This is a genomic window from Saccharopolyspora spinosa NRRL 18395, from assembly GCF_000194155.1.
GTDB classification, from domain to species: Bacteria; Actinomycetota; Actinomycetes; order Mycobacteriales; family Pseudonocardiaceae; genus Saccharopolyspora; species Saccharopolyspora spinosa.
The window spans coordinates 1,061,742-1,119,167 of record NZ_GL877879.1 but is presented as its reverse complement, the minus strand read 5'-3'; the positions used below and the strand labels follow the sequence as shown (position 1 = coordinate 1,119,167).

General features: G+C 66.9%; 50 protein-coding genes and 4 pseudogenes (2 of these 54 running past the window's edge). 32 read left to right on the top strand and 22 right to left on the bottom strand.

The genetic code is table 11. The features are described from left to right. Positions 1 to 2,392, top strand: the 3' portion of a protein-coding gene (fxsT, locus tag SSPN_RS0124215) for an FxSxx-COOH system tetratricopeptide repeat protein (RefSeq protein WP_010310048.1). 647 nt of this gene lie to the left of the window's left edge; the window shows 2,392 of its 3,039 coding nt (coding positions 648–3,039); its start codon lies off the left edge, out of view; its stop codon occupies positions 2,390 to 2,392. Between the two features lie 302 nt (positions 2,393 to 2,694). Here the strand turns inward: fxsT and SSPN_RS0124210 are convergent, their stop codons facing one another. From SSPN_RS0124210 to SSPN_RS0124195, 4 genes and pseudogenes are all read right to left on the bottom strand, one after another. Next, positions 2,695 to 3,219, bottom strand: coding sequence for an integrase core domain-containing protein (locus tag SSPN_RS0124210; protein WP_010310046.1), 525 nt, complete (start codon positions 3,217 to 3,219; stop codon positions 2,695 to 2,697). Positions 3,220 to 3,330: 111 nt separating this feature from the next. After that, positions 3,331 to 3,480: pseudogene (locus SSPN_RS51830) on the bottom strand (IS256 family transposase); the annotation flags it as partial. Between the two features lie 140 nt (positions 3,481 to 3,620). Beyond that, positions 3,621 to 4,490: an alpha/beta hydrolase gene (locus SSPN_RS0124200; RefSeq protein ID WP_029535678.1), complete on the bottom strand. Its 870-nt coding sequence runs from the start codon at positions 4,488 to 4,490 to the stop codon at positions 3,621 to 3,623. Continuing rightward, complete coding sequence (locus SSPN_RS0124195) at positions 4,487 to 5,704, bottom strand: metal-dependent hydrolase family protein (RefSeq protein WP_237710818.1); 1,218 nt, start codon at positions 5,702 to 5,704, stop codon at positions 4,487 to 4,489. Before SSPN_RS0124195 ends, SSPN_RS0124200 begins: the two co-directional genes overlap by 4 nt. A 105-nt stretch (positions 5,705 to 5,809) precedes the next feature. On the opposite strand from SSPN_RS0124195, the gene SSPN_RS0124190 reads away from it, so the two are divergent. Both SSPN_RS0124190 and SSPN_RS51825 read left to right on the top strand, forming a co-directional pair. Beyond that, positions 5,810 to 6,373: a TetR/AcrR family transcriptional regulator gene (locus SSPN_RS0124190; protein WP_029535677.1), complete on the top strand. Its 564-nt coding sequence runs from the start codon at positions 5,810 to 5,812 to the stop codon at positions 6,371 to 6,373. Between the two features lie 141 nt (positions 6,374 to 6,514). Next, positions 6,515 to 6,902 (top strand): annotated as a pseudogene (locus SSPN_RS51825) (transposase family protein); the annotation flags it as partial. Here SSPN_RS51825 and SSPN_RS0124180 read toward each other — a convergent pair. After that, positions 6,887 to 7,093, bottom strand: a complete 207-nt coding sequence (locus SSPN_RS0124180) for a LamB/YcsF family protein (protein ID WP_010310032.1) — start codon at positions 7,091 to 7,093, stop codon at positions 6,887 to 6,889. The pseudogene SSPN_RS51825 and the gene SSPN_RS0124180 sit on opposite strands and share 16 nt — an antisense overlap. Positions 7,094 to 7,216: 123 nt before the next feature. Between SSPN_RS0124180 and SSPN_RS0124175 the strand changes: the two genes are divergently transcribed. From SSPN_RS0124175 to SSPN_RS0124150, 5 genes are all read left to right on the top strand, one after another. Next, positions 7,217 to 7,918 carry a GntR family transcriptional regulator gene (locus SSPN_RS0124175; RefSeq protein ID WP_010310029.1) on the top strand — a complete coding sequence of 234 codons (702 nt, stop codon included), beginning with the start codon at positions 7,217 to 7,219 and terminating at the stop codon, positions 7,916 to 7,918. 614 nt (positions 7,919 to 8,532) lie between these two features. Next, positions 8,533 to 9,432 carry an isocitrate lyase/PEP mutase family protein gene (locus SSPN_RS0124170; protein WP_010310026.1) on the top strand — a complete coding sequence of 300 codons (900 nt, stop codon included), beginning with the start codon at positions 8,533 to 8,535 and terminating at the stop codon, positions 9,430 to 9,432. A gap of 37 nt (positions 9,433 to 9,469) precedes the next feature. Beyond that, entirely contained in the window at positions 9,470 to 10,510 is a 1,041-nt protein-coding gene (locus SSPN_RS0124165; protein WP_010310023.1) for a TauD/TfdA family dioxygenase, read from the top strand. A gap of 108 nt (positions 10,511 to 10,618) precedes the next feature. Beyond that, positions 10,619 to 11,854 carry an MFS transporter gene (locus SSPN_RS0124160; RefSeq protein WP_148272030.1) on the top strand — a complete coding sequence of 412 codons (1,236 nt, stop codon included), beginning with the start codon at positions 10,619 to 10,621 and terminating at the stop codon, positions 11,852 to 11,854. Positions 11,855 to 11,938: 84 nt separating this feature from the next. Continuing rightward, positions 11,939 to 12,790 (top strand): carbon-nitrogen hydrolase family protein, encoded by an 852-nt coding sequence (locus SSPN_RS0124150; protein ID WP_010310014.1) that lies wholly within the window; start codon positions 11,939 to 11,941, stop codon positions 12,788 to 12,790. Positions 12,791 to 13,364: 574 nt separating this feature from the next. Here SSPN_RS0124150 and SSPN_RS0124140 read toward each other — a convergent pair. The 7 genes from SSPN_RS0124140 to SSPN_RS0124110 are packed head-to-tail and all read right to left on the bottom strand — an operon-like array spanning position 13,365 to position 19,538. Beyond that, a complete protein-coding gene (locus SSPN_RS0124140; protein ID WP_010310009.1) occupies positions 13,365 to 14,171 on the bottom strand; it encodes an HpcH/HpaI aldolase/citrate lyase family protein in 807 nt (268 codons plus the stop codon). Beyond that, complete coding sequence (locus tag SSPN_RS45475) at positions 14,168 to 14,638, bottom strand: HTD2 family dehydratase (protein WP_143539699.1); 471 nt, start codon at positions 14,636 to 14,638, stop codon at positions 14,168 to 14,170. The genes SSPN_RS0124140 and SSPN_RS45475 overlap by 4 nt, the downstream gene beginning before the upstream one ends. Before the next feature lie 17 nt (positions 14,639 to 14,655). Further along, positions 14,656 to 15,852 (bottom strand): NAD(P)/FAD-dependent oxidoreductase, encoded by a 1,197-nt coding sequence (locus SSPN_RS45470; protein WP_044574872.1) that lies wholly within the window; start codon positions 15,850 to 15,852, stop codon positions 14,656 to 14,658. A 2-nt stretch (positions 15,853 to 15,854) separates the two neighbouring features. After that, a complete protein-coding gene (locus SSPN_RS0124125; RefSeq protein ID WP_010310000.1) occupies positions 15,855 to 17,030 on the bottom strand; it encodes an acyl-CoA dehydrogenase family protein in 1,176 nt (391 codons plus the stop codon). Continuing rightward, a complete protein-coding gene (locus SSPN_RS45465; RefSeq protein WP_010309999.1) occupies positions 17,027 to 17,413 on the bottom strand; it encodes a Rieske (2Fe-2S) protein in 387 nt (128 codons plus the stop codon). Before SSPN_RS45465 ends, SSPN_RS0124125 begins: the two co-directional genes overlap by 4 nt. Beyond that, positions 17,410 to 18,417, bottom strand: a complete 1,008-nt coding sequence (locus SSPN_RS0124115) for an amidohydrolase family protein (RefSeq protein ID WP_010309996.1) — start codon at positions 18,415 to 18,417, stop codon at positions 17,410 to 17,412. Before SSPN_RS0124115 ends, SSPN_RS45465 begins: the two co-directional genes overlap by 4 nt. After that, positions 18,414 to 19,538, bottom strand: coding sequence for an amidohydrolase family protein (locus tag SSPN_RS0124110; protein ID WP_010309994.1), 1,125 nt, complete (start codon positions 19,536 to 19,538; stop codon positions 18,414 to 18,416). The genes SSPN_RS0124115 and SSPN_RS0124110 overlap by 4 nt, the downstream gene beginning before the upstream one ends. 80 nt (positions 19,539 to 19,618) lie before the next feature. On the opposite strand from SSPN_RS0124110, the gene SSPN_RS49225 reads away from it, so the two are divergent. From SSPN_RS49225 to SSPN_RS0124035, 14 genes are all read left to right on the top strand, one after another. Continuing rightward, positions 19,619 to 20,899 carry an acetyl-CoA hydrolase/transferase C-terminal domain-containing protein gene (locus tag SSPN_RS49225; protein ID WP_010309992.1) on the top strand — a complete coding sequence of 427 codons (1,281 nt, stop codon included), beginning with the start codon at positions 19,619 to 19,621 and terminating at the stop codon, positions 20,897 to 20,899. Further along, complete coding sequence (locus SSPN_RS0124100; protein ID WP_010309991.1) at positions 20,896 to 21,672, top strand: enoyl-CoA hydratase/isomerase family protein; 777 nt, start codon at positions 20,896 to 20,898, stop codon at positions 21,670 to 21,672. The genes SSPN_RS49225 and SSPN_RS0124100 overlap by 4 nt, the downstream gene beginning before the upstream one ends. Continuing rightward, positions 21,669 to 22,145 (top strand): VOC family protein, encoded by a 477-nt coding sequence (locus SSPN_RS0124095; RefSeq protein WP_010309988.1) that lies wholly within the window; start codon positions 21,669 to 21,671, stop codon positions 22,143 to 22,145. Before SSPN_RS0124100 ends, SSPN_RS0124095 begins: the two co-directional genes overlap by 4 nt. Positions 22,146 to 22,159: 14 nt before the next feature. Continuing rightward, the gene (locus SSPN_RS49220) at positions 22,160 to 23,005 is read left to right on the top strand and encodes an alpha/beta fold hydrolase (RefSeq protein ID WP_010309985.1); all 846 of its coding nucleotides are present in this window, start codon (positions 22,160 to 22,162) and stop codon (positions 23,003 to 23,005) included. After that, positions 23,002 to 23,889, top strand: coding sequence for an HpcH/HpaI aldolase/citrate lyase family protein (locus SSPN_RS49215; protein ID WP_010309983.1), 888 nt, complete (start codon positions 23,002 to 23,004; stop codon positions 23,887 to 23,889). Before SSPN_RS49220 ends, SSPN_RS49215 begins: the two co-directional genes overlap by 4 nt. Then, positions 23,890 to 25,248 carry an MmgE/PrpD family protein gene (locus SSPN_RS49210; protein WP_010309982.1) on the top strand — a complete coding sequence of 453 codons (1,359 nt, stop codon included), beginning with the start codon at positions 23,890 to 23,892 and terminating at the stop codon, positions 25,246 to 25,248. 91 nt (positions 25,249 to 25,339) lie between these two features. After that, on the top strand, positions 25,340 to 26,539 hold the full coding sequence (locus SSPN_RS0124075) for a CaiB/BaiF CoA transferase family protein (protein WP_010309980.1): 1,200 nt from the start codon (positions 25,340 to 25,342) through the stop codon (positions 26,537 to 26,539). A 282-nt stretch (positions 26,540 to 26,821) separates the two neighbouring features. Next, positions 26,822 to 28,051: a cytochrome P450 gene (locus tag SSPN_RS0124065; RefSeq protein WP_010309973.1), complete on the top strand. Its 1,230-nt coding sequence runs from the start codon at positions 26,822 to 26,824 to the stop codon at positions 28,049 to 28,051. A 29-nt stretch (positions 28,052 to 28,080) separates the two neighbouring features. After that, on the top strand, positions 28,081 to 28,299 hold the full coding sequence (locus tag SSPN_RS0124060; RefSeq protein WP_029535675.1) for a ferredoxin: 219 nt from the start codon (positions 28,081 to 28,083) through the stop codon (positions 28,297 to 28,299). Next, positions 28,251 to 29,714: an MFS transporter gene (locus SSPN_RS45440; protein ID WP_010309970.1), complete on the top strand. Its 1,464-nt coding sequence runs from the start codon at positions 28,251 to 28,253 to the stop codon at positions 29,712 to 29,714. Before SSPN_RS0124060 ends, SSPN_RS45440 begins: the two co-directional genes overlap by 49 nt. A 150-nt stretch (positions 29,715 to 29,864) precedes the next feature. Beyond that, positions 29,865 to 31,007: a sugar ABC transporter substrate-binding protein gene (locus tag SSPN_RS0124050; RefSeq protein ID WP_085982129.1), complete on the top strand. Its 1,143-nt coding sequence runs from the start codon at positions 29,865 to 29,867 to the stop codon at positions 31,005 to 31,007. A 14-nt stretch (positions 31,008 to 31,021) separates the two neighbouring features. Continuing rightward, complete coding sequence (locus SSPN_RS0124045; protein WP_010309967.1) at positions 31,022 to 32,563, top strand: sugar ABC transporter ATP-binding protein; 1,542 nt, start codon at positions 31,022 to 31,024, stop codon at positions 32,561 to 32,563. Next, positions 32,560 to 33,591 (top strand): ABC transporter permease, encoded by a 1,032-nt coding sequence (locus tag SSPN_RS0124040; protein ID WP_010309964.1) that lies wholly within the window; start codon positions 32,560 to 32,562, stop codon positions 33,589 to 33,591. Before SSPN_RS0124045 ends, SSPN_RS0124040 begins: the two co-directional genes overlap by 4 nt. A 2-nt stretch (positions 33,592 to 33,593) precedes the next feature. Further along, a complete protein-coding gene (locus SSPN_RS0124035; protein WP_010309962.1) occupies positions 33,594 to 34,451 on the top strand; it encodes an SDR family NAD(P)-dependent oxidoreductase in 858 nt (285 codons plus the stop codon). 6 nt (positions 34,452 to 34,457) lie between these two features. Here the strand turns inward: SSPN_RS0124035 and SSPN_RS45435 are convergent, their stop codons facing one another. After that, positions 34,458 to 35,291 (bottom strand): FadR/GntR family transcriptional regulator, encoded by an 834-nt coding sequence (locus tag SSPN_RS45435; protein ID WP_158309632.1) that lies wholly within the window; start codon positions 35,289 to 35,291, stop codon positions 34,458 to 34,460. A 116-nt stretch (positions 35,292 to 35,407) separates the two neighbouring features. Between SSPN_RS45435 and SSPN_RS0124025 the strand changes: the two genes are divergently transcribed. Next, positions 35,408 to 36,172 (top strand): SDR family NAD(P)-dependent oxidoreductase, encoded by a 765-nt coding sequence (locus SSPN_RS0124025; protein ID WP_010309960.1) that lies wholly within the window; start codon positions 35,408 to 35,410, stop codon positions 36,170 to 36,172. Positions 36,173 to 36,189: 17 nt separating this feature from the next. On the opposite strand, the pseudogene SSPN_RS0124020 reads toward SSPN_RS0124025, so the two are convergent. Further along, a pseudogene (locus SSPN_RS0124020) lies at positions 36,190 to 36,495 on the bottom strand (transposase); the annotation flags it as partial. A 223-nt stretch (positions 36,496 to 36,718) separates the two neighbouring features. Here SSPN_RS0124020 and SSPN_RS0124015 point away from each other — a divergent pair. From SSPN_RS0124015 to SSPN_RS62895, 4 genes are all read left to right on the top strand, one after another. Beyond that, on the top strand, positions 36,719 to 37,249 hold the full coding sequence (locus SSPN_RS0124015; RefSeq protein WP_010309957.1) for a MaoC family dehydratase: 531 nt from the start codon (positions 36,719 to 36,721) through the stop codon (positions 37,247 to 37,249). A gap of 84 nt (positions 37,250 to 37,333) precedes the next feature. Then, entirely contained in the window at positions 37,334 to 38,146 is an 813-nt protein-coding gene (locus tag SSPN_RS0124010; protein WP_010309956.1) for a mycofactocin-coupled SDR family oxidoreductase, read from the top strand. A 17-nt stretch (positions 38,147 to 38,163) separates the two neighbouring features. Continuing rightward, complete coding sequence (locus SSPN_RS0124005) at positions 38,164 to 39,648, top strand: aldehyde dehydrogenase (RefSeq protein WP_010309954.1); 1,485 nt, start codon at positions 38,164 to 38,166, stop codon at positions 39,646 to 39,648. Beyond that, positions 39,614 to 40,357, top strand: coding sequence for a winged helix-turn-helix domain-containing protein (locus tag SSPN_RS62895; protein ID WP_083822083.1), 744 nt, complete (start codon positions 39,614 to 39,616; stop codon positions 40,355 to 40,357). Before SSPN_RS0124005 ends, SSPN_RS62895 begins: the two co-directional genes overlap by 35 nt. Before the next feature lie 570 nt (positions 40,358 to 40,927). Here the strand turns inward: SSPN_RS62895 and SSPN_RS45430 are convergent. From SSPN_RS45430 to SSPN_RS45425, 7 genes are all read right to left on the bottom strand, one after another. Then, complete coding sequence (locus SSPN_RS45430) at positions 40,928 to 41,770, bottom strand: thioesterase II family protein (RefSeq protein WP_083822082.1); 843 nt, start codon at positions 41,768 to 41,770, stop codon at positions 40,928 to 40,930. Then, complete coding sequence (locus SSPN_RS0123990) at positions 41,770 to 42,477, bottom strand: SDR family NAD(P)-dependent oxidoreductase (RefSeq protein WP_272941780.1); 708 nt, start codon at positions 42,475 to 42,477, stop codon at positions 41,770 to 41,772. Before SSPN_RS0123990 ends, SSPN_RS45430 begins: the two co-directional genes overlap by 1 nt. 40 nt (positions 42,478 to 42,517) lie before the next feature. Beyond that, entirely contained in the window at positions 42,518 to 43,732 is a 1,215-nt protein-coding gene (locus SSPN_RS0123985; RefSeq protein WP_029535672.1) for an AMP-binding protein, read from the bottom strand. Continuing rightward, positions 43,729 to 44,004: an acyl carrier protein gene (locus SSPN_RS0123980; protein WP_010309940.1), complete on the bottom strand. Its 276-nt coding sequence runs from the start codon at positions 44,002 to 44,004 to the stop codon at positions 43,729 to 43,731. Before SSPN_RS0123980 ends, SSPN_RS0123985 begins: the two co-directional genes overlap by 4 nt. A gap of 1,374 nt (positions 44,005 to 45,378) precedes the next feature. After that, entirely contained in the window at positions 45,379 to 45,585 is a 207-nt protein-coding gene (locus SSPN_RS62890) for an HNH endonuclease (RefSeq protein WP_394378350.1), read from the bottom strand. Positions 45,586 to 45,614: 29 nt separating this feature from the next. Further along, positions 45,615 to 45,836, bottom strand: a complete 222-nt coding sequence (locus SSPN_RS0123965) for a hypothetical protein (protein WP_010309933.1) — start codon at positions 45,834 to 45,836, stop codon at positions 45,615 to 45,617. A 32-nt stretch (positions 45,837 to 45,868) separates the two neighbouring features. Continuing rightward, positions 45,869 to 47,923, bottom strand: a complete 2,055-nt coding sequence (locus SSPN_RS45425; RefSeq protein WP_474716998.1) for a LuxR C-terminal-related transcriptional regulator — start codon at positions 47,921 to 47,923, stop codon at positions 45,869 to 45,871. A gap of 534 nt (positions 47,924 to 48,457) precedes the next feature. On the opposite strand from SSPN_RS45425, the pseudogene speB reads away from it, so the two are divergent. Further along, positions 48,458 to 49,580: pseudogene (gene speB, locus SSPN_RS45420) on the top strand (agmatinase). A gap of 559 nt (positions 49,581 to 50,139) precedes the next feature. On the opposite strand, the gene SSPN_RS0123950 reads toward speB, so the two are convergent. Then, complete coding sequence (locus tag SSPN_RS0123950) at positions 50,140 to 51,561, bottom strand: hypothetical protein (protein WP_143539698.1); 1,422 nt, start codon at positions 51,559 to 51,561, stop codon at positions 50,140 to 50,142. A gap of 262 nt (positions 51,562 to 51,823) precedes the next feature. Between SSPN_RS0123950 and SSPN_RS0123940 the strand changes: the two genes are divergently transcribed. The 4 genes in view from SSPN_RS0123940 to SSPN_RS0123925 are tightly spaced (at most 7 nt apart) and all read left to right on the top strand, a layout consistent with a single transcriptional unit that may run on beyond the window. Further along, entirely contained in the window at positions 51,824 to 54,346 is a 2,523-nt protein-coding gene (locus SSPN_RS0123940; protein WP_010309920.1) for a DUF6603 domain-containing protein, read from the top strand. Between the two features lies 1 nt (position 54,347). Beyond that, a complete protein-coding gene (locus SSPN_RS0123935; protein ID WP_010309918.1) occupies positions 54,348 to 56,519 on the top strand; it encodes a hypothetical protein in 2,172 nt (723 codons plus the stop codon). Continuing rightward, positions 56,516 to 57,394, top strand: a complete 879-nt coding sequence (locus tag SSPN_RS45415) for a hypothetical protein (protein ID WP_049887658.1) — start codon at positions 56,516 to 56,518, stop codon at positions 57,392 to 57,394. The genes SSPN_RS0123935 and SSPN_RS45415 overlap by 4 nt, the downstream gene beginning before the upstream one ends. Positions 57,395 to 57,401: 7 nt before the next feature. Next, positions 57,402 to 57,426, top strand: partial view of a hypothetical protein gene (locus tag SSPN_RS0123925; protein WP_029535670.1) — the 5' end (the start) only. The gene runs 2,873 nt beyond the window's last position; 25 of the gene's 2,898 nt are visible here — the first part of the coding sequence; it begins with the start codon at positions 57,402 to 57,404; its stop codon lies off the right edge, out of view.

Genomic DNA, 57,426 nt, shown 5'->3' with positions numbered 1-57,426 from the left:
CGCGGTGCAGGGCATGGGCGGCGTGGGCAAGACCCAACTGGCCATCGAATACGCCCACCGGTTCGCGTCCGACTACGACCTCGTCTGGTATATCCGGGCGGAGCAGCCCACCGTCGCGCGCGACGACCTGGCCCGGCTGGCCCAGAAGCTCGATCTGCCGGCCAGCGACGATCTGGGCGAAACGGTGCAGCGGGTGCTCGACGCGCTGCGCCAGGGCATCCCGTATCGGCGCTGGCTGCTCATTTTCGACAACGCCGCCAGGCCCGCCGACCTGCATCCCCTGCTGCCCACTGGTCAGGGGCACGTGCTGGTGACGTCGCGGAACATCGACTGGCGGTCCAGCGCCGAAGTCCTCGAAGTCGACGTTTACCGGCGAGCCGAGAGCGTGCGGTTCATGCGACGCCGCGCACCCCACCTGTCGGAGGCGGAAGCCAACCTCGTCGCCGAGCGGCTCGGCGACCTGCCGCTCGCCCTCGAAGCCGCGGGGGCGTGGCTGGAGGTCACCGGCATGCCTGTCGAGGAGTACCTCCGGCTGGCGGAGACCAACCTGCCGAAGTTGCTCGACCAGGTCCCGGTGATCCTCTACCAGCGCGAAGTGGTCATGGCGTGGGCCGTTCCGATGAACCGCCTCCGCAACGAGCGACCGGCCGCCGCGCAACTGCTGCGGTTGTGCGCGTTCCTCGGCTCCGAGCCGATTCCGGTCAGCCTGTTCATCGGCGGACAGGGCGCGGACGAATCTCCGGTGCAGCTGCCCGCCCCGCTGCACGCACAACTTCGCGATCCCGTGCAACGCGGGCAGATTCTCCACGAGATCGGTAGGTACGCGCTGGCCAAGGTCGGTCACGAGACCGCGTCGGCCAGGGCCCAGACGATCCAATTGCACCGGGTCATCCAGGGCGTGGTACGCGATCTGCTGCCCCGCGAACAGAGCGAGGAGTTGAAAGGCACCGCACGACGGCTGCTCGCGGCGGCGGACCCCGGCTACCCGGACGACAGGGCCACCTGGGACCGGTACGCCGCGCTCGTCCCGCACCTGGAGCCGTCGGGCGCGGTGCACGACAGCGAAGATCCGGCGGTGCGGCAGCTCATCATCAATCTCGTCCGCTACCTGCACCGGCGGGGCGAGTTCGCGGCGAGCCGTGACCTCGGCAGGCAAGCTGCGAAGAGCTGGCGCCTGGTCCTCGGCGAGTACGCGGACGAACTCAACACGCTGAACGTGCACTTGGCCAACTCGCTGCGCAGCAACGGAGAACGCGACGCGGCCCGCGAGATCGACGAGCAGGTCCTTGACTACGCGTACACGCAGCTCGGCCCCAATCACCGGACCACGGTGTGGGCGGCCAACGGCCTGGCCGCCGACATGCGCCAACTCGGCGACTGGCGTGGCGCGTGCGAGCTGGACCGCGACACCTTGCAGCGATGCCGTCGGGCGTTCGGCATCGACGACAAGGACACCATGCGCGCTGCGCACAACTACGCCGTCGCGCTGCGGATGATGGGCGAGTTCCACGAAGCGTTGGAGCTCGATCAGGACACCGCGCAACGCCGTCGGCGTCAGCAGGGCGACACCCGCCAGCCCACAATGCTCTCGGTCAACAACGTCGCTCGTGATATGCGCGAATGCGGCCGGTACGCCGAAGCCGCCGAAATGCAGGAGGTCACCTTCGCCGAGTACCGGAAGTTGTACGGCGACACCCATCCCGACACGTTGCGAGCCATGAAGAACTTCGCGGTGTCCGTGCGGAAGGCAGGTGACTACGCGCGTTCCACCGCCCTGGCCAGGGAATCCCTGGAACTGCACCGGCAACGCTTCGGCGAGGACCATCCGGAAACCCTGGCCGCGACCACCAACCTGGCCAACGACCTGCGTCTGCACGGCGACGAGGTGGAGGCGAAGGCGCGTGCCCAACACGCCCACACCCGCTTCCGGCAGACCCTCGGCAGCCGGCACCCGTACACGCTGATCGGTGCGAACAACCTGGCGATCACGCTCCGGCTGACCGGCGACCGGCACGCGCGCGATTTGGACGAACTGACCTGGTCGGCGTTCCGGGAAGTGCTCGGCGAGGACCATCCCTACACGCTGGCGTGCGCCACGAACCTCGGCAGCAACCTTTATGCGGCGGACGACCCGGGCGCGTCGCGGCAGCTCGACCAGGAAGTCCTCGACCGGTCCCGGCGGGTCCGCGGCCCGGACCATCCGTACACGCTTGCGTGCGCCACCAACCTGGCGATGGACCTGCGCGCCATCGGCGAGCGCGCCGCGGCGCATTCGCTGGAACTGGACACATTGGACCGCTACACCCGAGTGCTCGGCCCGAACCACCCCGAAACCACCGCAGCAACGGCCAGGAACCGGCAGGACTGCGACATCGAACCACCCCCGATGTGACCATGTTCCTCCTGATGCTCGCTGTGCCCCGGAGACCTTTCGGGGCGCTAATTGCGCAGCGCTGCCCTTGCCGATAACCCATCCGCCCTGGTACGAGACGGTGTCCGCCAAGCCGAAGCGCCTGACGCGCCGGGCTGAGGTCCGGCGGGATGGGCACTGTGAGTGATGACATCGGATGCTATGAGTCCACTGAGGAACGTCAAGCAGGCGGGACCGCGGGTGTCGGCGGAGCAGGCCGCTGTGGCGGCGATGGTCGCCCTGTGGGGTTCCAGAAATCGGCTCCTCATGCCTGATCTGCGACGTTAAGCTATGCGCTCATACTCGTTGATCAAGCCGCCAAGCACCGGTCGACGTTTGATCCGCTCACTACCGAGGTCTGCAACGGGGTAATCCGGCCGTGGTGGCCGAAGCTCGTGGGCACGGTGCGGTCGGCGGCCGTTGTAGTGTCGGATGTACTCCGTAAGCGCCGCGCGTAGGTGCCGTTCGCCGAAGATCAACAGGCGGTCGGTGAGTTCGGGTCGGACGGTGCGCACGAACCGTTCAGGAAAACAGTTCGTCCGCGGGCAGCGCGGGGGAGTCTTGACTACGCGGATGCTTGCATCGGCGAGGACCGCTTCGAACGACGTGGTGAACTGGCCGGCCCGATCTCGCAGGAGGGACCGGAATTCGGTGATGCCATCGCCGAGGTCCATCAGCAGGTTGCGGGCCTGCTGAGTGGTCCACGCCCCGTCCGGGTTCGTGGTCGTGCCTATCAGGTGCACGCGCCAGCTGCCGACTTCCAGTACGAAGAACGCGTAGACCCGTTTGAGGGTGACCGTGCAGTCCACGTGGAAGAAGTCGCATGCTCCTGCGACTATCGCTGCGCTCGCCGGGCAGGGCGTGATCGAAAACCGTGTCCCTGCGTCTGGTTTATCTGATCTTCACACGGCGTGTGGGCTGTCGGCGAACGCCGCAACGTAAGCGTCGCCCTCGGCTTTCAGGGCCTCTACCAGCATCCGGCGAGCGCCTTCCCGGACAATCTCATCGATCAACGACGGAACAGACGAACCGGTCGCCCGACGGTCGTCGCCGGATGCCGGCTCGGGCACTACGGTAAGCATGGGCGTGCTTTCCCCGCCAGCGTTGCAGCGCCGGCCTGTTTGAGACCTCTACTTGATCACCGGGAAGGTACGCCCCTCGCCGGTCAACCCGCAGGTCTAAGCATTGCTCCGCTGCGAGGTGGCTTCCTTCACCCCGTATGGCATTTCTTCAAGTAGCTCAGGAACGACGCCTGCAGACCGGTGAGGTGCGTCTCCTGCAACAACTTGCTCGACACATCCTGCGACCGTCCTTTGTCGTGCAACTGCTCCAGGAGCGCGAGAACGTTGCGTGATGCTTCGCGGTAGAGCGGAATGGCTCCCACCAGTTCGGCTTCGTTCAGCGTGACGTGCAGCTGTGCGGCGGTCCTGCCTTCGCTGCGCGCTGGGACGGAGCCCACCAGGTTGAAGACTTGGCTGCCCGCACCCGTGACACCGGGACTACCCGCGCCGAAGGACGCGAACGGAGCCGCTTCACGCAGCCACGCGTAGAGGGCGAAAAGACCTCCATAGGAGTAGCCGAAGAGGCCGTGCCCGGACTCGCTGACACGAAGCCGCGCCTGCAAGCGAGGGTGGAGTTCATCGGTCAGAAAGCCGAGGAAAACGTCCGCATGGGTGTCCGCCAGCTCCAAGAGGTAGGCGTCCAAATACTCCTGAGTCATCGCACCCGCGTCGCGAGCCGCCGCGAGGGTGGCCACCACCTCGTCGCTGACGGGTTCCCCCGGCGGGACGAGATCGCGGTTGCGTAGCCGTGCCCAGTCCGCGGCCTCCTCACCGGCGTAACCGACGCTGACTTGGATGTACGGAGCGATCCTCAGGTACGGATCGGCCGGGGTGACGATGAGGGGTGCGGTGAGGCCGACGGCCCAGTTGCCGTCCATCACGTAGATCAGCGGTAGCGAGTCCGCTGAATCCGCATAGCCGGGGGGTGTGCTCACCCAGACGCCGTAGCGGTGTCCCGACTGCGCCGTGACCTCGAGGTACTCTGTGTCCGCAAAGCAGCCGTGCAGCATTCCGCTCATCGGGCCTTCCCTTTCACGATCCGGCCGTCCTTCACGACGAGAACGGCCATGTCCGGGTCGGCGAAAACCGCTGCGTCGTGGAGCGGGTTTCGTTGCCAGGCGACCATGTCGGCCCGCATCCCGACGCGGATCACCCCGACGGTCTCACTCAGACCGAGGATGTCAGCGTTGACGCTGGTGGCTGACACGAGCGCTTGCATGGGTGACTCCAGCTCGGCGCGCAGGCGCAGTTCTTCGCCCCGGCGCTGCTGGTGCGGCCCGATGAGGTCCGAGCCCAGGCCGATTCTCAGACCCGCTGCGCGAGCGTTCTCGAGCGCTGAGGCCATGCGCTGGCGGGTTCCGGTGACGCGGTCCCGCGTCGAAGAGTCCAGGTCCATGTTCCCGGTGTCCATGAGCTGCTCGATCACGGCGAAGGTGGGAACCAGCGCCACGTCGTGCTCCCGCATCGATCGGGCCGTCGACTCGTCGATATCGGTGCCGTGCTCCACACAGCGGACGCCGGCCCGTACTGCGTTGCGAATGCCCGCGTTGTTGTGCGCGTGGACCGTGACGTAGGTGTCACGCGCTGCCGCTTCTTCCACCGCCACGGCTATCTCTTCGACCGTGAACTGCGTGTCGGCGAGGCGGTCGTGCCCCCCGACGACACCTCCTGTGACGCACAGCTTCAGGAACGTCGCGCCACGGCTGAACGACTCGCGTACGTTGCGCCGTAGCTCATCGGCATTGCCAGCCATCAACGACAAGGCACAGAGTCCGGGGATGTGGTGCCTGTCCCACAGCTCGGTCGGTTCCCACGGGGCCCCGTAGTAGCCGTGCCCGCCGGTCTGGCACTGCACCGGACCGCACGACAGGACACGCGGACCCCGCACCTTGCCGCTCGCGATGACGTCGACGACTCCGCCATCGATGCCGCCGGTATCGCGCACCGTGGTGAAGCCCGCGTCGAGGGCGTGGCCCGCGGTAGCGAAGATGTCGGCAGCGAGTTCGGCAGCCGAGAGCCGGAACCCGAACTGGGCCCGGATCGGACTTGAGAGGCCCAGGTGGACGTGGGCGTCGATGAGGCCCGGGGTCAGGAGCATGCCGCCGAGGTCGACTGCCGTCGTGCCCGCCGGTGCCTGCCCGATCGCGGTGATGGTGCCGTCCGTCACGCGCACATCGACCGCGGCCGGGCCGGTGCCGGAGCCGTCCGCGACCACGCCGCCAGCGAACCACACGTCGCTCAAAGCACCTCCCGAGCACTCCGGTCCATGTCCTCAACACTGGTGAATTTGGTGCGCTGTAAGCTACTCACCAGTGGTGAACTCGTCAAGGGAGGCAGCGTGCGGTCGCCAGTCGGACAGGGGCGCGAGCGCCTGTTACAGGCTTTGTTCGACGAGTTCGGCGAGGGCGGTCCCGGGCCCCACCTGTCGATGCGTCAAGTGGCGGAGCGGCTCGGTGTGCACCACACGCTGCTGACCTACCACTTCGGCTCACGACCGGGTCTGCTGGGTGCCGTGCTTTCGGAAGCACGCCGCCGCGACAACCGCGTCATCTCCGCGACCGGCAACGAACTCGGTTTCGCAACCCTGTGCAGGGCCATCTGGGACTTCTACGCGAACCCCGTGCACGAAGACCGGACCCGTGCCTTTTTCCGCCTGGCCGGGCTCGCGGTCTACGAACCCGACGCATTTCGGGAGTTCGTCGCCGACATCGACGACCTGGCACACCTCCTCGAAGCAGCAGCTCTTCGCGACGGGTCCACGGCCACGGACGCGAAGCAGCGAAGCGTCCTCGCCATCGGCTGTTTGCGAGGACTGCTGCTGCAGCGGTTGCTGACCCCGACCGCCGATGTCGACGCTGCGGCCGAGCAGTTCATCACCTCACTGTCGGCACCCCCAGCGTAGAGCTGTTCCCCTCACACCCTCCGAGCTCAACGACGCGATCCAGCCCAACGGAAGTGGCCGCCTGCCCGGCGGCGGCCGCGGGAAGGCAGCCGACCCGCGTGGTCCGGGCTGTGGTGGTTGGGTAGTTGATCATGTCTTGTGGTGCAGGTGATCACAGCGTCGGGGGCGGAGTGGATCGCGCCGTTGACCGGGTTGGAGCCGGGCCAGTTCCGCAAGCTAGTCCGGGTGGTGGCTCAGCGGTGGCGAGGAGATCGCGGACGGACGTCCGGGTCGGAAGTGGGCGTTACCGCTGGCTGACCGGGTGCTGCTGGTCGCGACGTATTGGCGGACGAACCTGACGATGCGGCAGATTGGGCCGCTGTTCGGGGTATCGCACTCGGCGGCGAACCGGGTGATCGACACAGTCGGACCGCTGCTGACGCTAGTGCGCAAACGCCGGACCAATGCGGTGGCGATCGTGGACGGCACCCTGGTTCCGGCTCGGGACCACCGGTTGGCCGCGCCGTCGAAGAACTACCGGTACTCCACCTGCGTCCCGACGGCGACGCCCTTCGCCGCGGCGTCCGCCTTGGTCCGGTGCAACGTCGTCGGCTCTCCGGCGTGGAAGCCACACGCGACGTTCGCGCTGGTCACCAGGCCGAGCATGGTCACGTCGTCGCCGAGGGACCAGCGTCCGAACGACTCGCCGAGATCAGAGTTGAGGTCCAGGGTGAGAGTCACTCAAGCAAGCCAAGGATCGTTCAACAATTTAGCAATAGGGCCTTCCGGTATCATTTTCTCGTGATTCGACCAGCCTCGGCCGCTGCGCGTCCGGAGATCGGGGCGGGTGTCGAGCAGGAGGCCATGAAGGCGCTTGCTGCCCGGCTCGCCCCGAAGTTCGTCCAGTCCACGGCCGAGCGCGTCGCGAACGCCGTGCGCAGTGAGGTGGCTGATGGCCGGCTCACCCCCGGAATGCGGCTTCGCGAGCCGGTCCTCGTCGATGCGCTGCGCGTGTCGCGCAATACGCTCCGCGAAGCGCTTTCCCAGCTCATCACGGAGCGGCTGTTGATCCGGGAGCCGAACCGTGGTGTCTCGGTGCGGGTGCCCGACACCGAGGACGTCCGCGATCTCTACCGGGCTCGGCTGGTGATCGAACCCGCGTCGCTGCTCGCCGGCGGGCAAGCGATCGACCGAACCGGCGGCGATCCGACGCTGCGCGAGACTCTGGTGCACCCGCTCCGGGAAGCGGTCACCGAGGGGAAGAACGCCGTCGCCCGAGGCGACTGGCCCGGATTGTCCGACGCCAATCAGCATTTCCATGGGGCCATCGCGGCGATGGCCGGCAGTGCCCGGATCAACGAGTACATGAGCTTGCTGCTCGCCGAGATGCGCTTGGTCTTTCACCACGTGGGTTCGCTGCGCGAGTTCCATGAGCCGTACGTGGAACAGAACGCCGCGATCGTGCGGCTGGCCGAAGCGGGCGAGTTCAGGCCGGCGGCCGAGCAGCTCACGTCGTACCTGGAAAAGACCATGCAACATGTCCTGGACGCCTACTCGAGGCTCTAGCGACTGTTGTGAAGTGGCCGGTGTGGCGGAGCGGGTAGTGGAACTTGAGCCGGTCCCTCGCACTGCCCCTAAATAGTCGCAATACCGCTTACTTGGCTTGCGTTTTAAGGTGGGCGTGCCGAACAGGTCACCCCGGGTTTCGGTGACCTGTTTTGTTGTGCTGTCTAGGGTTTTGCGGTTTTCTTGGCTGGTTTCTGGGTCTTCTTGATCGCTTGGTGGCGGGGGCCGGGCCGGTTCGGCTGCCTTGGGGGCGTCCTGGGCCTGGCTTGCTGGGTTTGGTGGCCTGGTGATCATGGGCGATGAGCCAGGTCCAGCGGTCGGCCTGCTCGGGCAGCCGGACTCCCGGGGCGGTCCAACCCAGGGTGTTCTTGGCAAACCGCAGGGTGTGCTCGATGTCGGAAACGCGGTATTGCCCCTAGTCGGACGCACCCCGGTCACGGTCGCTCGACTCGTTTCCCATGCCTTGACGGATCGTTCAACGATCCTCTAATCTCTGGTTGCCCGCAGGATTGTTGAACGATCTAAGTGGGTCGGGGTGGCAGGACCCGGTGCCACGCCGATCTCGTGCTGCTGTCCGGCAGTGCATCCTCGTCATTCATGAATGGTTGGAGCACATGCGAAAAACCGATTCGCGAACGTCTGCCGCACCACGCCGGCGCCAGGATTTCCAGAACCTGCTGACGGGGCCTACCTTCACCGCGGTCGGTGTCTATGACGCCATCTCGGCGCGCGCCGCCGAGTCAGCCGAGTTCAGCAGCCTCCTGGTCACGGGGTACGGCGTGGCGGCGACCTACGGCTACCCCGACATCGGGCTGCTCTCGCAGCGGGAGGTATTCGACGCGACCGAGCGTATCGTTTCCAGCACGTCGCTCCCGGTCATTGCCGACGCCGACACCGGATACGGCGGGGTGCTCAACGTGATGCGGACCGTCGAGGTTTTCGAGCAGATGGGCGCCGCGGCGATTCAAATCGAGGACCAGACATTCCCCAAGCGGTGCGGATCGATGTCGGGCAAATCCATCATCGACGTGGACGAGATGCGCCAGAAGGTCAACGCCGCGGTCACTGCACGGACCGACGCGAGCATGCCGATCATCGTGCGGACCGACGCGCTGCTTGTGTCGGGCCTGGAGGACGCGATCGCCCGAGCTGTCGCCTACGAGCAGGAGGGCGCCGACGTCATCCTGCTGCACGGAACGCGCAGTTTCGACGAGATCGCCGAATGCGCCGGACACATCAGCGTTCCGCTCGCGGTGATCTCCTCGGAGAGCAAGAAATCGATCATGGCCCGCAGGAGCGAGTACGAACGGGCCGGTGCGCGGCTCGTCGAGTTCCCGCTGAGCCTGCTGTTCGCGCAGGCCACGATGCAACAGCACTACGCGAAGCGGCTGGTGGAGGAGACCACGAACCGCGCGGTCGCCGACGACGTCATGCCGTTCGACACGTTCACTGACTTCATGGCCATGAATCAGTGGCGCGATCTCGAAGCGAAGTGGGTGTCTGCAACCGAATGACTCTCGGCAACTTCGGCGGAGACCACGAAAGGACATCATGACTACGGCGCGAGCGTCGATTTCCCGCGCAGAAGGCCCTGCGGTATGGACAGGTGCCGAACTGCAGAATTCGGACGATTGGATCTATCACCTCAGCGCGTCCCAGATCGCTGAGCTGGACGAGGCCCTAAAGCATGCAAAGGGGCTCGGCCTGCCGCTGAAAGACGTCACCCTGGACGACTTTCCCCTTCGTGCGTTCGGCAATGATCTGGCCCGGCTGAGCGACGAAATCGAGTCCGGGCGTGGTTTCGTCTTGATTCGCGGGCTGCCGGTCGACGAGTACTCGGCGGAGGACGCCGGTCTCATCTACTGGGGTATCGGACGCCACCTGGGCGTGCCGGTGCCGCAGAACGCGACCGGTGACCTGCTCGGACACGTCCGGGACCTCGGCGGGCGTGAAGGCCGCATGATCGGTAAGAACGCCTCCCGCGGCTACAACTCCAACGCCGGGCTCGCCTACCATTGCGACGGATCGGACGTGGTCGGTCTGCTGTGCCTCAAGACCGCCCGGGTCGGCGGGGCCAGCACGGTGGTGAGTACGGGCGCGATCCACAACAAGATTCTCGACGTGCGCCCGGACCTGCTTGAGGTGCTGTACGACGACTTCCCGCAGGACTTCCACGGCGAGCAGCCCGAAGGCTACCCGAAGTACAACTGGTCGCCCGTCTTCGCGAACCACCTGGGCCAGCTGAGTTCCCGCTACGTGCCGAGCCACATTCGAGGTGCGTTCAAGAACTACGAGGAGCTGGGCGGGCTCAGCGGCGAGAAGCTTGAGGCGCTGGATCTCATGGACCGGTACGCGAACGAACTCGCGCTGTCGATGGACTTCGAGCGCGGCGACATCCAATTGCTCAACAACCACACCACATTGCACTCCCGCACCCGCTTCGAGGATTTCGACGAACCCGAGAAGAAGCGGCACCTGCTGCGGCTGTGGATCACCCTGTACCGCGGCCGGCCCCTCCCGGCCGGATTCGGTCGCAACCCGGGCTACGTCGACACGACGGGCGCCCGCGGCGGACTGCCGCTGTCCGCCTGACACCCCGGCGGCCCCGCGAGATCACCCGCCGCCGGCCGCCGGCGATGCCGGCCGGACATTTCTTGCTCTACATTCCCGAACCGATCACATTGAAGGCGAGGACCTCGCGTGGCTAGCCAACCTGTATCGGATGTGAAAACACCAGTCCCACAAGCCCGGGCCGCGGGGAGGCGCGGCGTCGTCGGCGGGGCGATCGGAACGTTCGTCGAGTTCTACGACTACGGCATCTACGGGTACATGACGGGCAGCATCACCCGCCTGTTCTTCCCGTCCGGGAACTACACGACGACGCTCTTGCTCACCTACGCCGGGTTCGCGGTCACGTTCCTGATCCGGCCGCTCGGCGGTGTCGTCTGCGGCTACCTGGGCGACCGGATCGGGCGGCGGCGGATGCTCACCGTGACGGTCTTCATCATCTCGGCGGCCACGGCGGGCATCGGCCTGCTGGGTACCTACGCCGCGATCGGTATCGCCGCACCACTTCTCCTTTTCTCGTTGCGGTTGATCCAGGGATTCTCGGCCGGCGGGGAGGTGTCCGGGGCCAACCTGTTCATCGGTGAGCACGCACCCCCGCGCAAGCGTGCTTTCTACATGTCCTGGATGGGCGCGTCCGCCTCGCTGGCGCTGCTGTGCGGGACCCTGCTCGCGAACGCGATCGTCCACTGGGCCGGGCAGGATGCCATGAACTCGTGGGCGTGGCGAATCCCGTTCCTGGTGGCCGCGCCGCTGGGCGTGCTCGGCTGGTTCCTGCGCAAGCGCCTCGACGAGAGCCCGGTCTTCAAGGCCGTGGTCAAGCAGGAGCAGGTCTCCGGAAACCCGCTGAAGATGATCTTCCGGCGGGAGCACCGGCGCGCACTCTGGCTGGCCTTCCTGCTGCCTTTGCTGAACAGTGCGGGCTACTACGTCATCTTCATCTACTTGCCGGGCTATCTGGTCGACGGCCTCGGCTACTCCCAGTCCGCGTCGTTGACGCTGGCGAGTGTCGTGCTGGCGGTGTCCGTGGGGACCATCCCGCTTGCCGGAATTCTGGCCGACCGGTTCGGGCGAAAGCGACTGCTGGCGGGTTCGGCGGTGCTCATTCTCGTTGCCGCGTACCCGTGCTTCATGCTGCTGGCGCACGGCTCGTTCGCGGCCGGGGTCTTGGGCGGGGCCGTGCTCGCAACGTTGTTCTCCGGGCACCAGGGCGTGGTGCACGCGGCGCTGATCGAGCTGTTCTCGAGTTCAGCGGGCACGGCGTCGCCTACAACATCCAGACCGCGATTTTCGGTGGTGGCGCCCCGCTTTTGTGCACAGCTCTCATCCAGGCGACCGGAAACCATGCCGTGCCGGCGTTCTACGTCATGATCACGGCCGTCGGCACCTTGGCCGCTGTCTGGCGGATCAGGGAGACACGCGGCGTCAGCCTGAGCGACATCTAGGAAGGGCCGTATGCAAGACGTGGTCAGGGTCTCGGCCGTTCAGTTCTCCTCCAGCTGGCTGGAACCGGACAAGAACGCCAAGCGGATGGCGCAGTTCGTCGCGGACGAGGCCGCGACATTCGACGCGGACCTGGTTGTTTTTCCGGAGTTGGCGTCCACCGGTTACATCGAGCCATACACCGACGAAAGCTTCGCTGCCCAGCTCTACGGCGTTGCGGAGACGACCGACGGACCCACTGTAGAAACACTTTCCCGTGTCGCACGGGACCGGAGCTGCCACATCATCGCTGGCTTGTGTCTCAAGCACCCCGTGATCCCGTATCTGCTGTACAACGCGTCGGTGCTGATCGATGCCGGGGGTGAGGTGGTGGGCGTGCACAACAAGGTCCACGGTGCGTTCGACGAGAAGAACTATTTCGTTCGCGGAAACTCGATAGACGTCTACGAGACCAAGCTTGGCAGGATCGGCATGAACATCTGTTATGACGTCCGGTTCCCCGAGGTCGCACGGGTCCAGGCGCTGAAGGGTGCGGAACTGATTGTTTCGTGCTGGTCCAGCTTTCGCCAGCCGGACAAGCAGCCGGCCAACAACATCGAGATGCGGACCGCCGTCCGCGCCATGGAAAACCAGTTGTACTTCGTCTCTTGCAACCGCAGCGGACAGGAAGGACGGAGGCTCTACTACGGGGGGAGCGCGATCGCGGGCCCGGGCGGAGACATTCTCGCGAGGTGTACCGGCGAAGGCGAGGAAGTCGTCCGGGCCGAATTGAACAACAAGGAGCTCCTCGCCCAGCGCGCGTATCTGCCCGTTCTCCGGGATCGGAGACCTGAACTCTATAGTGCCGTGGTCGAGCCGATGTAAACCCGGCGTCGTCGTAGAATGGGCAATCTATTGCGAAGATCCGTAACCATATCGCTGCATTTGAACGCGTGGGTGAACCGTCCCGGCGGAGCAGACTGCGCGGTCGGCCCAGTCCAGGCGCGGCTTGGGGATCGTTCTGCGGAGCACGGCGACCTCGTGGCGAAGGACCAGCAATTCCACGTCCTTGGCCGCGTCGGCAATAACGCCCCTGGCGACGGCGGTCGGGCACCGGTCCATGCGAACGGCTGCGTTCACCAGCGGTAAGACCGGGGCGTGCAAAATGCCGCGAGCAGGCATTGCTCGTTGTGCATCACTCTCTATGCATTCTCCGTCAACTGCGACGAAGGCGTGCGGCGGAGATGCTTGTTTCCGGTGTGTTATTACGGACGCGCCGCACGCAGCGAGCAGCACCGGGGGTCGAGTCCGGCCACAGCGGCGCGAGTAGCGGGCATTCCCGCAGGGCCGTGCCTGGATTCGTGCCAAGGCCCAGTGGACGGACGCGCGACCGCTGTCCTGGAACGACGTCCGGGCGCATGCTCACCCAACGACCGGTGGCGGTCGTAACCCAGGACGTTCATCGTTGTGCCTGTCGCACGATCGCTTCGGCGCGGAGCAGGACCGGGCGATCGATCATCTGCCCGTCGAGCGACGCGACCGCACCATCGGCTCCGGCGGCCAAGACTCGCTGTGCCCAGCGGAGTTCGTCGTCGGACGGGGTGAACGCAGTGTTCGCCTGCTCGACTTGGCGCGGGTGGACGCAGAGTTTGCCGGTGAAACCCAGCGTCGCGGCGTGGTCGAGATCGGCTTGCAGCGCAGCTTCGTCGTCGAGCGCGGTGGTGACGCCGTCGATGGGGGCGCCACAGCCGGCGGCGGCCGTGGCAAGCACCAGAGCGGAGCGTGCGTGCCGTAGTGCCTCGTGCGAGCGATGATCGATGCCGAGCTGCGCGGCCAGGTCGACGCTACCGAAAGCCGGCCGCACGACCGCGGCCGCGCTGCACACCGCGACCGCGCGGGTGACGCCGGCCGCGGTTTCGATGAGCGGGATGATGCCGGCGCGGGGGGCCCGGGCGGCGACCGCACCGATCTGGTCGGCGCATTCGGCTTTCGGCACCATGAGGGCGGTGGCGAGGCCGGACACGGCGGTCAGGTCCTGATCGTGCCACGGGGTGCCCGCGGGGTTGATCCGCACGACTGCGCGGTTGCCCGCGGCGAGCCAGGTACGCGCGTGCTCGCGTGCCGTGTCTTTCTGGTCGGGCGCGACCGCGTCTTCCAGATCCAGCACCACGAGGTCGGCCCCGCTGCCGGCGGCCTTGTCGAACCGATCGGGGCGGTGGCCGGGCACGAACAGAAGTGTCCGCGCGGCGGCGATGATGTCGTTCACCGGCCGATCCTCCGCAGGGTTCTGGTGGCGGGTCGCCGGTCGTGCACCGCAGGGTCGCCAGCCTCGGGTCCAGGCCAGGCGCGCACCACCATGCCCTGGTGGTCGAACAGCGGGGACACCACCCGGTCCTCGAATTCGAGGTTGCCGTCGTAGCCGGGCCGTCGTGGCGCCTCGGCCATCGCCTGTGCCTGCAGCGGTCCGTGGGTGACCACACCGGGGTAGCCTTTGAGGTCCCGGGCGTAGTCAAGGTCGTGGTGGATGCGGTGTGCGTTGTAGGTCAGCGCGGAGAACCGGAACAGCAGCGTTGGTGAGACGTCAATGCTCCATTCCCCGTCCTCTGCCGGCACGGTCGGCGTGTCCTCGGCCGACGGGGCACCGCCGGAGAGGGCTTCCCGGTAGACCACGTGCTGCTCCTCCTCGACCACCACCTGGCCGTCCTGGGTGATCTGATCGTTCCGCGCGGACACACGCCGTTCGCGGGCCGTCACGAGTGGACGGTATCTTCTTTTTCGCGTGCCTTCGTACGGACTGCGTCCATTGTGGCCTGTTCCGAGACCAGGCGGCGGTACGACATGACCGTCGTGCCCGTGTCCAGGCCCGCCACGCAGATGAGTTTGCCTTGCCGTCCGTACGCGACGAGCAGCTTTTCGCCGTTTCGCGAGAGGATTTCGGTCTCGTCATACCCGGTCGTGGAACCGACGCTCTGCAGGCGCATCCCGTACTGGTCCGACCAGAAGTAGGGGGCGCTGGCGAAGCCCTCCGGGTCGTGCTTGCCGAGCAGCCGCCGGGCGGCGTACGTGCCTTGCTCGATCGCGTTGGTCCAGTGTTCGACGCGGACATGCCGCTGATACAACGGGTTGTACCAGTGTGCCACGTCTCCGGCCGCGACGACATCGGTTGTTCCCCGTACCGCGCACGTCCGGTCGCACGGCACACCGCGGGCCGTGTCGAGGCCGGACGAGGCCAGCCAGCCTACGGCCGGGACCGAACCGATGGACACCAGCACGATGTCCGCCGGTAGGTGTGTCCCGTCGGCCAGGGACACCGATTCCACCGTCCCGGCGCCGTGGATACCGGACACCATCCGTCCACAAAGGATTTTCACGCCGCGGTCGCGATGGAGAGCAGCCAGGTGCTCGCCGAAATCCGCGCCGAGCGCGTGGCCGAGCGGCACCTCGGCGGCCTCGACCACGGTCACGTGCAGGCCGAGCTTGCGGGCCACGGCCGCTACCTCAAGCCCGATGAAGCCACCGCCGATGAGCACGAGCCGCTGGGCGCCCGCGAGCGCCTGATGCATCCGCATCCCATCGTCGAGGCTGCGCAGCGAAAAGACGTTGCCGAGTTGCTGGAATGGCGACGGGCGGGCAACGGAGCCGGTCGCGACCACGAGGCCGTCATAGGGCAGCGTGACCGCATCGGCGACGACCGTGCGAGCGCCGAGATCCACGTGCCGCAAGGATGCGGTGACGAGCTCCAGGCCGAGGTCATCCGGCCAGGGGGTCCGGATGGTGGTCTCGTCGATGCGGCCCTCCAGGATGCCCTTCGACACTTCGGGCCGCCGGTACGGGGAGGCCGGTTCGGAGTCGACGAGCTGGATCCGCCCGTCGAAGCCGGCCTGGCGCAAGGCACGAGCAGCGCTGAGCCCGGCCGTGGCGGCGCCCGCGATCACAACACGTCGCATGGTCAGATCCTGTTCTGTTCGATCAGCCGCCGCGCGATCAGGAGCTGCTGGATCTCGTTCGTGCCCTCACCCAGGATCAGCAACGGGGCGTCGCGGTAAAGCCGTTCGACGATGTACTCCTGCGAGTAGCCGTACCCGCCGTGGATCCGCATCGCCTCCAGTACCGACTTCTGAGCGGCCTCGGTCGCGAAGAACTTCGCCATCCCTGCCTCCAGGTCGGCTCGCTCGCCGCGTGCCTTCTTCCGGGCCGCGTCGAGCACCATCAGCTCGGCCGCGCGCAGCTCGGTGCCCATCTGCGCGATCTTGAGCTGGATGGCCTGGTGCGAGCTGATTTGCTTGCCGAACGCCTCCCGCTGCTGGGCGTATTTCACTGCGGTCTCGAACGCGCAGGTCGCGACGCCGAGGGCACGTGCTGCGACGTTCACGCGGCCCAGTTCGACCGCCGCCATGAAGTACTTGAAGCCCTGGCCGATACCGTCCGCACCGCCGAGCACGGAGGCAGCCGGGGTGCGGAAGTCCTCGAAGACCAGCTCGGTCGACTCGACGCCCTTGTAGCCGAGTTTCTTCAGCTGCGGCGGGACGGTCAGACCGGGCTGGTGCGCGACGCCGGGCTCCTTCTCGATGATGAACGCCGTCATGCCGCGGTGGCGGGGCTCGGCGTCCGGGTCGGTGACCGCTAGTAACATGACCATTCCTGCTCGTAAACCGTTGGTGGACCACATCTTTTGACCGTCCACAATGTACTCGTTGCCGTCGCGGAACGCCCGGGTACGGATCGCCTGCACGTCGGAGCCCGCATGTGCCTCGGTCATTGAGTACGCCGAGCGCAGCTCCCCGGTCGCCATCCGCGGCAGGAACTTAGCCTTCTGCTCTTCAGTGCCGAAGTTCTCGATCATCCACGCCGCCATGAAATGCGTGTTGATCACCCCGGACAACGAGATCCAGCCTCGCGACAGCTCCTTGACCACGAGCGCGTAGGTGACGAAGTCCAGCCCGAGGCCACCGTAGGACTCGGGAATGGTGATCCCGAACAACCCCATCTCGCGTAGCGTCTCGACCATCGTCTCCGGGAACTCGTCGCCGTGGTCCAGCCGTGACGCGTTCGGCAGCACGTCCCGGTCGACGAACTCCCGGACCAGCGCCAGGATGTCCCGCTGTTCGGTGGTCAGGTCGGTCATGCTCGGCCCTCTCGTTTCGGTGTGGCGCGGACGAGGGCGCAGTAGACCTCGCCGTCGCGGACGTCGACCCGGTAGGTGGGCACGCGTCCACGAAGGACACGGCCGACGCTCTCCCCCGTGTCGACGCGGAATTCGTAGGCGTGCCAAGGGCATTGGATGATCATGCCGTCCTCGCCGTACACGTACTGGTCCGGCGCCGACGGCAGCATCGTCCCGGTGACGTACCCGGAGCACATGGGCCCGCCCTGGTGCGGGCACCGGTCGCCGATGGCGAACACCCCGGCTTCGGTGCGGATGACGCCGACCGTGCGGCCGGCCACCTCAACCTTGTGCACCTTTCGCAGCGGAAGATCCGCCAGCCGTCCGATGTGGTACTCGGTCATCGGGCACCCACTTCGGCGCCGACGAGAGCCGCGCCGTTCGCCATGAGCCCCCGCACCCAGTCTTCGTCGAGCACGCCCTGGATCTCCGCCGGGGTGTCCCCGCCGAACGGCGCGTGCGAGCCGAACACGAGCCGCCGGCGATGGGCGTCCGTCAGGCCAGGTTCCCATTCGCTGCGGGCGGCGGCCTCGGCGATCGGGTAGGTCGTGAACCACATGTTCGTCGCGACGCGCTCACTCGGTGGGCTCGTCACCCACGGCACGTCGTGTCGGAACGTGCGCCACTCCCGGTCGATCCGCCACAGCAGCGACGGCAGCCAGGTGAAGCCGAAACCGCTGAAAAGCACCTGCAGCTCGGGGAAACGAGCGAACGCTCCCTCGAAGGTCAGGCTCGCGATACTCGACTCCGCGAGATGCGGCATCAGCGTCAGCCGGGCGAATGCGCTGCCGTGCGCGCCACCGGAAAGTGCTGCGGCGCCGAGGTAGTTGCCCTCGACCCCGGAGTAGTGGATCACGAGCGGAAGCCCGGCTTCGGTGCAGGCGGCGTAAATCGGGTCCCAGGTGCGAGAACCGAGTGTCTCAGGCACGAGCGGCAGCGCTACCCCGCCGGCTTTGCCGTTCGCCGCGCTGCGCCGGATCTCGGTGGCCGACCACTGCGCGTCATGCGGGCTGACCACGACCACGGGCCGGCTCGTTCCGGAGGCCCAATGGTCCTCGCCGTAGGAGTTGAGCGCGGCCAGGAAGGTCCTGGCGGCGACGCGATCCGCCCAGCCGTTTACCGCCAGACCCTGATGGGGCAACACCAGAGCGAACTCGTCCCCGGAGGGCACATACGGTTCCGGCTCGTCGTGCCGGAACTGTTCGGCCACCCGGACATGGTTCAGCCCGAGGTTCACCGAGGAGAGCCATTCGTCGCGCTCGAAATGTCTCCGCCAGTCGTGCGTCATATACGGGAACAGGTCCGTGTAGCGGTGGACCGCCGCGTGGCGATCACAGTCGACGATCATGCGGCGGTTCCCTTGACAGAGCGGAGGATCTTGGCGCCGAAGGTGGCGACGGCGTTCTGGTAGCACACCCGGTCTCGCATGTCCGCCGGGATCCGTTTGAGGATGAAACCCGGATCGTCGGTGTCGTAGTGCGGGTAGTCCGAGCTGAACAGCAGCATCTCGCCGATATGCGGGATCGTGAACAGCGACCTCAGCTCGGTGGCCGTCTCCGGCTCGTCGAGCGGCTGGGTGGTGAACGTGAAGTGCTCCGCCACGTATTCGCTGGGGCGTCTGCGCACCAGCGGCGCCGCGCTCGGATCCCGTTCCCACAGGTGGTCCATCCGGGCCAGCAGGCTGGACAGCCAGCTGAACCCCCATTCGACCATGACGATCCGCAGCGTGGGAAACCGTTCCAGCGCACCGCCGGCGATCATGTCGACCACGTTTGCGGCGCCGACCTGGGTGAGCACCGCGTGGCGTTCCCCGTAGGAACGCGGCACTCCACCCGCGACCGTCTGAGACGTGACGTAGCACCCCTCACTGCCGCTCTGGTGCAGCACTATCGGCAGTTCCAGCTCGCAGGCCGCCTCGTAGACGGGGTCGAACCAGCGCGAGCCCAGCATTTGCTCGCGCAGGAGCAGCTGGATGCCGACGACGCCCGTCTCCCGTCCGCGTCGGCGGATCTCGTCCGCCGCCGCGTACGGGTCGTGGGGCGCGATGGTGATTGCTAGGGCGTACCGGTCGTCGTGCGCGACCCAGGTGTCGAGGAAGTACGCGTTCGCCGCCGAGCAGAAGGCCGCGGCCGCCTCCGCGTCGCCCCAGGCCGTCACGCCGTACGGCTCCTGGGGGAGCAGTAGGGCAGTGGCGATGCCGTAGGGCGCGATGTGGTGGGTGAGCGTGAACTCCCGGTCGGAGCCCGCTGGGCCGCCGGATTCGGGCAGTGCGTCGATCCGGTACGTGCGGTTGGGGTGGTTGTACCGATCGCGGGCGCGGGCGTAGGTCCGGATCCCGCGGGTCTCGAACCGCCTGCGAGCGGACGGCGACAGGTACGGCAGCACGTCGCCGACGTTCTTGATGAGCGGGTGGACGTCGCAGTCGACGATCGGCGGGTTCGTGCCCGGTTCCTGGGCCACGGCAGTCATCTCGGTTCTCCCAGCTCTGGCGGTCCCGGATATTTATACGTATAGTACGGACCAATTCGACGAAGGGGCAAGAGGCAGTGATGACAACGGAGCACGCGATCGACGCATCGCGGCTGCTCGCCGGGCGCACGCGGGCCGTCGTCCTGGCGGCGATGTGGCCGCAACAGCCGGACGGTCTCCTCGCCGCGGTCATCGAGGCGGCCCGAGCTGCCGACATCGGGTTGACGGTGCTTTTCGCCGATCTGACCGGTTCGCTCGCCTTTCTCGACGAAGCCGCCGAGCACGACGTGCTCGAAGGCCGCCTGCAGCTGGTGTCGGTGGCCGGAGCGATCCCGAAACGCTGGAGCCCGCATATCGACTACCTGCCCCAGTCGCTGTGGGATGTCGATCGGCTCATCGGCACCGGAGAGATCCCGGTCGACATCCTCCTCGCCCGGGTTGTGGCCACCGCGAAACCGGAGCACGTCGCGCTCGGCGGCATGGTCGGGTACACGCCGGCCGCGCTTCGCACCGGGTGCACGGTCGGGCTGGAAGTGGTTCCAGGGCACACGTTCGCCGGGCCCGAACCGGTTCCGCTCGACCGGGCGGACGCGGTCGTGCACGGTCCGGCGAGCACACACCGTCGCACGATCCGGTTCAGCGCCGAGCAGGAGGCGATCGGGCACGCGGTCGCAGGCCTCGTCCCGGACGGGGCGACGGTCCAGCTGGGACTGGGCGCCGTGCCGGAGGCGGTCATCCCGCACCTGCGGACGAAGCGGGACCTCGGCGTGCATTCGGGCATCCTGTCCGCGGGTATCCGCGAGCTCATCGCGGCCGGAGTCGTGACCGGCCGCCGGAAAACGGCGGAGCCGGGATGGCACGTGGCCACCGGCGTCCTCGACTGGCCTGCGCACCAGTGCCCCGGTCTCGCCCTCCAGCCAGTCGCCCAGACGCACGCGCCGGACCGGCTGCTCGCACAGGAACGGCTGTGGGCGGTCAACTCCGCGTTCGAGATCGACCTGGCCGGGCAGGCGAACGCCGAGTTCACCGATGGGGTGCGGGTGGCCTCCGGCGGCGGGCAGGCCGATTTCGTCCGGGCCGCGCACGCGAGCCCGGGCGGCGCCGCCGTGCTTGCCCTGCCCGCACGCACCCGGCAAGGACGGAGTCGCATCGTCGCCTGCCTGCCCGCCCCGCACATCCCGACCTCACCGGGCGCTGAGATCGACGTCGTGGTGACCGAACATGGCACGGCCTGGCTCCGCGGCCGGACGGCACGCGAGAAGGCGGCCGCGCTGATCGCCGTGGCCCATCCGGCCGACCGCCCCGCACTGTCAGCAGCTGTTGCCCACCCGCTCCCGGAACGGAACCATTGCAGTTCATGAGCATAAATCGACCTGAATGGCAAACCATCGCCGTCACCGCACGGGACGGGATCACCGAGCTCCGGGTCCACACCGGCGGCGGGCCGCTCGTGTGGAGCGCGACCGCCCATCGCGAACTGACCGAGGCATTCGCCTGGGTGGGCGCCGACCACGGCACGAAGGTCGTGCTGATCACCGGCACCGGCGATCGGTACTGCACTGAGCTGGACGTCACCAGTTTCACCGGGGTCGGCTGGGACCGAATCTGGTGGGAGGGCCGCCGGATGCTCAAGAACCTCGACGATATCGAGGTCCCGGTCATCAGCGCGGTGCACGGGCCGGTGACCATCCACTCGGAAATCCCCGTGATGGCCGACATCGTGCTCGCGAGCACCACTGCGGAGTTCGCGGACCGGGCGCATTTCGCCAGCCGTGACACCGTTCCCGGCGACGGCGTGAACCTCGTGTGGGGCGAGCTACTCGGGCCGACCCGCGCGAAGTACTGGCTGCTCACCGGTGCCACGATCGGCGCGGAGGAGGGGCGGCGCATCGGGTTCGTCAATGAGGTGCTTGCGGCGGACGAGCTGCTGCCGCGCGCCTGGGAGCTGGCGCGGGAGCTGGCCGCACGCGAACTGGCCGTGCTGCGGTACGCGAAAGCGGCCGCGAGCATCGGGTTCCGCCGGAACTTCGGCGAAGGCCTCAGCCACGGGCTTGGGGTCGAAGGCTGCGCCCACTGGCATCTCGGCGGGCTCAAGGCCGGGCAGGTTTCGCACGAGAAAGAAGCAGGGACATGACGGACATCAACCACGTCGGCGTCACCGTCGGCGATATCGACGCGGCGGTGCGGTGGTACACCTCGGTGCTCGGCCTTGAGCTCCTGGCCGGGCCGATGCACTGCGACACCACGACGACCGGCGCCGGGCGACGTGCCGATGTGTTCGGAACCCGTTGGGGTGCGATGAAACTCGCCCACCTGGGCACCTCGAACGGCGGCGGCGTCGAGCTGTTCCAGTTCATCGATCCGCCGGTGCGCGAGCCCGACGACAATTTCGCCTACTGGCGGATCGGCCCGCACCACATCGCGTTGACCGTGCCCGACTTCGACGGCACGATCGAGCGCATCGTGTCCTCGGGCGGGAAGCAGCGGACCGCGGTACATGATGTCCACAGTGGATCATTGGTGTGCTACTGCGAGGACCCCTGGGGCAACATCGTCGAGATCGTGAGCACGAGCTACCGGGCGCTGTCGACCGCGACCACGAAGTGAACAGGAGAGCCTGGATGAGCAGGGATGAATTCGAGGACGGCTGGCTCGAACTGGACGGCCTGAAGATCCACTACACGGAGTGGGGTTCGCCGTCCGCGCCGCCGGTGCTGATGTTGCACGGGCTCAATGTGCAGTGTCATACCTGGGATCCGGTAGCGCGTGTGCTCGCCCGCGACTACCGCGTCGTCTGCATGGACATGCGCGGCCACGGGGACAGCGACTGGTCTCGCGCGGGCTACCGCGTGCACTCGATGGCGCGCGACGTGCACGGTCTGATCGACGCGCTCGCGCTGGCACCGGTGCGCCTGGTCGGTCACTCCGCGGGCGTGCGGGTCGCGATCGCGGTCGCCGGGGAGAAGCCGGAAACAGTGCGCAGTCTCGCGCTGTCGGATGCCGGGCCGGCGAACTCGAAGTCTGGTGCGATCGCGATGCGCGATTTCATCACCGCCACGACCAACCTCCGGGGTTTCCGCAGCGAGGACGAGGCACGGGAGTTCTACCTCGGCTGGCATCCCGAGTGGCAGCCGGAGTTCATCGATCTGCACGTCCGGTACCAGCTGCGGCGCAACTGGGCGGGCAAGCTCGTGCCCAAGGCCGACCCGGACATCCAGTGGATCACCGGATCGGCGAGCCTGCCCGACGTCGCCTACCTGTGGCAGATGTCGGCGAAGCTCACCATGCCGACGCTGCTGATGGTCGGCAAGCGCAGCAACGTTCTCGACGAAGAAGTCGTCGAGAAGATGCTGGCGACCATGCCGAACGCGGACGCCTGCTGGTTCGACACCGGCCACTACGTGCCACGCGAACGTCCGGACGAGTTCACCGAAGTACTGCGGAATTTCCTGCGGGAGGAGGCATGAGTGACGGCCGCCGCGAGTACGCGCGGATGCGCAGCCTGCTCGAAGTGCCCATCCTGACCGAGAAGTACTGGTCGAAGGTGCCCACCGTCGCGGCCGACGGCATCCTCATCGACCTGGAGGATTCGGCGACACCGAACACCAAGGAACTGGTCCGCGAGCGCATCGTCGAGGCGCTCGCCGAGCCGGAGTACTTCGGCGGCCGGACGATCATCGTGCGGGTCAATAACCTGGCGACGCCGTGGGGCCGCGACGACCTCGCCGCGCTCGCGGATGCGCCCGGCGATTTCCTCGTCTGCTACCCGAAGATCGAGACCGCGGACGAGTTGACCGAGGCGCGCGGCCTGCTGGAGCGCTCGGGCAACCGGCACGGCCTGCACGTCATGATCGAGACCGCCCGGGCAATGATCGAACTGGACCGGATCGCGAGCGCCGACGGAGTGGCGGGCCTGCACTTCGGCTACGTCGACTACGCCGCCGATGTCGGCTCCCGCCCGTTCGCCGAGTCCGGCGACGACCTGTGGGCGCCGGCGAACCATTACGCACGAACGAAGATCGCGGTCGCTGCCGCGGCGTACGGGCTGTTCTGCACCGGCGGCACGCTCATCCCGGAGTACCGCGATCTCGCCAAGGTGCGCGCGTTCGTCCGCGGCTGGCGGGATCTGGGCTACACCGCGCTCATCGCGATCTCCCCGGCACACCTGGACATCGTCAACGAGGCGATGTCGCCAAGCCCGGACGAGATCGAGCACGCTCGCGAGGTCTGCCGCACCTACGAGACGGCGCTGGCCCAGAACGAGCCGGCGGCGGTGCTCGGCGGGAAGGTCATCACCAACCCCGACTACCGCGTGGCGGGACTGGTGCTGGCGCGGGCAGGAGTATCCTAGATGGACAGTGGACTGACCGCGCAGCTTGCCGGCCGGATCGGCGCCATCATTCGTGGCGACGTCACGGATGCCGCGATCGAGGCGGCGCGCAGCCGCCTTTTTCACGCGCTGGGCGTCTCCCTGCGCAGCAGCGCCCTTCCCCCGGCCGGCGTCGCGTGGCAAGCCGTGCAGCCCTCGGCCGGGCCGTGCACCGTCATCGCCCGGCGGGAGGGTGTCACCGCCGATGACGCAGCGTTCGTCAACGGCGTCATCGGGCACAGCAGCCTGCAGGAGGACTGCGGGCCGGGCGGGTTGCGGGACGGGAGTCACCCGGGCACGTACGTCATCCCGGCCGCCCTGGCCGCCGCCGAGCGAGCCGGTGCGAGCGGGCAGCGGTTCCTGCTCGCGCTAATCGCCGGGTACGAGGCGGTGGGCCGGATCGGGCTGGTCGCACCGCCGGAGATCGTGAGCCGCCGGTTCCGACCCCTCGCCGTGATGGGCCCGTTTGGCGCGGCTGCGGCCGCGGCGGCCGTCGAAGGCAGCACCGACGACCAGATCGGCGCCGCGCTCGACGTGGCGGCCATCATGGCCGGGGGCACGACGCAGGGCATCTTCGACGGAACTATGGAGCCATACGCGCAGGCGGGCATCGCGGCGCGCAACGGCCTGCTCGCCGCGCGACTGGGCCGGGCCGGGACCCACACTTCGCGTGCGAGTCTCGAAGGCGAGTTCGGGTTCTTCCAGACCTTCGGCGGTCTCGTGCCGCCGGCCGGTGATCTGGGTGAGCATTCGGATGACTACGCGATCACGCGCCTGGGCACCAAACCCTTCGCGGCGTGCCTGCAGAACCAGCTCACGATCGGGCTCATCGTCGCCGGGGTACCCGGCGGGCTGCCGACCGAGCGGATCGAGGGCGTCACCGTGCGCAGACCACGCAAGGGCACCCACGGTCTCGACAGCCCCGGGGTTTCCCGGGAGCCTCCCTTCGGCAACATGCTGTCCGCGCAGATGTCGGCACGGTTCACCGCGGCCGCCGCCGTGCTCGGCCAGGCCGTCGACGACCCGGCTTACTACGAGGCCGCGTTTGCCGACGAGGACGTCGTCGCCCTCGCCAAACGTGTGGACCTGGTTCCGGCCGAAGACGATTCGGTCACCGTCGAGATCCGGGTCACCGGAAGGCCACCGATCGTGCTTGCGCACGAAACCGGCATCGGTGAGCTGTTGTTCCCCTCTGCGACCGAGATCAGAGAGCGGTTTCTCCGGCGGGCCGAGCCCGTGCTCGGCAGCGAGACCGCGCGCGTCGCGCGGCTCATCGACAAGCTGGAAAGTCTTGCGGATCTCCGAGAACTGACCCTCGCGCTGCGCGCACCCAGCGCCTGAGCGCGGGTTCCCGGGCCGCGTGGCCATTGCGTCTCCGTTAATTTATGCGCATAATATGTATCAACAAGAACGTTAGGCCAGGAGGAACCAAGTGAGCACGAGTACCGGCGCACTGGCGGGACTGAAGGTCGTCGAATTCGCGCACGTGATCGCGGGCCCGCTCGCCGGCACCCTGCTCGCGGACCTCGGCGCGACCGTGGTGCACGTCGAGGACCCGGGCAACGGCGACCCGCAGCGCGGCGCCGGACCGGCCCGGGACGGGACACACCTGTGGTGGAAGGTCGCCGCACGCAACAAGCGCTCGGTCACGCTGAACCTGCGGACCGATCAAGGGCGCGCCGTCGCCCGCGAACTCGCCGAGTGGGCCGACGTCGTCATCACGAACTTCCGGGTGTCCACATTGGAGAAGTGGGGTCTCGACTACGCGTCTCTCAACGCGATCAACCCGCGGCTGATCGTCCTGCAGGTCACCGGGTTCGGCGCGACCTCGGCCAAACGCAACGACCCCGGGTTCGGCAAGGTCGGCGAGGCGATGAGCGGGGTCGTGCACCTGACGGGTTTTCCCGGCGGACCGCCCGTGCACACCGGGTTCTCGCACGGCGACTCGGTCACCGGGCTGATGGGTGCCTACGCGATCATGGCGGCGCTGTACCGGCGCGCCGCCGATCCCGGCTTCGCCGGCGAGTGGATCGACCTTGCCCTCTACGACGGGCTGTTCCGCCTCGTCGAATGGCAGGTCATCTTCCACGACCAGCTCGGCGAACCACCGATGCGCGTCGGTAACAAGCTGGCCGCGGCACCGGCAGCAGTGATCAACACCTACCAGACCAGCGACGGGCGCTGGCTGACCGTGACCTCCGGGACGCCGCGCAGCGTCTCCAAGGTCGCCGAACTGGTCGGGGAACCGCCCGAGGAGTACGCGACCCGTGCCGACCAGGCACGCAACGCCGACCGGCTGGACGGGCTGGTGCGCGACTGGATCGCCGAGCGGCCGCTGGCGGAATGCCTGCAGGTCATGCACAAGCTTGAGGTGGTCGCCTCGCCGATCTACACCGTCGAGGACATCCTCGCCGACGAGACCTTCCGCGAGCGGGAGAACGTCGTCACGGTCGAGGACCCCGATCTCGGCAAGGTGCGGATGCAGAACGTGGTGCCGCGGTTGACGAACCACGCCGGCTCGGTCTGGCGCACCGCGCCCGCGCTCGGCGAAGACAACGCTCTCGTCTACCGCGACTACCTGGGCAAGAGCGATGACGAACTCACGGCCCTACAGCAGGCCGGGCACATCTGAGGCCGGCCATCGGCACTGGAGGTTCGCATGACGTCATCCATCCGGCGATCGGGATCGGCATGCTGCATTCCGTCCTTCTACATGGCTTTCCTACGCGGGCACGTTCACCAAGACCAGCGGCACCGGTCGTCCACTGTCGCCTTCGGCGCCGCGCTTGTGGGCCTGGCCGCCACCCGTGCCGCTGAGCCCCGCCGGCTGCACACGGAGGTGTCCCGAACCGATGGTTTCCGATCCAATCCTTTCGTATAATTATGTGAGATCAATGCCCTGCTGGAGGCTCCAATGACGGTGTCCGAACCCCAGTCGGCCACAGGCGTTTCCAAGTATCACTGGCCGTTCGAGCGGAAGCGGGGCTGCCCGCTGGATCCGCCCCCGGCGCTGGCCGAGATCCGGGAGGCCGAGCCGGTTACACGCGTGACCCTGTGGAACGGCGAGCCGGCCTGGCTCGCGACCCGCTACCACGACGTCCGGGCGTTGCTCGGCGACGCGAAGCGGCTGAGTTCCGACACCTCGCGCGAAGGGTTCCCGCAGTCGAGCGAGACGGCGGTGGCCCAGCGCGGCGGGCAGAAGAACTTCGTGCGGATGGACCCGCCGAAGCACGACCGGCACCGGCTGATGCTGACGGCCGACTTCGCGGTCAAGCAGGTCCGCGCGCTCAAGCCGTTCATGGATTCCATGCTGGAGCAATGTTTCGCGGACATGGAGGCCTCGGCTAAACCGGTCGACCTCGTCAAAAAGCTCGCGCAACCCGTGCCAGCCAACGTGATCGTGAAGATCCTCGACCTGCCACCGGAGCTGAGCGACTTCTTCCTCGACCGGGTCAACCGCTGGATGAGCCTGGACAGCACGCCGGAGGAGTCGAGCGCCGCCGGCGCCGACGCGCTCGACTACTTCGACCGGCTCATCGAAGAACGCCGGGACGGGCGCGGCGAGGACTTGGTTTCGCGGCTGGTGCGCAACCACCTGCTGACCGGCGAGATCACCCGGCTGGAACTGCAGCACATGCTGCACCTGTTGCTGGTCGGCGGGTTCGACACGACCGCGAACATGATCGCTCTTGGCACACTCACCCTGCTCGAACACCCCGAGCAGCTGACCCGGATCCAGGAGGATCCCGAGCTGGTGCCGGGTGCTGTCGAGGAGCTGCTGCGCTACCTGTCGGTGGCGCATCACGTCGGGTTCCGCCTCGCCGTCGACGAGGTGGAGGTCGGCGGCCGGTGCATCCACGCCGGTGACGGGGTGGTCGCGCCGATCATGGCGGCGAACCGGGACCCGGCGGTGTTCGTCGAGCCCGACCGGTTCGACGTCCGCCGCGACGCCCGGGGGCATCTGGCGTTCGGGTACGGCGTGCACCAGTGCCTCGGGCAGGCACTCGCCCGCGTGGAGCTGCAGGCGGTCTTCAGTCGGCTGTTCCAGCGTTTTCCCGGTTTGCGGCTCGCCGTACCGGTCGAGGAGCTGCGGTTCAAGAACGCACTCATCTATGGGATCGAGGAACTCCCTGTCACCTGGTGACACCCCGCGACGAAGCGAAGGACGACGAAATGACAGGCACGCAGATCGAAGTTTTCCACGAGCGCTGCATGGGCGCCGGCAACTGCGCAGAGGTGGCCCCGGGCTACTTCGACCAGAGCGACGCCGACGGCACGGTCGTGCTGCGGCGCGACTCGTTCGACCCGGCCGACCGCGAGGTCGTGGACAGGGCGATCGAGATTTGTCCCGTGGCCGCGCTCGGCTACGCGGACAAGGCGCCCGGGCACTGAATGCCACCGGTACTGGCCCGGACAGCTCCGGTGCGAGAGCGCTCGCCGCACTGGCGCTCGCGGTACTGTCTTTCGCCCTGACCCAGGGCGCGGCGGTCCCGGCGCTCCCGCCCATCGCCACGCAGTTCGGCATCAGCCTCTCCGCGGCCACCTGGGCATTGTCGGGCAACCTCGCGGTCGCCGGCATCTGTCTGCCGCTGCTGGGCAGGCTCGGCGACATCCACGGCCGGCGGCCCGTGCTGCTGATCGCGCTCGCCCTCGTCGTGCTGGGCGGGATTTTGGCCGGAACCGTCGACGAGTTCGGCATTGTGCTGCTCGGCCGGGTGATCCAGGGCGCGGGCGGCGGGGTGTTCTCGCTGTGTTTCGGTCTCGCCCGCGAAGTCCTTCCGGCGCGAGAGCGGGCGCGTGGAGTGGGCATTCTCGCGGCCTGCACCGGAATCGGTGGTGCGCTCGGGCTTCCGGTCGGTGGGGCGCTCATCGACGCGTCGTCATACCGGTGGCTTTTCCTTACCACGGCAGTGCTTTCGGCAGTCGCCTTGCTCGGCGTGCTGGCCTGCCTGCCGCGCGCCGGCGCGCGGAGCCCGTCCCGGCTTGACCTTCCCGGGATGGCCGCGCTGACCGGCGTGGTGACGTTTTCGGTGCTGGCGCTGGGACGCGCCGGTGATTCCGGCTGGCGCGATCCTTTGACGCTGGGGTTGGCGGGCGCCGCGGTTGTGGCGCTGGCGGCACTGGCCTGGGCCGAGCATCGCGCTCCGGCCCCGTTCATCGACATCCGGACCGCCCGGCTCCTCCGGGTTGCACTGACGAACCTGGTCACTTTCCTGGTGGGTGCCGGGAACTTCGCGGTGATGGTGATCGTGACGGAGTACGCCCAGGCCGGTGGCACGGGTCTGGGCGTCTCGGCGACGCGCGCCGGCCTCCTGCTCGTCCCAGGCTCGCTGCTCATGGTCGGTGTGGGCGTCGTGTCGGGCCGGGTCACCCGGCGCCTCGGTCACGGGTTGTTCTTGCTCGGTGGCACGGCGACTACTACCGCCGGCCTGGCCTCGCTCACGGTGTGGCACTCGACCCAGCCGGAGGTCGCGCTGGGCGTCCTGGTGGCGTTCGCGGGCGTGGCCGCCGCACTGGCCGCGGTGAGCAACCTGATCATCGAAGCGGTGCCCGCGGCGCGGACCGGCGAAGCATCCGGCCTCAATGGACTGTTCCGGGTCGTCGGCGCGGCGACCGGGGCGCAGCTCGCCGTCGCGGCGCTGGCCGGTGCAGGCGGCAGCGGGTTCGTCACCGCGCCCGAGATCACCCGCACGTTCGGCCTGTTCACGATCCTGACCATGCCTGCGGTGGCCGTCGCGGTGTGGCTGGTACGCCGTACCGCCGCGCGCCGGATGGATCCACTGGACGGCAATATTACGGGATTGTAACGGGCCCTGGACTTGCTCGCCCGGCGGGCCAATTATTGCGCATAGTATGGATAAATACGTTCGTCCGCGCACTCGCTGGAAGAACGGGCTCCCTCCGACATCAGATGGTCTGCCGCGGTTACCCGCTAGCCACCGAGAAGAGAGGTCGATGTGAAAACAGGAACTGTCCGAGGTTCGGGGGGACCGAAAGCGCGGCTGCGCTGGGCCGCCGCTGCCGTGGCCGCCTGCGCTGTTCTCGCGGCGTGCGCCGGCCCCGCCGACCAGGCGAGCTCCGGAGGCACCCCCGCGGATGCGGCGGCGGCCAAGCAGGTCGTCGACAAGTACACCGCCGCGCCCGCGACCATCACGCAGACGACCGGGCTCACCGGGCCCGTACCCACGGGCAAGAAGATCGTCTTCGCCAACAGCGGGCTGCCAGCCACCCAACTGATCGCGGGCGGGGTGCAGGAAGCGGCGGCGGCACTCGGCTACGGCTATCAGAGCGTTTCCTACGACAGCGGCAATCCCGCGACGCTGCAGGCTGCCTTACGCACGGCGCTCGCGAGCAAACCCGACGCGGTCATCATCGCTGGCAACGCGCCCGCGACGTTCGGCGAAGCAACGCTGCAGGCCTACCGCGACGCGGGTGTCCCGCTCGTCGTCGGTTCGGTCTGCCCGAACGACGCCAAGGCGCCGGTCGTGGCAGGCGCGGCAGGGTGCGAGCTGGAGGAGGCCACCGGCCGGGCGTTCGCCGACTGGTTCATCGCCGACTCCGGGGGCAAGGGCAAGGCGCTGTTCACCAACGTGAAAGCCATCCCGTCGCTGGCTGCGTTCGTCAACGCCTTCTCGGCCGAGTCGTCCGCGAAATGCGCCGAGTGCAAGGTAGACATCCTCGAGGCGACACTCAACCAGGTGTCGGAGAACCAGATCGTGCAGAGTGCGGTGAACAAGCTGCGGACCGATCCCTCCTACAACTACCTGTTTTTCGACAACGCACAGTGGTCCAAGGGAATCCTGCCCGCGCTCAAGGCCGCGGGGCGCCAGGACGTGAAGGTCGGCGGGCGGTCGCTGGACGAGGGCGCGCTCAATGCGCTGCATGACGGCACCGAGTCCGCGTGGACCGCCTTGGCGTACAACGTGATCGGCTACGGCAACATGGACGCCGCGCTACGCGCGATCGCCAAGGAGCCGCCGGCGGTCGTGGTCCCGCCGTTCCAGATCGTGACGCCGCAGAACGCCAAGGACATCACCGCGCCGTACCGGTACCCGACCGACGCTCTGAAGCAGTACCTGCAGCTCTGGAAGGTCGGCTGAACGTGGGCCCGCGGGTGAGCGACACCGACGTCGCACCGGCACTGCACATCGACGGCGTGGCCAAGTCCTTCCACGGCAGGACCGTGCTGCACCCGTTCGAGCTGCGGATCGCACCAGGCGAGATCCACGCGCTGCTCGGCCAGAACGGTTCGGGCAAGTCGACGCTGATCAAGATGCTGTCCGGGTTCCACCAGCCCGATTCCGGCGGAACCGTGCTGGTGGCCGGGCAGCCGTTGCCGCCCGGCTCGGCCGAGTCCGCCCACCGGCTCGGGCTCCGGTTCGTCCATCAGGATCTGGGCCTCGTCGACGCCAGCTCCATTGTGGACAACCTGCTGTTCGGGCACGGCTTCCCCACCCGGTTCGGGACCGTGCGGGCGGCCGCGGCCAGGCGGCGGTGTGCCGCGGCGCTGCACGCGGTCGGGCTCGATCTCGACCCGGGCGTGCCCGTCGCGGCGCTGACCCCGGCCCAGCGCACGGGTGTCGCCGTGGCCCGGGCGATGTTCGCGAGCGACGAGCGTGCCCGCGTGCTCGTCCTGGACGAGCCCACGGCGACGTTGCCCGCGGAAGAGGTAGACCACCTGCATGAGACGTTGCGGCGAGCGGCCGCGCAGGGGGTCGCGATCCTTTACGTCACACACTTTCTCGACGAGGTGTACCGGCTCGCGGACGCGGTCAGCGTGCTGCGCGACGGGTATCTCGTCACGACCTCGGCGGTCGAGGAGATCGAACGGCCAAAGCTGGTGCACCACCTGGTCGGCGGCGAACTCGAAGGTGTGCGCCGGGAAGCCCGCCGGCCGGCGCCCGGCCACGACGCATCCTTCGTGGTCCGCGACCTGCGCGCCGGCCGTATCCGCGGGGTGGACCTCGGCGCCGCGAGCGGCGAGATCCTCGGTGTGTACGGGTTGACCGGCTCCGGCCGGGAGTCCCTGCTGGCGGCCGTTTTCGGTGCCACCACGAGGGAATCGGGGCAGGTTCTGCTGGCGGGCCGGGAGGTCCGGCCATCGCCGGGCGACTCGATCGCCGCCGGGATCGGCTACCTGCCACCGGACCGGAAGGTCAGCGGCGGCTGCCTGGCCCTGCCCGCCGCGGAGAACCTGACGCTCCCGAGTCTGCGGTCGTTCTGGGCCCGCGGGTGGCTGTCCAAGCGCGGCGAGTCAGCCGAGGTGCGCGACTGGTTCGGGCGGCTGCAGATCCGGCCGGGTGACGGTATCCGGCTGCCGCTGAGCAGTTTCAGCGGTGGGAACCAGCAGAAGGTACTGCTCGGCAAGTGGCTCCGGCTCGAACCGAAGGTGCTGTTGCTGGACGAACCCACCCAGGGTGTCGACGTGGGCGCGAAAGCCGAGCTGCACCGGCAGATCCTGAAGGCGGCCGCGTCCGGTGCGGTCGTCGTCGTCAGCTCGACCGACGTCGAGGAGCTGGCGACGCTGTGCGACCGGGTGCTGGTGATGCGCGACGGGCTGGTCGCCGAGGATCTGTGCGGCGACGACGTCACCGAACGAGCGATCAACCGCAGCTCCCACCAAGCCGCGACTTCGAGTGCAGGGAGGGAAAGATGACCAGCAGGGGATTCACGCTCGGCTTCGACCGGTTCAGCGGCCTCTATCTGTGGGCCCTGCTCATTGCCGTGTTCTCGCTGGCGGCTCCGGCGACGTTCCCGACGATGTCGACGGTGCACCTGCTCGCCTCGACCCAGGCCGTCGCGGGCGTCATCGCGCTCGGGCTGCTGGTCGCGATGGCCGCCGGCCAGTTCGACGTGTCCGTCGGGGCGACCGCGAACCTGGCCGGCATCATCGCGGTCATCGTGCAGCTCAAGGGGATCATGGGCGCCGTGCCCGCGACGCTGCTCGGGATCGCCGCCGGGATCGCCGTCGGCTTCGTCAACGGCTTCATCGTGGTGAAGCTGAAGGTGAACTCTTTCGTCGGCACGCTCGGTATGGGCTCGGTCCTCGCGGCGCTTCTCGTCGTCGTCACCGGCAACGAGGAGCCGTTGCCCGTCGACTCCGCGTTCTTCAACGGCATGACACAGAACGACGTCTTCGGTTTCCAGTACGTGGTCGTCTACCTGATCATCCTGGCCCTCGTGCTGTGGTGGGTGCTGGAGAAGACCCCGGCCGGCCGCTACATCTACGCCACCGGAAGCAATCCCGAGGCGGCCCGGCTGTCAGGCGTCGCGGTCGACAAATGGTCCTGGATCGCGCTCACCGCCTCCGGCGGGATCTGCGGTCTCGGCGGTGTGCTGTTCGTGTCGCTGACCGGGCCGTCGCTCGGCTTCGGCAACTCGCTGCTGCTGCCGGCGTTCGCCGCGGTGTTCCTCGGATCCACCCAGCTGACGCCGGGCAAGCGCAACGTGTGGGGCACCTTGCTGGCGATCTTCGTGATCGCGACCGGCGTCCAGGGCCTGCAGTTGGTGTCCGGGGCGCAGTGGGTCTCCGCGCTGTTCAACGGGCTCGCCCTGATCGCGGCCGTTGCGCTGGCCGCCCGCGAGCGCCGCGCGCTGCCCGGCCGGGCTGCCCGGCGCCTCTCCCGTGTCCGGGAGACACCCCCGAAGCCGGCCGAACCGGTCGCGATGGCACGAAAGGACTGAGCATGGCTCTCGAAGTTCCGGAAATCGTCCGAGATGGCCGCCTGCGCGACCGCACGGTCATCGTCACCGGCGGTGGTTCGAGCGGGGACATGGCGGGCACCGGTGCGGCCATCTGCGTGTTGTTCGCGGTCAAGGGCGCCAACGTGGTGATCCTCGACCGCGACCAGGACCGGGCGGCGCACACCCTCGCGGCGGTCGAGGCCGAGGGAGCCAAGGCGACCGTCGTCGTCGCCGACATCACCGACGGTGCGCAGTGCCGGGCCGCTGCCGAGCAGACGCAGCGTACCTACGGCGGTGTCGATGTGCTCGTGAACAACGCCGCCATCGCGCCGCCCGAGCAGGACGCGGACGAGGCGCTGTGGGACGCGATCGTGACGCTGAACCTGAAGGCCGCCAAGCTCATGTCCGACGCGGTGCTGCCCCCCATGCGGCAGCGGGGTCGCGGGTCCATTGTGAACATCAGCTCGATCGCGGCATACGAGGCGGGTGGTGGCCAGGCGTACTCCGCGGCCAAAGCCGGGCTGGACGGCCTGGGCCGTGCGATGGCGTTTCACGAGGGGCCGCACGGGATCCGGGTCAACAACGTCGCACCCGGCCACGTCGCGATCCCGATGGGGCTGGGTTTTCGCGGCTGGGACAACGATCTCGCGGCGGGCCGGGCCACCCGGATCCGGCGCGCGCGAGCGACGATGCTCGGCACCGAGGGAACCGGATGGGATGTCGCCTATGCGGCCTTGTTTTTCGCCAGCGACGAGTCCCGCTACGTGACGGCGACCAGCCTGCCCGTCGACGGCGGCACCACCGCGGTGTTCCCCATCATGATGTGGTCCCAGCTAGCGAACATAGAAGACGCCGGGTAGCCGCCGTCAGGACCAGGTGATGCGGGTAGCGGGGAAGCTCGGCGCGGTGTCCCGGATCTTGCCGAGGTAGTAGTTCATGTGTGCGCGCATGAGGTCCTCGGCACGGTCCGCGTCACCGGCGAGGATCGCCTCCCCGATCTCGCGGTGCTCCAGCCGGATGCTCGGGTCGGTCGTCACCCGGGCGACCCCACCGCCCACGATCGGCCCGGTGTATAGCTCCTTCAGCGCGGTCGCCACCAGGTCCAGCACGCGGTTGCCGGACATGGTCGAGATAACGTAATGGAACTCGTTCGCCGCTTCGATGTAGTTGTGGTCGCCGTCCGCGACCGCTTCCTCCGCGGCCAGCGCGGCCTCGAGTCGGGCAGAACGGTCCGGAGACAGGTTCTCGGCTGCCAGCCTGGCCACGTGCGGCTCGATGAACAGCCGCGTGTGCGCCAGTTCTTCGATCGTCGCGCCGCGCAGGCTGAGATACAGCGACAGGGTACGGGCGACGTACCGCGGGTCGACGGCCACGATCACTGGTCCGCCCTTCGGGCCGGTCACCAGGCTGATGAGCCCATGCACCTCCAGCAACCGCAGCGCCTCGCGCACCGAACCCCGCCCCACGCCGAAGTATTCGGACATGACGGCCTCATTCGGCAGGCGGTCGCCGGGGCCGAGCCCACGCTCGATGATGTCATTGACCAGTGCGCTCGCAATGCGCTCGGATACCTTGGAGCCACGCGAGAGGGCGCCGGCCGAAAACGCGAGCTCGGCCAATGGCGGCGCCGGCGTCTCGGGCGCGGCGGGCTTCCGGCCCTTTCCCCCGCCAGCGCGCTGGTCCATGGTTTTCTTAGCCATGAATAGCATGGTACCGAAGACCGATCCTGTATTGGCGGCACGGACAGGAGATCCCTGTCGCTATCTAATTATGCGGATAGTAGCTATAGTTGAGCCGTCGTCGAGGAGGTTTGACCGTGAGTGAACTGACCGGGAAGGTTGCCATCGTCACCGGCGCCGCCCAGGGGCTCGGGGTGGGGATCGCCCATGCGCTGCGCGCGGCGGGTGCGCGCCTGGCCCTCGTCGATATCAATGGCGACGGCCTAGCCGCGGCAGCGGAAGAGGCCGCCGGGAGGGAACCGGGAAGCGTCGAGCAGTTCGTCACCGACCTCGCGGACGCCGATCAAGTGCACCGTCTCCCGGAGCGGGTGATCGAGCGGTTCGGCGCACTGGACATTCTCGTCAACAACGCCGGTGTACGGTCGATCTCGCCGTTTCTCGTCCAGTCGCCGGCCCAGTGGCGGGCCACACTCGACGTCAACCTGACCGCGCCGTACCTGCTCTGCCAGGCCGCGATCCCGCACATGATCGAGCGCGGCGGCGGCAAGATCGTCAACATCACCTCGACCGCGGCCACCCTGGGGTTCAAGAACCGTTCGGCCTACAACGTGTCCAAGGCTGGGCTGACGATGCTGACCAAGTCGATCGCGCTGGAACTGGCCGGATCCGGCATCAACTGCAATGCTGTTGCGCCCGGTGTGGTGCGAACCCCGTTGAACAGCAGCTACTTCGACGACGCGGAGTTCACCCGGGTCATCGTCGAGAACACGCCGGCGGAGACCTGGGGAAGTCCCGCCGATATCGGCTCGGCGGTGCGGTTCCTGTGCGGGCCCGCCGCGGATTTCGTCAACGGTGCGGAACTGCTCGTGGACGGCGGCTGGTGCACCGGCAAGGGGTATTGAGAGTTTCAATGATCGTGTCAAGCCGCGTTGGCCCGGATTGGCGGTGTGATCTGGAATGCGCGGCCGTCGTGCAGCAGTGCCCAGATGACGTCAACCAGGCGGCGTGCCAGCGCGATCAACGCCTGGGCGTGCAGTTTCCCTTCGCGGCGTTTGTGCTGGTAGAAGGCACGGGAGGGGCTGTCGGGTCGATTGATGCTCGAAAAGGCGGCCAGGTAGAACACCCGCCGCAGGCCGCGGTGGTAACGCTTAGGGCGGTGCAGGTTGCCGCGGATGCGCCCGGAGTCGCGCGGTACCGGTGCGAGCCCGGCGTAGGCGGCCAGGCGGTAGACCAGCGGTTGCCCGGTGGCCAGCAGCAGCGTGATCAGCAGGCCGGCGGCGCCGGAGGTCATGTCCACCGCGCGAGGCCGCGATCGAGGCGTTGATCGCCCGCGCCCCGAGTCGGCCACGCCCAAGAAGCCACCCAACGGCAAGGAGTCATAGCCACACCCGCCGTCCTGGGCATCCGGGACATCCAACCCCGGACAACACCAACCGCATGGAGGAATCATGACCGTGCACGAGGCGGCCCTCGGCCGCTATTTCGAGGATTTCGTCATCGACGACATCTACCAGCATCCGTTCGGCCGCACGATCGGTGAAGCAGACTGTAGCTGGTTCACGCTGCTGACGTGCAACACCAACCAGAACCACTTCAACGCGCACCTGGCCCGCCAGAACCCGGTGTCGGGCGGGCGGATCATCGTCAACTCCGGGCTGACCATCGCGGTCGTGCTGGGGCTGAGTGTGCTCGACATGAGCCAGAACGCCGTCGCGAACCTCGGGATCGACGACCTGAAGCTGACACATCCCGTGTACGTCGGCGACACGCTCTACGCCGAGAGTATCTGCACCGGGCTGCGGCCGAGCGCTTCGCGCCCGGGGTTCGGCATCGTGTCGATGCGCACGCGGGGGCTCAACCAGGACGGCGACGAGATCATGTCCTGGAACCGTGCGGCGCTCCTGCCCAGCCGGGAAAGTGGTGTCGGGCAAGGCTACTTCCCTGTCGCCAAGGTCGGTCCGCTCTCTCGTTCCCGGTGACGCCGTTGACCACCATGTGAACGCATGTAAGAATCGATCCAACCGATCCATCCGCATAATTTGCTAACCACAAAGGAGTGAGCAATGGGCGGACGCGTTGCCGGCAAGGTCGCAGTCATCACCGGCGCGGCGCGAGGGCAGGGGCGAAGCCACGCGGTCCGGCTCGCCGAGGAGGGTGCGGACATCATCGCCCTCGACGCCTGCACGAACTTCCCGACCGTCACCTACGACATGGCCACCGAGGCAGATCTCGAGCAGACCAGGAAAGAAGTCGAGGCTCTGGACCGGCGCATCGTCACCGCCAAAGTCGACGTCCGCGACGCGGCCAGCCTGAAGTCCGCGGTCGATGCGGGGGTCGCCCAGCTGGGCAGGCTCGACGTCGTCGTCGCGAACGCCGGTGTCGGTACCTGGCAGAACTGGAACGAAACCACCCCCGAGGTCTGGCAGGAGACGCTCGACATCAACCTCACCGGTGTCTGGAACACGATGGTCGCCGGCGCGCCACACCTAATCGACGCAGGCGGCGGATCGATCATCTGCACCAGCTCGACAGCGGGCCTGAAAGGCACCCCGTGGCTCGGACCCTATGTCGCGGCGAAGCACGGCGTCGTGGGCATCGTGAACATGATGGCCAACGAGCTGGCGAAACACAGTGTCCGCGTGAACTCCGTGCATCCCAGCGGGGTGAACACCCCGTTCGTCACCGCAGGCATGGGCGACATGGACTACCTGATCGGGCGCGATCCCGACCTCGGCCCGCTGTTCGTCAACTCCCTGCCAGTCGAACTGCTCGAACCCCGTGACATCAGCAACGCGGTCCTGTTCCTCGCCTCCGACGAGGCCAAGTACGTGACGGGACTGCAGCTCAAAGTCGACGCCGGTAACTGCAACCGCTGACAACAACGAGGAGCGGTATGAGTGTCGTGAAGGCCGTTGAGATTCCCGTAGGCCACTTCGGCGAGCTATCGATCGGCGGCGGTTGGGTCACGCCCGCGACGAGTGAGACCTTCGACGTCGTGAATCCCGCGACGGAAGAGGTGATCGCCCGGGTCGCCACACCGTCCACTAAGGACGCGGATCGCGCCGTGGACGCCGCCCGGCGAGCCTTCGATGAGGGGCCGTGGCCGTGGTTGACCCCGGGCGAGCGGGCCGAGGCGGTCGTGCGCCTGTGCGATGCGTTCGAGCGCCGGCTGAGCGAGCTGAATCTCGCCTGGGCGCTCGAATCGGGCGCGCCGCTGGCGCATGGTGAGCTGATGAACGACGGCGCCGGGGTGGCCGTGTGGCGGCACGCCGTCGGGTTGGCCCCGGACCTGCCGTGGGAAGAGGACCGCGGCGACGCGATCGTGCGCCGCGAGCCGGTCGGCACCGTTCTGGCGGTGCTCACCTACAACGGCCCGGTCGTGCTGATGGGGATGAAGGTCGTTCCCGCGCTGCTCGCCGGGTGCCCGGTGATCGTGAAACACGCCCCCGAGTCCCAGTTGACCGCTCGGATCCTCGCGGATGCGGCACACGAGGCGGGCCTTCCCGAAGGCGTGCTGAGTTTCCTGCCCGCCGGCACCGAGGTCACCCAATACCTCGTCGGCCATGACGGTGTCGATCTCGTGACCGTCACCGGCGGTGTCCCGATCGGCGTCGACGTCGTCCAGCGCACGTCCGGCCGGCTCGCCCGCACGATCCTGGAACTGGGCGGCAAGTCACCAGCGATCCTGGCCGACGATGTCGACCTGGATGTCGTGATGGAGTCGCTCGCCGAGGGGGCGAGTTCCTTTCTGGGGCAGATTTGCGTGAGCCTGTCCCGGATCGTGGCCCCGCGCTCCCGGTACGACGAGGTCGTGGCCGCGCTGGCCAGCTACTATTCCGGGCTGCGGATCGGCGATCCGCTCGACCGCGACGTCCAAAGAGGACCACTCGCCGTCGAACGGGCGAGGCAGCGCACCGAGACGGCGGTCGAGACGGCACGCCAGGCAGGTGCCCGCGTCGTCGTGGGCGGAAAGCGGCCCGCTCATCTCGAGCAAGGCTGGTTCTACGAACCAACGCTGCTCGCCGACGTGTCGAACGACATGGCGGTCGCGCGCCAGGAGATCTTCGGCCCGGTCACGTCCGTGATCCCGTATGACGACATCGAAGACGCGGTACGGATCGCCAACGACACGCGATACGGCCTGGCCGCGTCCGTCTATGCCGCGTCGACCGGCGCCGCCCTCGACATCGCGCGCCGTATCCGCTCGGGAACCGTGGCGGTCAACACCGCTGGCATGTCACTGACCCAGCCCTTCGGCGGCGTGCGCTGCTCGGGCTGGGGCCGCGAATGCGGGGCCGAAGGGATCCTGGAGTTCACCGACATCAAGCAGATCCTCGTGGCGGGTGGCGCGAGCTTCCTCCAAAGCACCCTCGGGTAACCGGGGGTTACCGCCTGAGGCGCAGGAGGATCTGCGGCGCGGTGCGTTCGCGGTGGCCCCGCAGTCGGTGCCCAGTTGGGTGCAGGCGTGGCGAAAACAGCGTTCGAAGGGGCTTGCCGGGCATCGTTGGGGACGCAGGCCAGGCGAGCAGAAAGCATGGGGTGTGCGCCAGCAGCGCAAGCTGCGTTACGCGGTGGCCGGACACACCCCAGCGGCGTTCAGGCTGACCGGCCTGGTGTGGACCCCCAAGACGGTGGCCGAGCTGATCCGGGTGCGGCACGGCATCGTGTTGAGCCTGACCACCGTCGGCAAGTACCTGCACTCGTGGGGGTTGTCGCCGCGCTGTGAGTCGGGGTGGCCGCGCTGTCCGCAGCATCTAGTTGGGATGCTGATCTTCGCTGGCACAGTGCTGAGACTCCGTCGTCATGAAGTGGTCCCCCTGGGCGGGGCGGCTTTTGCGCGGGTAGGCACCCGAAGGTGCTCCGTCACTCATCCGTGGCTCCCCATTCGGCCGCTACCCGACGCGGTAGAACCGCGCCAAGATCACATACTTGTGAACCACTACTCGATCACCCGAGTCGCCACGGTCACCACAGCGGCCCTCATACTCGCCCTCGGCTCCGGATGCCGTCCAACGTCCAACGACGACAGCGTCCCTCAGCCACCACCAAGCGCGTCCATTCCAGATACTGCGCCGACCGGCAACTGAAGGATCCTCATGAGCCACTCCATCACCAAGGCCGCCGTAGTGACGACTGCGGTCCTGACAATCACCCTCATCGCCGGATGCAACCCAGCGGACAATTCCCCGCCACCACCAAGCGCGTCCATTCCGCCCCCGGCCAGTGCGCCAGCGACCCAGGGGCAGCCGTGACCGAATGGACCGTGAAGTGGACGAGGTGGAAACCGACCGCCGATCCACGCTGATCCATCCCTGCATGCCTGGGGACGACCTCGTGACAATCGACCGCCCCTTCCCATTCCGGGAGGGGCGGTCGTGGTTGTACGCCCGGCATGGGCGATTGCTTGGGGGTGTGGGTCCCCTGGAGGAAGAGGTGGTGCTAACTCCGAGCCGGAGGCAACGGCGTCATCGCGAGGTGGGGTCGGAAGGAAGCCCGAGGCGAGACCTCTGCACCGGGACACGAATCGCGTAGGAGGCGTGCTGGCTGGGGTGAGCCTGCAACGGAAGGTGAAGCCCGACATCACCACGACGACATCACGGCTTGCCGGGGCATTTTTCGGTGCTCCGGCAAGCCGTTAACCGCGATGCGGAGAGGGTTCAGTGCCCGGGTTTGCTGGTATGGGTGCGGTCGGCGGAGCTCGATTCGCGCTGGCGGGGGATCTTGACTGGGTTGCCGATTCCAAGTTCGGAGACGAGTCGGGCGACCAGGGATTCTTGATCGGTGAGGTAGAAATGCCCGCCCGTGAAGCTCCGGTAGGCATACGTGCCTACCGTTAGTTCACTCCATGCCGAAGCGTCGTCCAAGGGCGTGAGAACGTCACTGTCGGAATGCAACACAGTGACAGGGCAGCTGATCTGCGACGACGGGTCACATCGGTAGTGGTTCAGCATCTCGTAGTCCGTGCGCAGTGTCGGCGCCATCATGTTCTTCAGTACTCTGCTGCGGTAGATCGACTTGGGGATACCGCCGATGCTGTAGGAGTGTTCCCACACTCCGTCGTCTGTGACGGGAAGCGGCTCGCGCCGGTGCAGCCGGTGGGGCGCGGTGATGTTAGATACGACCAGTGCGTGCGGCGGAGCGCTTTCGACGACGGCAAGCCTGCGAGCGACCTCGAATGCCACCACCGAGCCCATGCTGTGGCCGAAGAGCACCAGCGGCACCGCCGATAAGGCGAGGATGTGCGAGGCGATCTCGTCCGCGAGTGAGCAAATATCAGCCGCAGCCTTCTCATCCCGTCTTCGCCCGTGCCCTGGGTATTCGACCGCATAGAGCTGAACGCCGGGCACGGCATTTGCCGGCCACCTGGCGAAGAAGTCCGCGTTACCTCCCGCATACGGAAAGCACACCAGGTTCAGGTGGGGGGACGGGTGGGAGGTGAGGGGCCGCAGTGGCGGCGTGGCCGTCTCCACCCTGGGTGCGAGGACAGAAATCTCCGGCATCAGATGCTGCCACCTCCGTCCGCGGTGATGACCTGCCCGTTGATGTTGGTGTCGTCGAGTAGCAGGGTGTGGATCAGAGGCAGGATGTCTTCAGGCGTTACCAGACGGCCGGTGGGGGTGCGGCGCGCGATGGAGGCGACCTGGTTGGCACCGAGTACCGCCGACATCTCCGAGTCGAAAAAGCCCGGGGAGATGCAGTTGACCAGGACACGCTCCCGCCACTCACGGGCGAGCGAGCGGGTGGCCGATTCCAGTGCGCCCTTCGTGGCGGAGTACACGGTCAGCCCCGGATAGCCGCGTTGGGCACAGACCGAACCGATCATGATGATGCGGCCCCGTCGCCCCGATGCCAGCAACGTGCGCAGGAAGTCGCGCGTGAGCAGAAGTGGCGCTGTCAGATTGGTGGCGATCAGGGACTCGATGTGGTCCGGGCGGGTCTGCACGAGCATCGAGTCCTGGCCCACCGCCGCATTGTTGATCAACGCGTCGGGCGGCCCAAGACGCTCCGCCGCGCGCGCCAGGAACGCCCTGACCATCGACCGGTCATTGATGTCGACGCTGTCGTGGTAGAACTGGTCCCCGAACGCGTCTTGTAACTCGAGCAGACCGGAGGTGGGCTTTCTAGCGAAAGTGGCCACCCGCAGGTCTGCCTTGAGTAGATCGGCGGCCATAGCCAGACCCAGCCCACGGGAAGCCCCGGAAATCACCACGGTGGTGGCTGCCGGTACCGGCGTGGTGGCGGAGGTTTTAGAGGTCACTCTTCAAGCTCGCTTTCAACGTCACTTCCTCACGGAAGGTGATCAGTCGAGGGACGGCGTAGTCGGGAAGGCGCGAGGAGCACCACGAGGTCAGCTCGGCGATGTCTACCTCGGTGGTGGTCACGACCTCCGCTGTGACAAGCTCACCGACGAGCGGGGCGCGGCGCGCCCGTACCTGGGCCCACGCGACGCTGGGATGATCGGTGAGAACCTGCCCGACGGTGGATGCGGCGATCTTCGAACCGCCAATGTTGAGCTGGTCGTGGCTGATCCGCCCGGTGATGTGCACTCGACCGTCGTGGATTTCCGCTCGGTCACCGGTGCGAACGAAGCCCTGAAGCTCAATGCTCTGGTACGGGCTTTTCACGAGGAGCTCACCGTCCGCCACGCGTAGCTGTGGTCGCTCCGGCGTGTGGTTTTCCAGCCAGGAGACAGGAAACCCAGCCTTGCCGTCATGTACCGCGAACGCTGCGCCGGTCTCGGTTGAAGCGTAGATCCAGCTCACCCTGGCTTCGGGAAACGCGGTCGTGAGTTCGTTGAGCAGTCGCTGGTCAACTGGTTCTCCGCCGAGCGTGATCTGCTCCAACTGCAGCGCCGTAACCGCCGCGCGGTCGCGCAGCAACGAGTGGCGCCAGAACGTCGGTGTCGCCGAGACCGCGGTAACCCCCTCGGCAGCGGCGAAGGCCGGCCAGGCGCTGAGACCGTCGGCTTCGACGGTCACCAAATCTTGACCGGGCACGTTGAGGGACAGCGTGACGAGTTGCCACCACGCGTAGGTGCCGGGTGTGAAGGGCAGCAGCCAGCGCCGGGCCGCCTGGGGTGTGGACACAGTTGTCAGGCCCTGCAGTGTGTGCGCCACCCGTTTCGGCCGCCCGGAACTACCGCTGGTGGATACCCATATCCGTCCTGGTGTCGCGGGAGTCGTTTCCGATGTTGGTGCGCGCCGCTCGGGCGTGCCGAGCAACGTGAAACCCGCGTCCTCCAACTCGGCGGCCAACTGGTCGTCGTAGCGGGAGGCGGGAATGATCAGCAACTCGGAGCCGGAGCGCTGGTGATGTTCCCAGACAGCGGCGAGCGCATCCAATTGATCGTGCGCGATGACCGCGCAGCGATGCGGTGGAAGGACCCTCTTGGGAAGGGCGTTCCACGAGCCGTGGAACCCTCCGGCTGCCAACCGGTTTTCTCCAGCCGGCGGGGCGTTCATGGCGTCACCGGACGTAGTTCGGTGAGAAGGTCGAGCAGGTCGCTCACGGTTTGCAACGGCCGGATAGCCGCCGCTTCGAGCGTGACTTCCCCACCCACCTGGTCTTCGAGGCGCACGGTGAGCTCGGCCAAGTCCAGCGAGGTGAAGCCCAGATCGGACAGTGCGAGATCTTCACTCTCCGTCAGGGCCTTGCTCTGCGCGCGCAGAAGGTCCTCCAGCATCGATCGCGCGGCGCTGCGAGACAAGAGGGGACCGTCAATGGTCTTTTGCATGCGACTCTCCTGGATGAAATTATCTTCTGCGTAGCCTTTTCAGCGGAACCTGCCGTATCACAACTTCCCGGCCAAAGCAATCGTCACTGATTTCGCCTTGACAAGCCTCTCCTCCGAGAGCCCCGGGGGACGAGTAGCCCATAGGGATTGTCGGCAATTCGGCAACTCAAGCCATCCCAACAGCGTCCGGACCTGCCACCCCGACGCGGTGCAATGCCTAGACTCTGCCTCGAAGGTCGAGATCATGTTAGCTGGGTATTCTGCCCCACAGGGCGCCTTCGGCGGCCCAGCAAGCAATTCGCGTGTCCATTCCGGAATCCGCCACCGTTTCCAACGTAGTCTTACCGACGAGCCCTTGGGATCACGCAGCGGCTAAAGACCGTGCGCACCACCAAGGGTTCATCTAGGTCCCCGTAGGGACAACATCGAGCCGGACGAGCCTGCGCGGAAATGCACAATCCCGTGCCCGTTCGTACCTCTTGCCTGATCGCAAATGGGGAATCGGCACGTCCAAGTATCGTGCGGTCCCGAGGACCGCTGGGCCGTCAAACCGGAGTTCGGCGAGGCGCAGGTGAACGACGAGGTGTCTTTGGGGATACAGCCGCGCCCAGTGCGGCCTTCGAAGTGATTGAGCCCGGGTCGCCAAGTCCTTTGTTGCCGTTGCTGCTTCAGCCTCGTCGTAACGGGATCGGCGACCAACGTCGGCACCGGACCCAACTCGAACCCGGGTTCATCCGGAACGCATGTCAGCGCCAACAATCCACTTTCCGGCAACGATACAGACACAGGTACCGTGCGCGGAAGGGGCGGGATGCTTCACGCACCGAACGCAAGCCGTCGTCGAAGCCGGAAACCCAGGACTTGTTATAGCTACCCAGTGAGCCTTCCCGCCTTCCCCGGTAAGCGTTCGTGACTCTGGGTGATCTCCTGTGGACGTGGCTGATGGCAATGCTGACGACGCGCCGAAGTTGTTGCCGCCTTCCATCAGGTGATCAATGTCAATGGTGCCCCAAGAGCGAGCCGAGAAGATCCTCACCCTGGGCAAGGCAGGATGGTCAGTGGACGCCATGCTGATGGCGCTCAGGTGAATCTTGTCCCGCTCGAAAAGTCATCGCTGCAGCTCAGGCTGCGGTTCGGGACTCATTGATCACACCGCCGAGACCATGGGTGCGGAGAGGGTGCCGGGCGTCGAGGGCTGTGGACGGGAGCTGGTTGTTCCTGGCGTGCGGCAGGCAGTTGGCCGCGACCTTGGTGTGGCCGGAACAGGGTGTGCTGCACGCGAGGTACCGCGTTCAAGTTTTGAGCCCGGTCCTTTTCGTGCAGCCTCCCTCCGAACCGCGCGGGCATCTTTCGATGCACGTGGCTCTCCAGTGACTATGTCGCGTTCGTGACATGAGTGGCGTGGATGCTGTCGTGGCATGGTCGGCAGACCACGAGGGTCTTCCGTCGTTTGCTGGCCATAACAGCCGCCCGTGTTGGTTGGTCTGGCCCGGGTTGACCGAGCCGGGTGAGTTTGGCGACGTGGTGTACTACCACGGGGCCGGTTTCTTCACACCGCTCGACACGCTCACTGTGGAGCATGGTCCGAAGCCTTGCCGCGACACAAGGTTTTATATAAGAGGCTTTTCAGCCTCGAACATGGCGCGTCCCTCTGGGCGCAACTGCACCACGGCCGACACCAGCTCCAGATGCGCCGCACCTGCCAGATCGACCCGCCTCAATCCACCCTCCAAGACGACCGGAACAGAGGGGGCGAGGATGTCGGCTCGTTCGAAGTCGCAGAGAACGTCGTCCATCGTGACGACCGCGGCGGTTTCGATCAGGGTGCGCATGGCCGGGTGTTCCTCTCGAAAACGCGGCGGCGTCAGTGGGGTTCCTGTGCGGCTCCTGTCTTGGTGACCCAGGCGGCAATTTGCGTCCGCCTGGTGAAGCCGAGCTTGGTCAGGATGTGGTCGACGTGGGAATCAGCGGTGCGGCGGGAAATCGACATTGTGGCAGCGATTTCCTTGTTGGTCTTGCCCTGCGCGACCAGCGCTGCGACTTCTCGCTCGCGTGGAGTAAGCATCGGGATGGGCGATTCTTCGGTCGCGGAGCTTGTCGGACGCCCGGCTTTGCTCGGATCGCAGGTTATCCATGCGATGGCCTCGTCGAAGTCGAGCAGTGTGGCGAGCTCAAACGCTTCCTGGAACGTTTCTTCGCCGAGTGAGCTGCGCGCTACTGCTTCGTAATGGTCGTGTAGGCGCGCGATGTGCTTGTGGCCGGCGAGTGACGCATCGATGTTCTGCTTGATCTTGTGGGACACGCCGAACAAGGTCGCGGCCCGTGCCGCGTCACCGTCCGCGCTGGCTATGCAGGCCAGTATTTCGATACACAACGCGATCCGGAAGTGCTCGTGGAAGTCCAGCTTCAGACGCAGACTTTCCAGTTCTGCGGCTGTGGCTTGTTGATAATCGCCCGCAAGCAGCCCGGCTATTCCCTGCGCCCACAGGGCAAGCGACCGCATCCACTGTTCGCCATAGTTCTCCTCGAGCGCCGGGCATTCGCGGAACAGGGCCGCGGCGCGCTCATGATCGCCGAGGAAGGCGAGGGCCAATGCGAGCTCGATCTGGTCGTAGGCGACGGCAGAGTGATCGCCGATCAGCCGATGCCCGGCGAGAGCGTCCTCGAAGAGCGCGGCCGCCCGCGCAGGATCTTCGTTGTACAGGGCGGTGAGCCCTGAGATCTGCGCGACGTAGGCCGCCCCCGATTGGTCGCCGAGCTCCGCGGCCAACGCTCTTGCCTGATCGAGGAGGGCTGTCCCGGATGTCGCGTCGTTGAGCGCTAAATTCAAGTACCCGTTGACGTAAAGCGCTTTGACACGAACGGTATCTCGTTCCGCGGTGAGCGTCAGGAGGCGCTCCAGCCATCGACGTCCCTCGTAGACAAAGCCGCTGCTGAGCCAGAAAAATCGGAGGGAGGATGCGATCACCAGACCTGCTTGCGCTTCGCCGGGCTCGGAAGCGGAGAATTCCAACGCTTCGCGCAGGTTTGCGTGCTCGGCTCGCAACCGGGCGAAGACCGTCGTGCGTCCGGCGCTGAACCATTCCGCCTCGGCCTGGACGACGAGGTTCCGGTAGTAGTGAAGGTGCTTGCGACGGACCGTGGTGGTCTCACCGCGTTCGACGAGGCGGTCCCGGCCGTAATCGCGGAGCGTCTCCAGCAGCCGATAACGGGTCTCGTCCGGATGCCGTTCCGTGGTCACGATCGACTTGTCGATCAAGCCCCTGATCTGATCAAGCACCTCGTCGGTCCGGATGCCGTCGCCTGAACCGATTGCTTCGGCCGCCTCCAGGGCGAACCCTGAACCGCACACGGACAGCCGTGCCCACAGCACTTGTTCGGCGGCGGAGCACAGCCGGTAGCTCCAGTCGACCATGTCCTGCAGGGTCTGCTGGCGGGTCGGCGCCGTCCGGGTTCCACCGGTCAGCAATCGAAAACGACGATCGAGCCGGTCCATGATCGCCTCGGCCGACATGAACCGAAGTGCGACTGCCGCCAGTTCGATCGCCAACGGAATGCCGTCCAGTTGTCGGCACAAACGCATGACGACGTGCGCGTTGTCCGCGGTGACGGTGAAAGCCGGATCCGCGGCTTGAGCTCGCTCCTGGAGTAGTGCGACCGCCGAGTACTGAAGGAGATTCTCCAGTTCCGGAGTTCCAACTCCCTCCGGGGGAACCGAGAACGGAGCCAACTCCATGACGGTCTCGCCGGCAATGCCCAAGGGTTGGCGACTGGTGGTCACGATCCGCATCTGCGGGCACTGTTTGAGCAGCGAATGCGCGAGTTGCGCGCACTCACCGAGAACGTGCTCGCAGTTGTCCAGCAGAAGCAGCAGCGGGCGGTCGCGAAGATGTTCGGGAAGGCGCTCCAACGGCGTCACCCCGGACTGCTGTTGCAGGCCCAACGTGGCGGCTACGGTGTCGGCGACGAGTCGCGGGTCGTTGAGGTCGGCAAGCTCGATGATCCAGACACCGCCCGGGAACGACCGCCTCAGCAACGCGGCCGACCGCAACGCCAACCGGGTCTTGCCCACGCCGCCGACGCCTGTGATGGTCACCAACCGTGACGAGCTCAGGAGTTTCTTGACGTCGGCCAACTCCCGCCAACGTCCCACGAAGCTCGTGAGTTCTATCGGAGGGCGTGCAGCGCTCCAGATAGGTACGGGCACCGACATAATCGATTCAGTCCCTCGGTAATGCGGTATATCAAGTCAAATACTCCACCTCTGCACTATCCCAGTACTCGAATCCTTGGTCCACCAAAAGCCGAGGAGCCTGCGACGACGCCGTGACCGGCCGACCGCATCTGGTCACCAACGTCGCCAGCACCGACGCGACCAGCACCGACGTTGCTTTTGCCGAAAACCGCACCGCACATCGCCCAGGTCATCGCGGGCCACCGCGACATCAACGTCATGTATGTCACTACGCTGACGGCGCTCACAAGTCCATCGGGCACGACCAAATCGGAGCAACTCGAAACGCTGCAGCAGGACAGTCCGTTGGTCATCAGCATTTCGCCGCCGGTGATCCATTCCCACGGCTCGGGCAGAGCAGAGGTGTGGGTCCAGGACACTGTGTTACCTCCGCGTTTCGCCGGCCCGGGCACGTTCGCCCGGATCCCAGATCTCGGCCAGGTCGGCGATTACGACATCGCGATCCTGGGCGTGCCCTTCGACGGGGGCACCTCCTACCGGCCGGGTGCTCGCTTCGGGCCGATGGCCGTGCGGCAGGCGGCCCGCAACCTCCGCGCCGGTTTCCACGTCGATCTCGGCGTCACGCCGCTCGCGCAGCTCCAGGTCGTCGACGCCGGGGACGTGTCGTGCAGCCCGTACAGCATTTCCGACGCCATCGACCAGATCGAGACGCACGCGAGCGAGGTCCTCGGCGGCAGCGACCGAAGGATCGTTGCGATCGGCGGCGACCACACGATCGCACTGCCGATGCTGCGGGCCGTCACCCGCGAGCACGGTCCAGTGGCGCTCGTGCACTTCGACGCACATCTGGACACCTGGGACACTTACTTCAACGCTCCAGTGACACACGGGACCATCTTCCGCCGCGCCTTCGAGGAAGGTCTGCTCGTGGAGGACCACTCAATGCACCTCGGGATCCGGGGCCCCATTTACGACCAGCTCGATCTCGACAACGACAAGGCGTTCGGATTCCGCACGATCCGCGCCAACGACCTCGACATGATCGGCATCGACGGGGCCGTAGACGCCGTCCGGCAGCGGGTCGGCGACGCGCCGGTCTACCTTTCCGTTGACATCGACGTCCTCGACCCGGCGTTCGCCCGGCACCGGAACCCCCGAGTCCGGCGGTCTCACCTCCCGGGAACTACTACGCCTGCTGCGGAAACTGAACGGCCTCAACCTCGTCGGCGCCGACGTCGTCGAGGTCTCACCCGCATACGACCACGCCGAGATCACCTCCGTCGCCGCGGCGACCGTGGTGTTCGACCTCGTCGCGCTCATGGTGAACAGCATCAAACCGAGCAGGACCGCGTCTGAGCACTCCGCTCCCGTGACCGGCTGATGCCGCTGGCGGCGGAGATCAGTGGCTGACCTCCGCCGCAGCGTCCGTTCGACATAACGTCGGGCGTTGGGCCAGCCCCAAAGGGCAGAGGCGGACCTGCCTGTCGGCAGCAGCCGAACGCGGAACGGTCACGCTGCTCCAGTGATCGTGTCGACAGGCCTCGAAACGTACTCATGAACGTGTGAAGCCCAAAAGTCGGCACCCGCGGTGCCGGAAGTCGTAAGACTCCTTGAACGTTGCCGATCCGCCAGGCGACCCGTTCATCACGTCGGCTTACGCAAGTCGAGTCGTGCCGAACCAGCAAGCGCTTGTCCCGTAAAGATCAAGTATCGTTGGTAAGTGTTGTTCGGACGGCGGCTACGGTGCGGTCGATGTCCTGGTTGTGGGTTCGCCAGTTCACCACAGAGATCCGCATGGCGCGCATGCCGTTCCAGGTGGTGCCGCCGAACCAGGTCGCCCCGTCTCGTTGGATTCGACCGATGATCTGGTCGGTATGCCAGTCGTGGTCTCCATCCGTGGCGAGGCGCGGACTTCGTGCTGACGATGGTCACGGCGTTCGTCACGACGGCAGTGTGGCCATCGCTATCTGGTTGTCGCCGACTCTGATCGTTGCTGCCAGCCCGCTCTTGCCGAAGTCGTAGACGAGCGCGGCTCCTGTCACCGGCTCCGACAGCACCGGCAGCGTCAAGTCGTCCGGTATCGCCACTCCCAGCGCCCGTGCTGCGGTCAATACCGACATCGTCGTAGTCGTCCCGACCGCCGACCAGGACGCGCTCAACATCCAGTCGCCCGTCAGGTTCTTGCGCACTTCCCCGCTGAACCACATCTGGTCGCCGCTGGGGCCCACGCCGACGGTTGTCCTCAGAGTGAATGCGTATTTCGGGCCCGTGTTGGTCCGGTGGCAGTCGAGGGACAACATGGCGGAGACGTTATTCCCGCCCACCTCGAACTCCGTGTTCACCGTGAACGTCCAGTGCGTGTATTCGGGCGCGGTCCACACTCCCACGACCAAGCTGCTGATCTTCACCGACGACAACGCGTCCGGCACCGAGGCGTTCTTGAATCCCGCGTCCCGGCACCAGGCCAGGATGCCGGGGAGGGTGATGCCAGTGGCCCGCCCTTCGTAGTACTTCTGGCCGGTCTCGGAATCCTGGTCCAGCAGGCTGAAGTTGATCGGGACCCTGTCGATTTCCATCGAGGGCTCCTCACTCGTCGACAGGGCTTCGGATTCCGTCGTGGTCTCGGGAGGACGGGTTTTTTCGATCCTGAACTTGTACTTCCCGGCAGTTTTGTAGCACAGCCACCCGTCGGTGTGGAGTGGCCAGAATTCGAACCGCTTCTCATTGAGGCGAGTCAGCGCTCTCACGGCGAACCGGGCGTAGTCCCGAGAGTAGTCCTCAGTTTCTTTCGCTGCTTTCCGGTAGAAGTCGATGTAAAGAAGAGCCTGGTTTCGATCGACTTCCTCCATCAATGGATCTTCTGAAGGCTGAAGGACGCCATTGCAGTGTGTTTCGAATTCGACGCGGCCGTCGTTGTTGTCGCCCGCTGGGTCTTCCGATCTGTTGCTCGGGCCTACGAAGACCAAGGTGGGAAGCCAGCAGAACATTCTCCCCAGTTCCGGTAGTCCGGGTAGTTGGTTTGAGGCGTTGGGGTCGTGTTCGTAGTCGTGCCAGTTCGTGATCAGATTTTCAAGTTCGGCTTTGTTGAATCCGGCGACGAATTGTCCGTACCGGTCTAGGTGGTTTTTCATGCTGTCCAGTAGTTCCTGGGTATGGTTTTTGTGCCCGTTCGCCACGAGGTCGTTCCAGAACAATCGCAGTGTTGGGAACGATATTATGTGGTGCCGGGAAAGCGGAATTTTCGGGTTCTCGTCCCATTTCCAGGACTTGAAGTCCTTGCCGTATGTTTCGGGGGTTCGGGATCCGAAGGGATTGGAAACAACCTTCCTGTCGGCGGGTATTGTCAGGTTTCTTTTGATCACGCTTTACCTCCCTATTGGGAACGTTAGTGCGATGGCGTCGAGCGCGGACAGCGGCATCTTCTCCGGAGGCTAGGGCCTGCGGGTTGTTCTCGCCAAGCGGCACATAAGTCCACAAAGGATATAGCTCCGGCAACGCGATAGGCGGTCACTTGAAGGCGTGGTCCCTTGCTCTACCGGACGAAAGGTCGCGTTTGGCCCCGCCCGCGCAGTCGCAGCGATGGGACTCTGCGAGCGGCGAACGACTCCTGCGGAAGGTGTGCGCATGACCGAGCCTGGGCAAGGGAAACGGCTGTGGGTGGTGTTGCTGCGCGCCCGGGCGGACGCCGGACTCAGCGATCTCCCGGTCGTCGGTACGCACATTCCGCGTGACGTGGATGTGCGGCTGAAGGCGATGATGTTCATCGGTGCGAGCGATGTCGTGAAGCCCAAGAAGGCCGCGCAGGTCAACGCGTTGCTGGGAGAGCTCAACCTGCCGGATGCCTTGCTCAAGCTTTCCGAGCAGGAGGACACGGCGAAGGCCCGATTCGGTGTCGTCGCCCGGATTGGCAAGGAAGACCGGGTGCTGCAAGCACCTCCGTTGCAGCGCAAGGAGATTATCGCCACGTCCACGGCAACGTCCGACGACGAACTGACCCGCTGGTACCCGGTGGACAAAGTGCTTGGGCCGCTGCGCTTGGACCGCATCGGTGTGCGGTACGCGGACGCGACGGTCTGGGTTCTGACTGACGCGTCCCTGACCGTGTCGGCGCTGACGGTCAGCGGACGGGGCATGGGACTGGGCTTCCCGTCCGGCCAGCCCACCAGCGTGCGGCCGACGATCGGAGGGCTCGGCCTGTCGTGGAGCCGGAAGCCGGTCGAGGTCACCGGTGCGCTGGTCTACCGGGAGTCTCCGGGGTACGAACTGCTCATCCAGGGAGGGGCGAGCATCACCACTCCGGCGCTGGTGCTGGCCGCGGTTGGTGGGTACGCCAAGAAGATCGGGCACGAGCCTTCGGTGTTCGTGTTCGGACGGTTGGCTTTCGGCGAGGGCAAGGGCATCGGCCCGGTGTACTTCCGGGTGACCGGTGCGAGCGCCGGGTTCGGTTACAACAGCTCGGTCGCGAAGCCGACGCTGACCGAGGTAGACAGCTTCCCGCTGATGCCGGGTGCGGTCACCTCGTCGGATCCGCTGGCGCTGCTGGGCGAACTGCAGGGCTCCGGTGGCGGCAAGGCGTGGATTTCCGAGGCAGACAACCGGATCTGGATCGCCGGCGGCATCGAGTTCGACTCCTTCAAGTTCCTCAGCGGCAGCGTCCTGGCGCTCGCGGAGTTCTCCACCAGCGGCCCGCAGCGGTTCATGATCATGCTGCTGGGCCGGGCGGGCGTGGACTTCCCGCGCAAGGCCAAGGACGGGATCCGGTACGCGCACGTCGAACTGACCATCTCCGCGTCCTACGACACCACCACCGACACGGTCGAGGTGTTCGCCGCCCTGTCACCCGGATCGTTCGTGGTGCACCCGTCCTGCGAGCTGACCGGGCAGGCCGCGTTGTGCGTGTGGTTCGGCCGGAGCGCGCATCCCGGCGACTTCGTGGTGAGCCTGGGCGGGTACCACCCGAAGTTCAGCCCACCCGTGCACTACCCCAAGCCGCAACGGCTGGCGTTGCAGTGGTCGGTGTCGGACACCGTCTCGGTGCGCGGCGAATGCTACGGCGCGTTGACGCACTCGGCGTTCATGGTCGGTGCGTCGATAGACGTCACCTTCCACGCCGGTCCGATCCGCGCGTGGCTGTCCGCCGGGTTCGACGCCCTCGTCCAGTGGGACCCGTTCCACTACGAGGTGGCGATCCGGCTGTCGGTCGGGGTGGCCATCGACATCTGGCCGGGATTCCACGGCTCGGTCTCGGTCTCGCTGGACGTGTGGGGGCCGCCCACCGGCGGTCTGGCGACGATCCACGTTCTGCTGTGGGACTTCGACATCCGGTTCGGAGACGCGCGCCCTGCGGCGCCCGAACTGCTGAAGTGGGAGCAGTTCGCGCAGCGCTCGCTGCCCGCACCGGTGGTGCGCTCGACACCCACCGCCGGGTTGCTGCCGGGCGCGGAGGCCACCTCGATGCCGAAGGAGTCGGCTCCGTGGCTCGTGGACACCGACGGTTTCCGGTTCACCACCCAAAGTGCTGTGCCGGTGCAGGAAATCCGCCTCGGTGATGCGACCGAAGCAGCACCGGATCTACCGGATGGTGAGCTGTTGTCCGTGCGACCGGTGGGGATCGAGGGTCGGCTGCGGTCTACCCACCGATTGCGGGTCAAGCACAAGGGTGCCGTGCTCGACTTGCGCAAGGACGGCTGGGATGTCCAGGCCGCCGCCGGTGGCGTCCCGGACGCGCTGTGGGGCGACCCGGTGGGTGCCAGGAAGGAGCCGCCGCTGTCCGGTTCGACCGCGCCGCGTGGCGTGGTCGGTCTGCTGGTCTCCGCTCCCACGCGGAAACCGGACGATCCCGTGGTGCGCACGAGCGAGAGCAAGTTGGGCAACGAGCCCGTTTCCGGGCCGCCGGTGCCTATCCGGTCCGATGATCCGGCTGATCCGTCCCCGACCCGTCCGGGCACCGTGCGCGACGACATTGCCGCGCACCTCGTCGGTTCGCACGGAGCACGTTGCGCGCTGCTGGACGCTCTGCACACATACGGCATCTATGACGAGCACCAGGCATCTCACGGCACCGAGGACCTCTTGTCGGACTACGGCTCCGCGGTTCGGGCGCACCTGCGGGCCGAACCGATGCTCAGCGGAGCGGGGGGACACTGACATGCTTCACGCACCCGACACGCCGATGGTGCTGATCGACGCCTGGAAGCCCTCGCTGGACGCCGGGCGGTACACCGTCGAGGTCGGTCACGAGGTGAACGACAACGACGGCACCCAGCAGAAATTCGACTCCGATGTGCGGGAAGTCGACGTCCAGGCTCCCCGGTTCACCCTGGATCAACGGCTGCTCCACACGGCCTTCCCGGTCGCGGGCACCAGCGGCGACCTCGCGCGCGTCCTGCCGCACGTGTGCCTGTCGGGGCCCACACTGCCCTGGCAGCGCACGGCGGATCCGCCGGAGGAGAAGTCGGGTACGCCGTGGTTGGCACTCATCCTGCTTCGGCACAACGAGCTGATACCGGACTCGTTGACGCGTGACGAGATCTCCAACCGGCCGGTCGCCGAGTTCTTCCCGGCGGACCCGTCTGCAGTCGCCGACGGTTTGCTGCTGCCCGCATTGACATCGGAGCAGGTGCTGGTCGGCCCCGACACGTGCCGCACGATCGACCTGACGGCGGCGACGTTCACCGCCGTGGTACCCAGGCTGGCCGAGATCCACCGCCTCGTGCACGTGCGCCGCGCGGACGAGCACGCCCCGGAGCCCGGGCCGGAGGACGTCGCGGTCGTGATCGCCAACCGGCTGCCCCGGTCCGGGGCGTATTCGGCTCACCTGGTGAGTCTGGAAGGCCACGGCACATGGTTGACAACGCTGCCGAACACCGGGACCAACGGGAAGGGACCGGTCAAGACCGTGCGGTTGGTGTCGCTGCACTCGTGGCACTTCACCACAGACACTGGCAACAGGCCCAGTTTCCTCACCGTCGCGAAGCGCGTGGTCCACAACTCGGGTGCCATTCCGTTGCTGCGCCTGCCTTTCCAGCCGACCGTCACGGACGGGACCGCAAGGGTGGGGTGGCGGCTCGAACACGGTTACGTCCCGCTGCGCCACCATCTCCCGACCGGAGAACGAACCCACGCCTGGTACCGCGGGCCGTTCACGCCGGTACCGCCGGGCAGCCCGCCGGAACAGGGCACGCCGCCGACATCGGAAGCCGAGGCGATGATCTACGAGCCCGCGGACGCGGTGTTCGACGTCAGCTACGCCGCCGCATTCGCCCTGGGCAAGGTGCTCGGTTTGGTCCACCCTGCGGTCAGCCCGGCGCTGGCCGGGTTGCGCGCCGACGCCGCTCATCTGCTCGCTCACATCGCCTCGGGCCACGCCGGCCGGGACGCCGAGGCGTGGGCCGGGCAAAACGCGGAGCGGATGGCGGCGGACGTCGCATCAGGTCGGTGGTCCCGCCGAGCGTTCGAGGCGATGATCCTCCGCGACGAAGAGACATCCGGTTCCGGAATCGCACCGGAGGAACGGTTCGCGACCGCGATGACGGCGGTGACGACCCCGGACTCCGGAGGTCACCGGGTCCTCGGGCACCTGGTGGACACCGTGATCGACGCCTGTGACGAGCTGAAGCCCGTAGAGCTGCTGGCTCGTGTGCCCTTCACACACCTGGTGCCGGAGCACCGGATGCTGCCCGGGGAAACCGTGCGGTTCTTCCACATCGACCCGCACTGGGTCGCCGCGCTCGTCGCCGGGGCGGCAGACGTGGGCGGCCACACCGAGCTCGATACCCACGTGACGCACAGGCTGCGGGACCAGCTGCTGACCGGCGCCGATCTTCCCGTCGCCGGAATGCTGGTCCGGTCGGCCCTGGTGCGCGACTGGCCCGGCCTGATCGTCGACGCCCGCGACAGCTCCGGCTCCGTGCTGCGTGAGGTCCGCGTGCTCGCCCCCGACCTGCTGCTCGCCTACTTCAACGCCGTCCCGGACGCGGTGACCTTGCGCCAGCCGCCGCAGGCGCCGCACTTCGGCCTCGACGGCGACTGGTACCTCCAGCTGCGCTACCTGGTCGGCGACGACATCGGAGGCAGCATGGGCGACGACGACCAGCTCGCCGGGATCGACGGAATGCTCCGCCGCAGCGGGGATTTCCCGGTGGAGGTGTTCGACATCGAGTCGTTCGTGGAGCAGCTGAAAACGAGCCTGGTCGACCGCGGGCAATGGGAGTCCGACGCCGATCTCGCACCGGCTGCCGTCGCACTCCAACTGGTGGACACGCCGGGAGAGCTCGTCTTCTCGCCCCCGCACGCCCACGGCAGTGAGGACCTGTCATGACCCCGTCCTGCCTCATCGTCCCGCTCAACGTCACTGCTCTGGCGGTCAACAAGGACGTGCGCACGAAGGAGAAGTTCTGGCGCTGGATGGTCGACTTCAAGGACCGGGAGCCACGGCACAGCCCTGAGAGCCCGCCGGGCAACACCACCGAGGTCGGTGGAGATGACGACTGGTTCGTCGGGACCCACCTGCACTGGGAGATTCCGGCCGCACTCGCCCGTGCTCGGGTCGACCTGTCCGCGGCGAGCGGGCCCGGACAGCCCAAGCCCGGAGCGGTCACCTTTCCGCTGGTGCCGAACCGATGGCTGGTCCTGCGCCACCAGTACACCGGAGACGGGACGAAACTGGGCACAGCGGGCTGGGTCGTGCACAGCGATTACCTCAGTGACGAGGAGGGCACGAACCCCTACCTGGTCCGGAACGGGGGCAAGCCCCGGGTCACGCGTATCGGCCGCAGCGTGGAGCTGGACAAGTGGCGGGATCCGGGCGACCAGCCGTTCCTGTCGGTGGTCGGCGCCGGGTTGCCCACGTTCGCCTCCTACCAGCCGTACAACCAGGACGTCTTCTCCCTGCAGGACCACTTCGCCGGGGACAGCACGAAGGAGTCCTACCGGTTGAGCTACCTGGTGGTCGGCTGGCACTCCCGCGATATCGACGAGCCGCTCACCGACGCCAACCTCCGCGCCCTGCTCGCCTTCCGCGGTGAGTCACCGGAGAAGATGACCGATTCCCAGCGCTTCGCGGCAGGTTTGGCCGCCCTGGGCTGGACGGACGCCGAACTCTTCCGATCACCCGGCGCTGCCTCTACGTCGGTACCGCGCTGGACATCGGCTGGGAACCAGAGGGGCATTTCCCGTCGGACATCCCCGACGTGAAGAGAAGATGAACGTCCCGGACGCGGCGGTCG

Bases quoted from the DNA above. Each gene is read 5' to 3' on its own strand.
- SSPN_RS0124200 (WP_029535678.1), bottom strand. From the start codon at position 4,490: ATGAGCGGAATGCTGCACGGCTGCTTTGCGGACACAGAGTACCTCGAG.
- SSPN_RS0124175 (WP_010310029.1), top strand. From the start codon at position 7,217: ATGAAGGCGCTTGCTGCCCGGCTCGCCCCGAAGTTCGTCCAGTCCACG.
- SSPN_RS0124170 (WP_010310026.1), top strand. From the start codon at position 8,533: ATGCGAAAAACCGATTCGCGAACGTCTGCCGCACCACGCCGGCGCCAG.
- SSPN_RS0124165 (WP_010310023.1), top strand. From the start codon at position 9,470: ATGACTACGGCGCGAGCGTCGATTTCCCGCGCAGAAGGCCCTGCGGTA.
- SSPN_RS0124150 (WP_010310014.1), top strand. From the start codon at position 11,939: ATGCAAGACGTGGTCAGGGTCTCGGCCGTTCAGTTCTCCTCCAGCTGG.
- SSPN_RS45470 (WP_044574872.1), bottom strand. From the start codon at position 15,852: ATGCGACGTGTTGTGATCGCGGGCGCCGCCACGGCCGGGCTCAGCGCT.
- SSPN_RS0124125 (WP_010310000.1), bottom strand. From the start codon at position 17,030: ATGACCGACCTGACCACCGAACAGCGGGACATCCTGGCGCTGGTCCGG.
- SSPN_RS45465 (WP_010309999.1), bottom strand. From the start codon at position 17,413: ATGACCGAGTACCACATCGGACGGCTGGCGGATCTTCCGCTGCGAAAG.
- SSPN_RS0124115 (WP_010309996.1), bottom strand. From the start codon at position 18,417: ATGATCGTCGACTGTGATCGCCACGCGGCGGTCCACCGCTACACGGAC.
- SSPN_RS0124110 (WP_010309994.1), bottom strand. From the start codon at position 19,538: ATGACTGCCGTGGCCCAGGAACCGGGCACGAACCCGCCGATCGTCGAC.
- SSPN_RS49225 (WP_010309992.1), top strand. From the start codon at position 19,619: ATGACAACGGAGCACGCGATCGACGCATCGCGGCTGCTCGCCGGGCGC.
- SSPN_RS0124100 (WP_010309991.1), top strand. From the start codon at position 20,896: ATGAGCATAAATCGACCTGAATGGCAAACCATCGCCGTCACCGCACGG.
- SSPN_RS0124095 (WP_010309988.1), top strand. From the start codon at position 21,669: ATGACGGACATCAACCACGTCGGCGTCACCGTCGGCGATATCGACGCG.
- SSPN_RS49220 (WP_010309985.1), top strand. From the start codon at position 22,160: ATGAGCAGGGATGAATTCGAGGACGGCTGGCTCGAACTGGACGGCCTG.
- SSPN_RS49215 (WP_010309983.1), top strand. From the start codon at position 23,002: ATGAGTGACGGCCGCCGCGAGTACGCGCGGATGCGCAGCCTGCTCGAA.
- SSPN_RS49210 (WP_010309982.1), top strand. From the start codon at position 23,890: ATGGACAGTGGACTGACCGCGCAGCTTGCCGGCCGGATCGGCGCCATC.
- SSPN_RS0124065 (WP_010309973.1), top strand. From the start codon at position 26,822: ATGACGGTGTCCGAACCCCAGTCGGCCACAGGCGTTTCCAAGTATCAC.
- SSPN_RS0124060 (WP_029535675.1), top strand. From the start codon at position 28,081: ATGACAGGCACGCAGATCGAAGTTTTCCACGAGCGCTGCATGGGCGCC.
- SSPN_RS0124040 (WP_010309964.1), top strand. From the start codon at position 32,560: ATGACCAGCAGGGGATTCACGCTCGGCTTCGACCGGTTCAGCGGCCTC.
- SSPN_RS0124035 (WP_010309962.1), top strand. From the start codon at position 33,594: ATGGCTCTCGAAGTTCCGGAAATCGTCCGAGATGGCCGCCTGCGCGAC.
- SSPN_RS45435 (WP_158309632.1), bottom strand. From the start codon at position 35,291: ATGGCTAAGAAAACCATGGACCAGCGCGCTGGCGGGGGAAAGGGCCGG.
- SSPN_RS0124015 (WP_010309957.1), top strand. From the start codon at position 36,719: ATGACCGTGCACGAGGCGGCCCTCGGCCGCTATTTCGAGGATTTCGTC.
- SSPN_RS0124010 (WP_010309956.1), top strand. From the start codon at position 37,334: ATGGGCGGACGCGTTGCCGGCAAGGTCGCAGTCATCACCGGCGCGGCG.
- SSPN_RS0124005 (WP_010309954.1), top strand. From the start codon at position 38,164: ATGAGTGTCGTGAAGGCCGTTGAGATTCCCGTAGGCCACTTCGGCGAG.
- SSPN_RS45430 (WP_083822082.1), bottom strand. From the start codon at position 41,770: ATGCCGGAGATTTCTGTCCTCGCACCCAGGGTGGAGACGGCCACGCCG.
- SSPN_RS0123985 (WP_029535672.1), bottom strand. From the start codon at position 43,732: ATGAACGCCCCGCCGGCTGGAGAAAACCGGTTGGCAGCCGGAGGGTTC.
- SSPN_RS0123980 (WP_010309940.1), bottom strand. From the start codon at position 44,004: ATGCAAAAGACCATTGACGGTCCCCTCTTGTCTCGCAGCGCCGCGCGA.
- SSPN_RS62890 (WP_394378350.1), bottom strand. From the start codon at position 45,585: ATGCTCCACAGTGAGCGTGTCGAGCGGTGTGAAGAAACCGGCCCCGTG.
- SSPN_RS0123965 (WP_010309933.1), bottom strand. From the start codon at position 45,836: ATGCGCACCCTGATCGAAACCGCCGCGGTCGTCACGATGGACGACGTT.
- SSPN_RS0123940 (WP_010309920.1), top strand. From the start codon at position 51,824: ATGACCGAGCCTGGGCAAGGGAAACGGCTGTGGGTGGTGTTGCTGCGC.
- SSPN_RS0123935 (WP_010309918.1), top strand. From the start codon at position 54,348: ATGCTTCACGCACCCGACACGCCGATGGTGCTGATCGACGCCTGGAAG.
- SSPN_RS45415 (WP_049887658.1), top strand. From the start codon at position 56,516: ATGACCCCGTCCTGCCTCATCGTCCCGCTCAACGTCACTGCTCTGGCG.